Origin of the sequence: Paenibacillus sp. BJ-4 (assembly GCF_020404765.1) — a bacterium.
Lineage (GTDB): Bacteria > Bacillota > Bacilli > Paenibacillales > Paenibacillaceae > Paenibacillus.
The window spans coordinates 1-57,671 of record NZ_JAIVEM010000107.1; the positions used below are offsets into that span (position 1 = coordinate 1).

General features: G+C 45.2%; 50 protein-coding genes and 2 tRNA genes. 12 read left to right on the forward strand and 40 right to left on the reverse strand.

What is annotated here, in order from left to right; genetic code table 11:
- The 10 genes from LCF57_RS17800 to LCF57_RS17845 all read right to left on the reverse strand — a co-directional run.
- Positions 1-9,503, reverse strand: a 9,503-nt coding sequence (locus LCF57_RS17800; protein ID WP_226001895.1) for a non-ribosomal peptide synthetase, incomplete at its 3' end; no start/stop codon positions are given.
- Positions 9,504-9,788: 285 nt separating this feature from the next.
- The gene (locus tag LCF57_RS17805; protein WP_226001896.1) at positions 9,789-10,538 is read right to left on the reverse strand and encodes a polyketide synthase; all 750 of its coding nucleotides are present in this window, start codon (positions 10,536-10,538) and stop codon (positions 9,789-9,791) included.
- A gap of 46 nt (positions 10,539-10,584) precedes the next feature.
- On the reverse strand, positions 10,585-11,346 hold the full coding sequence (locus tag LCF57_RS17810; RefSeq protein WP_226001897.1) for an enoyl-CoA hydratase/isomerase: 762 nt from the start codon (positions 11,344-11,346) through the stop codon (positions 10,585-10,587).
- A complete protein-coding gene (locus LCF57_RS17815) occupies positions 11,343-12,605 on the reverse strand; it encodes a hydroxymethylglutaryl-CoA synthase family protein (protein WP_226001898.1) in 1,263 nt (420 codons plus the stop codon). The genes LCF57_RS17810 and LCF57_RS17815 overlap by 4 nt, the downstream gene beginning before the upstream one ends.
- Before the next feature lie 15 nt (positions 12,606-12,620).
- Complete coding sequence (locus tag LCF57_RS17820) at positions 12,621-13,859, reverse strand: beta-ketoacyl synthase N-terminal-like domain-containing protein (RefSeq protein WP_413232202.1); 1,239 nt, start codon at positions 13,857-13,859, stop codon at positions 12,621-12,623.
- Positions 13,846-14,085: an acyl carrier protein gene (locus LCF57_RS17825; protein WP_226001900.1), complete on the reverse strand. Its 240-nt coding sequence runs from the start codon at positions 14,083-14,085 to the stop codon at positions 13,846-13,848. The genes LCF57_RS17820 and LCF57_RS17825 overlap by 14 nt, the downstream gene beginning before the upstream one ends.
- A gap of 70 nt (positions 14,086-14,155) precedes the next feature.
- Positions 14,156-14,917, reverse strand: coding sequence for a 4'-phosphopantetheinyl transferase family protein (locus LCF57_RS17830; RefSeq protein ID WP_226001901.1), 762 nt, complete (start codon positions 14,915-14,917; stop codon positions 14,156-14,158).
- Positions 14,918-15,046: 129 nt separating this feature from the next.
- Positions 15,047-15,568: an antiterminator LoaP gene (gene loaP, locus LCF57_RS17835; protein ID WP_226001902.1), complete on the reverse strand. Its 522-nt coding sequence runs from the start codon at positions 15,566-15,568 to the stop codon at positions 15,047-15,049.
- A 310-nt stretch (positions 15,569-15,878) separates the two neighbouring features.
- Positions 15,879-16,556: an MBL fold metallo-hydrolase gene (locus LCF57_RS17840; protein WP_226001903.1), complete on the reverse strand. Its 678-nt coding sequence runs from the start codon at positions 16,554-16,556 to the stop codon at positions 15,879-15,881.
- Between the two features lie 377 nt (positions 16,557-16,933).
- Positions 16,934-17,019 (reverse strand) — tRNA-Leu (locus LCF57_RS17845).
- A 237-nt stretch (positions 17,020-17,256) separates the two neighbouring features.
- On the opposite strand from LCF57_RS17845, the gene LCF57_RS17850 reads away from it, so the two are divergent.
- Positions 17,257-17,415: a hypothetical protein gene (locus LCF57_RS17850; RefSeq protein WP_013311032.1), complete on the forward strand. Its 159-nt coding sequence runs from the start codon at positions 17,257-17,259 to the stop codon at positions 17,413-17,415.
- Between the two features lie 130 nt (positions 17,416-17,545).
- Entirely contained in the window at positions 17,546-17,737 is a 192-nt protein-coding gene (locus tag LCF57_RS17855; RefSeq protein WP_226001904.1) for a hypothetical protein, read from the forward strand.
- A gap of 77 nt (positions 17,738-17,814) precedes the next feature.
- On the opposite strand, the gene LCF57_RS17860 is transcribed toward LCF57_RS17855, so the two are convergent.
- From LCF57_RS17860 to LCF57_RS17870, 3 genes are all read right to left on the reverse strand, one after another.
- The gene (locus LCF57_RS17860; RefSeq protein ID WP_226001905.1) at positions 17,815-17,967 is read right to left on the reverse strand and encodes a hypothetical protein; all 153 of its coding nucleotides are present in this window, start codon (positions 17,965-17,967) and stop codon (positions 17,815-17,817) included.
- A 95-nt stretch (positions 17,968-18,062) separates the two neighbouring features.
- Positions 18,063-18,389 (reverse strand): YnfA family protein, encoded by a 327-nt coding sequence (locus tag LCF57_RS17865; RefSeq protein WP_226001945.1) that lies wholly within the window; start codon positions 18,387-18,389, stop codon positions 18,063-18,065.
- Between the two features lie 51 nt (positions 18,390-18,440).
- Positions 18,441-18,623, reverse strand: coding sequence for a hypothetical protein (locus LCF57_RS17870; protein WP_226001906.1), 183 nt, complete (start codon positions 18,621-18,623; stop codon positions 18,441-18,443).
- A 230-nt stretch (positions 18,624-18,853) separates the two neighbouring features.
- Between LCF57_RS17870 and LCF57_RS17875 the strand changes: the two genes are divergently transcribed.
- Both LCF57_RS17875 and LCF57_RS17880 read left to right on the forward strand, forming a co-directional pair.
- On the forward strand, positions 18,854-19,168 hold the full coding sequence (locus tag LCF57_RS17875) for a hypothetical protein (RefSeq protein ID WP_226001907.1): 315 nt from the start codon (positions 18,854-18,856) through the stop codon (positions 19,166-19,168).
- 70 nt (positions 19,169-19,238) lie between these two features.
- On the forward strand, positions 19,239-20,270 hold the full coding sequence (locus LCF57_RS17880; protein WP_226001908.1) for a glycosyl hydrolase: 1,032 nt from the start codon (positions 19,239-19,241) through the stop codon (positions 20,268-20,270).
- 73 nt (positions 20,271-20,343) lie between these two features.
- Here LCF57_RS17880 and LCF57_RS17885 read toward each other — a convergent pair whose 3' ends face one another.
- The 6 genes from LCF57_RS17885 to LCF57_RS17910 all read right to left on the reverse strand — a co-directional run bounded on the left by LCF57_RS17885 (position 20,344) and on the right by LCF57_RS17910 (position 24,942).
- The gene (locus LCF57_RS17885; RefSeq protein ID WP_025715598.1) at positions 20,344-20,559 is read right to left on the reverse strand and encodes a hypothetical protein; all 216 of its coding nucleotides are present in this window, start codon (positions 20,557-20,559) and stop codon (positions 20,344-20,346) included.
- A gap of 187 nt (positions 20,560-20,746) precedes the next feature.
- On the reverse strand, positions 20,747-21,847 hold the full coding sequence (locus LCF57_RS17890; RefSeq protein ID WP_226001909.1) for a glycerol dehydrogenase: 1,101 nt from the start codon (positions 21,845-21,847) through the stop codon (positions 20,747-20,749).
- Positions 21,848-21,959: 112 nt separating this feature from the next.
- Positions 21,960-22,529: a GNAT family N-acetyltransferase gene (locus LCF57_RS17895; RefSeq protein ID WP_226001910.1), complete on the reverse strand. Its 570-nt coding sequence runs from the start codon at positions 22,527-22,529 to the stop codon at positions 21,960-21,962.
- A gap of 200 nt (positions 22,530-22,729) precedes the next feature.
- Complete coding sequence (locus LCF57_RS17900; protein ID WP_226001911.1) at positions 22,730-23,716, reverse strand: ketoacyl-ACP synthase III; 987 nt, start codon at positions 23,714-23,716, stop codon at positions 22,730-22,732.
- 32 nt (positions 23,717-23,748) lie between these two features.
- Positions 23,749-24,099, reverse strand: a complete 351-nt coding sequence (locus LCF57_RS17905) for a hypothetical protein (protein ID WP_226001912.1) — start codon at positions 24,097-24,099, stop codon at positions 23,749-23,751.
- 189 nt (positions 24,100-24,288) lie between these two features.
- Entirely contained in the window at positions 24,289-24,942 is a 654-nt protein-coding gene (locus tag LCF57_RS17910) for a cell wall hydrolase (RefSeq protein WP_226001913.1), read from the reverse strand.
- 434 nt (positions 24,943-25,376) lie between these two features.
- Between LCF57_RS17910 and LCF57_RS17915 the strand changes: the two genes are divergently transcribed.
- The 3 genes from LCF57_RS17915 (at position 25,377) to LCF57_RS17925 (ending at position 27,135) form a co-directional block, all read left to right on the forward strand.
- The gene (locus tag LCF57_RS17915) at positions 25,377-26,042 is read left to right on the forward strand and encodes a cupin domain-containing protein (RefSeq protein ID WP_226001914.1); all 666 of its coding nucleotides are present in this window, start codon (positions 25,377-25,379) and stop codon (positions 26,040-26,042) included.
- A 113-nt stretch (positions 26,043-26,155) separates the two neighbouring features.
- Positions 26,156-26,383: a hypothetical protein gene (locus LCF57_RS17920; RefSeq protein WP_025715604.1), complete on the forward strand. Its 228-nt coding sequence runs from the start codon at positions 26,156-26,158 to the stop codon at positions 26,381-26,383.
- 485 nt (positions 26,384-26,868) lie between these two features.
- Positions 26,869-27,135: a YuzF family protein gene (locus tag LCF57_RS17925; protein ID WP_226001915.1), complete on the forward strand. Its 267-nt coding sequence runs from the start codon at positions 26,869-26,871 to the stop codon at positions 27,133-27,135.
- Positions 27,136-27,203: 68 nt separating this feature from the next.
- On the opposite strand, the gene LCF57_RS17930 is transcribed toward LCF57_RS17925, so the two are convergent.
- Together LCF57_RS17930 and LCF57_RS17935 are read right to left on the reverse strand one after the other, a co-directional pair.
- The gene (locus tag LCF57_RS17930) at positions 27,204-28,754 is read right to left on the reverse strand and encodes a GH25 family lysozyme (protein WP_226001916.1); all 1,551 of its coding nucleotides are present in this window, start codon (positions 28,752-28,754) and stop codon (positions 27,204-27,206) included.
- A gap of 264 nt (positions 28,755-29,018) precedes the next feature.
- The gene (locus LCF57_RS17935; protein WP_226001917.1) at positions 29,019-30,044 is read right to left on the reverse strand and encodes a YeiH family protein; all 1,026 of its coding nucleotides are present in this window, start codon (positions 30,042-30,044) and stop codon (positions 29,019-29,021) included.
- 118 nt (positions 30,045-30,162) lie between these two features.
- On the opposite strand from LCF57_RS17935, the gene LCF57_RS17940 reads away from it, so the two are divergent.
- Positions 30,163-31,050: a LysR family transcriptional regulator gene (locus LCF57_RS17940; RefSeq protein ID WP_226001918.1), complete on the forward strand. Its 888-nt coding sequence runs from the start codon at positions 30,163-30,165 to the stop codon at positions 31,048-31,050.
- Between the two features lie 171 nt (positions 31,051-31,221).
- On the opposite strand, the gene LCF57_RS17945 is transcribed toward LCF57_RS17940, so the two are convergent.
- From LCF57_RS17945 to LCF57_RS17975, 7 genes are all read right to left on the reverse strand, one after another.
- Positions 31,222-32,796 (reverse strand): glycoside hydrolase family 43 protein, encoded by a 1,575-nt coding sequence (locus tag LCF57_RS17945; protein WP_226001919.1) that lies wholly within the window; start codon positions 32,794-32,796, stop codon positions 31,222-31,224.
- Positions 32,793-33,767, reverse strand: coding sequence for a pectinesterase family protein (locus LCF57_RS17950; RefSeq protein ID WP_226001920.1), 975 nt, complete (start codon positions 33,765-33,767; stop codon positions 32,793-32,795). The genes LCF57_RS17945 and LCF57_RS17950 overlap by 4 nt, the downstream gene beginning before the upstream one ends.
- A gap of 25 nt (positions 33,768-33,792) precedes the next feature.
- Entirely contained in the window at positions 33,793-34,677 is an 885-nt protein-coding gene (locus LCF57_RS17955) for a dienelactone hydrolase family protein (protein WP_226001921.1), read from the reverse strand.
- Between the two features lie 25 nt (positions 34,678-34,702).
- Positions 34,703-36,064: a glycoside hydrolase family 28 protein gene (locus LCF57_RS17960; RefSeq protein WP_226001922.1), complete on the reverse strand. Its 1,362-nt coding sequence runs from the start codon at positions 36,062-36,064 to the stop codon at positions 34,703-34,705.
- 186 nt (positions 36,065-36,250) lie between these two features.
- Positions 36,251-37,771, reverse strand: a complete 1,521-nt coding sequence (locus LCF57_RS17965; RefSeq protein WP_226001923.1) for an extracellular solute-binding protein — start codon at positions 37,769-37,771, stop codon at positions 36,251-36,253.
- 28 nt (positions 37,772-37,799) lie between these two features.
- Positions 37,800-38,423: a YesL family protein gene (locus LCF57_RS17970; RefSeq protein ID WP_318840711.1), complete on the reverse strand. Its 624-nt coding sequence runs from the start codon at positions 38,421-38,423 to the stop codon at positions 37,800-37,802.
- 21 nt (positions 38,424-38,444) lie between these two features.
- On the reverse strand, positions 38,445-39,410 hold the full coding sequence (locus LCF57_RS17975; RefSeq protein ID WP_318840712.1) for a sugar ABC transporter permease: 966 nt from the start codon (positions 39,408-39,410) through the stop codon (positions 38,445-38,447).
- Between the two features lie 269 nt (positions 39,411-39,679).
- Here LCF57_RS17975 and LCF57_RS17980 point away from each other — a divergent pair, with 269 nt between their 5' ends.
- Positions 39,680-40,564 carry a carbohydrate ABC transporter permease gene (locus LCF57_RS17980; RefSeq protein ID WP_226001925.1) on the forward strand — a complete coding sequence of 295 codons (885 nt, stop codon included), beginning with the start codon at positions 39,680-39,682 and terminating at the stop codon, positions 40,562-40,564.
- A gap of 29 nt (positions 40,565-40,593) precedes the next feature.
- On the opposite strand, the gene LCF57_RS17985 is transcribed toward LCF57_RS17980, so the two are convergent.
- Positions 40,594-42,855: a helix-turn-helix domain-containing protein gene (locus LCF57_RS17985; RefSeq protein WP_226001926.1), complete on the reverse strand. Its 2,262-nt coding sequence runs from the start codon at positions 42,853-42,855 to the stop codon at positions 40,594-40,596.
- Between the two features lie 165 nt (positions 42,856-43,020).
- Between LCF57_RS17985 and LCF57_RS17990 the strand changes: the two genes are divergently transcribed.
- The 3 genes from LCF57_RS17990 to LCF57_RS18000 all read left to right on the forward strand — a co-directional run bounded on the left by LCF57_RS17990 (position 43,021) and on the right by LCF57_RS18000 (position 45,841).
- Complete coding sequence (locus tag LCF57_RS17990) at positions 43,021-44,517, forward strand: GDSL-type esterase/lipase family protein (protein ID WP_226001927.1); 1,497 nt, start codon at positions 43,021-43,023, stop codon at positions 44,515-44,517.
- A gap of 219 nt (positions 44,518-44,736) precedes the next feature.
- Complete coding sequence (locus LCF57_RS17995; protein ID WP_226001928.1) at positions 44,737-45,099, forward strand: hypothetical protein; 363 nt, start codon at positions 44,737-44,739, stop codon at positions 45,097-45,099.
- 328 nt (positions 45,100-45,427) lie between these two features.
- Complete coding sequence (locus tag LCF57_RS18000; RefSeq protein WP_226001929.1) at positions 45,428-45,841, forward strand: YjdF family protein; 414 nt, start codon at positions 45,428-45,430, stop codon at positions 45,839-45,841.
- Positions 45,842-46,298: 457 nt separating this feature from the next.
- Here LCF57_RS18000 and LCF57_RS18005 read toward each other — a convergent pair.
- The 11 genes from LCF57_RS18005 to lspA all read right to left on the reverse strand — a co-directional run bounded on the left by LCF57_RS18005 (position 46,299) and on the right by lspA (position 57,555).
- Positions 46,299-46,372, reverse strand: a tRNA-Ile gene (locus LCF57_RS18005).
- 123 nt (positions 46,373-46,495) lie between these two features.
- Positions 46,496-46,660 carry a hypothetical protein gene (locus tag LCF57_RS18010; protein ID WP_010345444.1) on the reverse strand — a complete coding sequence of 55 codons (165 nt, stop codon included), beginning with the start codon at positions 46,658-46,660 and terminating at the stop codon, positions 46,496-46,498.
- Between the two features lie 148 nt (positions 46,661-46,808).
- Complete coding sequence (gene pyrE / locus LCF57_RS18015) at positions 46,809-47,450, reverse strand: orotate phosphoribosyltransferase (protein WP_226001930.1); 642 nt, start codon at positions 47,448-47,450, stop codon at positions 46,809-46,811.
- The gene (gene pyrF / locus LCF57_RS18020; protein ID WP_318840713.1) at positions 47,447-48,241 is read right to left on the reverse strand and encodes an orotidine-5'-phosphate decarboxylase; all 795 of its coding nucleotides are present in this window, start codon (positions 48,239-48,241) and stop codon (positions 47,447-47,449) included. Before pyrF ends, pyrE begins: the two co-directional genes overlap by 4 nt.
- Positions 48,242-48,308: 67 nt before the next feature.
- Entirely contained in the window at positions 48,309-51,527 is a 3,219-nt protein-coding gene (carB, locus tag LCF57_RS18025; protein ID WP_226001931.1) for a carbamoyl-phosphate synthase large subunit, read from the reverse strand.
- A gap of 1 nt (position 51,528) precedes the next feature.
- Positions 51,529-52,665: a glutamine-hydrolyzing carbamoyl-phosphate synthase small subunit gene (carA, locus tag LCF57_RS18030; protein WP_226001932.1), complete on the reverse strand. Its 1,137-nt coding sequence runs from the start codon at positions 52,663-52,665 to the stop codon at positions 51,529-51,531.
- A 61-nt stretch (positions 52,666-52,726) separates the two neighbouring features.
- Complete coding sequence (locus LCF57_RS18035; RefSeq protein ID WP_226001933.1) at positions 52,727-54,049, reverse strand: dihydroorotase; 1,323 nt, start codon at positions 54,047-54,049, stop codon at positions 52,727-52,729.
- Positions 54,050-54,107: 58 nt separating this feature from the next.
- Positions 54,108-55,022: an aspartate carbamoyltransferase catalytic subunit gene (locus LCF57_RS18040; RefSeq protein WP_226001934.1), complete on the reverse strand. Its 915-nt coding sequence runs from the start codon at positions 55,020-55,022 to the stop codon at positions 54,108-54,110.
- Entirely contained in the window at positions 55,019-55,585 is a 567-nt protein-coding gene (gene pyrR, locus LCF57_RS18045) for a bifunctional pyr operon transcriptional regulator/uracil phosphoribosyltransferase PyrR (protein WP_226001935.1), read from the reverse strand. The genes LCF57_RS18040 and pyrR overlap by 4 nt, the downstream gene beginning before the upstream one ends.
- Before the next feature lie 505 nt (positions 55,586-56,090).
- Positions 56,091-57,062, reverse strand: a complete 972-nt coding sequence (locus LCF57_RS18050; RefSeq protein WP_226001936.1) for an RluA family pseudouridine synthase — start codon at positions 57,060-57,062, stop codon at positions 56,091-56,093.
- Position 57,063: 1 nt separating this feature from the next.
- Entirely contained in the window at positions 57,064-57,555 is a 492-nt protein-coding gene (gene lspA, locus LCF57_RS18055; protein WP_007431170.1) for a signal peptidase II, read from the reverse strand.
- Positions 57,556-57,671 lie beyond the last annotated feature (116 nt).

Here is a 57,671-nt window from a genome sequence, read left to right on the forward strand (position 1 = left end):
TCATGAATCGCGGTTAACGAGGACGAACACATGGTATCGATCGGCATGCTGGGTCCTTGCAAATTGAACAGGTACGAAATCCGGTTAGCCACGGAGCTAAAGGATAAATGAGGGAATATTTGTGCCCCCTTCCTCCATAATTCCGGTCCATACAGCTCGTAGCCCGTTTTGGTAATTCCCGCAAATACGCCTACCCGGCTGTTATGCCGCACCGCAAGCTGTTCCCTGGTGTAGCCCGCATCCTCCATCACTTCCCAGCAGGCTTCTATGAACAGCCTTTCCTGAGGGTCCATACTGAGCGCTTCCCGTGGCGCAATATTGAAGAACAGCGGATCGAATTCCGCAAATCCTTCGATAAAGCCCCCCCACTTGCTGTAGCTTTTTCCATGAGCTACAGCTTCCTGTTTATCGGGATGGAAGAATTCCTCCATCGTCCAGCGTTCTTGCGGGATTTCGGTGACACAGTCCTTCCCTGCTTTTAGATTTTCCCAATATTCGTTCATGTTCCTGGACCGTGGATACTTTCCTGCCATTCCGATGATCGCTATCGGTTCACGAGTTTCCGCCAGCCTAGGCCCCGCCCAGCTTCGGTCAGGCTTCGCTGTCGCCTTCACGGCAGCTGGCACAGTTTTTTCTTCGGCATACAGCTGTGCTGCAGACGTTTCCTCTACTGGCTGCATGTCATGACTCATCCCGACCCACCGCATACACTCCTGCGAGTAGTCCCTCACAAAATATTCCGTCAAGGCACGCAAGGTCTGGTACTCATAAAACAGTGTCTGGGACAGCTCTCCAAAGGAACTCGCCAGCTTGCCATTGAGCTGGGTAATCATGATGGAATCAATTCCATAGGTTTCCAAGGGCTCATTGGCTTCGATGCTGCCGACGCTTAGCCGGGTTACCTCTCCGAGTAGCATCTTGAGACAATGCAAGGTTTTATCGTAGAGCAAGCCCGCATCCAGCTTAGGTGTGGTTGTCTGGTTAGGTACTGCTGTCTGGACGGCACGGACACCGACCTGTGAGACAGCTTTCGCCAGGAAATCCTCGATTTTCTCAGGCTCCCCTTCCATGACCATTACCTGCTCCTTTCCAGAGGACAGGCATTGCTGCAACGCCCTCATGCCCGACCGGGTCTGCATGGCCGTGATGCCCATGTTCTGCATCATGATCTTTTCCGTGTCCGCATCGATCCGCATCCCGCCCTCTTTCCATAGCGGCCAGCGGATGGATAACGTCCGCCCTCGTCGTTGCTTGGCCCTTACCAGGGTATTCCGATATTCTGCGTATGCGTCCATAAAGGCATTGGCGGTGGCATAGTCGGCCTGTCCCGGATTGCCCAGGCTGCCCGATATGGAAGAAAAGAGCACAAAGAAGTCCAGATCCTGGCCGCTGCTCGCTTCATCCAGATGGACCAGTCCTCTAACCTTCGGTCCCAGCACCTCCATAAATTCTTCGCTTGTTTTCTTGATGATGAAGTTATCGTGAATCACCCCTGCACAGTGGATGATCCCATGGACACGCCCACATTCCTCACGAATACTTTCCAGTAAACCGATAACGGTGCTCTTATCGGTGATATCGCCTTGTCTATACTCCACGCTGGCACCTGAGGCCTCCAGCTCCTTCAGTCGGGTCTGTCTGCCTCTGTCCAGCGGCGATCGGCCCGTCAAGATCAAGGTCGCCGCTGGGGCCTGCCGGACAATCTCTTCTGCAACAAGCAACCCCAAAGCGCCAGAGCCTCCGGTGATCAGATAGACGCCATCGTTTTTCCATGGAAGTACCTCTTCTTCCCGGAATGGCTCGAGCCTGCTCCAGAAAGCAGTTCTCCGTTGACCGTCCGCATAGCGAATCCATCCATCCACCGGGCTGCGGCTGTTGTCCTTCAGCTTCGCCAGGAGGCCTTCCGCAGATTCTCCCTTTTCCACTTCGATCAACTGCCCGATGAATTTCGGGTTTTCCAGCCGGGCTGTCTTCAACAACCCCGAAAGTCCCGAAAAGAGCCGCCCTTCCCCGGAGTTCCGCACGACAATTTGAACCAGCACTCTTCCCTCCGGCTTGTCTTTGAGTATACTTTGGATGCTCTCAAAGGCTTGGGCGGCATAGGCCTGGAACCGTTCATCTACCCGGTTCTTCCCAGATTGAAAAGCGAGGACCTGCGCAAGGCCGTTCACTTTTGCTGCGAGCCGTTCGTGTAAAGCTTCGTCCGGCTCACAAAGCAAAACGATACGCTGCTCATAGGCAGGGGCTTCGGCTTCCAGCGATACGTCCTGCTCCTTCCAGGCAGGCTCAAACATCAGTGTACGGCTCGCTGTAACCGCAGGCGCTTCCGCTGTTCTGGCCCTTGCCGCCTCGGTCTCCAGCTCAGGAGCCCAACAGCGCTCCTCAGCAAAAGGATACGTAGGCAGACTTATCCTTTTCGGTTTGACATCGTAATACAGTAATCGCCAATCTATATTGAAGCCTTTGGCCCACAACTCTGCCAGCTTGTTCATTTCACGATTTGAAATCCATTTGCTCACTAATTCTTTGAAAACTTCTTCCTGTTCAAATAATTGTATCGAATCTTTTAACTGATTGTTTTCTCCCCTCCAGCAGTTCTCGATATGTTCTTTTCCATTCGCGAACGATTCCAGTTTTTGTACCAGCTCGCTCATATTCTTGACGATAAAGGCTACCCGATTTCTCATTGCCATTCGTCCTGCTTGAAGCGTAAAGGATACATCCGATAAGTTAATTCCTTGAGAAGCTGCCAAGAAAGCTGAAAGTTCATGTGCATACACTGTAAGACGATGCTGATTTCTTGCAGATAATGGAATGAGATAGACAGCATCTTCGTTCACAAAACTAGATTTAAAGCACTCTGGCTCAGCACCGGCTACAAATTGTTCGAAAATGGCATGGGCGTTGGTTCCGCCTATCCCAAAAGAGCTTAGCGCCGCCCGGTGAGGAGCCGATGCATTCTCCCATTTTTGGAGTCTATCAACAACATAAAAGGGTGAATCGGGCAAATTGATATCAGCATTTGGTTTTTCGTAATTAAGCGAAGGAGGAATCTCATTATGGTATAAGCTTAAAGCAACTTTAATGCACCCCGCCAAACCTGATGCCGTATCCAGATGCCCGATGTTGGTTTTGACCGACCCAATACCGCAAAATTGTTTTTTTGTTGTATACCTCCTGTAAATATCATTTAAGGCGGCAAATTCAACTGGGTCCCCCAATTTTGTTCCGGTTCCATGGGTCTCGATATAACTTATGGATTCGGGATGAATTTGGGTTAATTCTATCGTCTTCTGAATAACCTCAGCCTGACCTTTGACACTTGGGGCATAAAACCCTAATTTGTCGGTTCCATCGTTGTTCACGCCAACTCCTCGTAAAATCGTATAAATATGGTCACCATCTTTAACGGCGTCCAGCGTTTTCTTCAGTAGAATAACCCCAACCCCTTCTCCGCCAATCATTCCGTCTGCCGAAGCATCAAAAGCTTTAATATGCCCGTCACTAGAAAAATTCAAGCCGGGTTGATACACATAACCTAAACTGTTAAAAGGAAAGATCGTTGACGCTCCGACCAAAGCGTATTTTGCTTCACCGGATAGCAAGCTTTGCGAAGCTAGACGCAACCCGACTAATGAGGAAGAACAGTTCGAGTGCACAAATAGGCTAGGTCCTTTAAATCCTAATTTATGAGAAATCATGGTAGGAATTGTTCCACCCTGTGCTAAAATCCAGGTTACATATTCATCCGCGTTTTTCAGGACATTAGGCGATTGCGAGGCCAAATTGGGAATAAGTGCTTGATAGAAGCTGCTGCTCGCCGACATAAATACACTGGTTTCAGGAATTTCTTTGGAAACATAACCAGCATCCTCAACGGCTTTCCATGAATGCTGTAACAGCAATTTCATCTGAGGGTCCATAAACTCTGCATTTTTCTGTGAAAAGTTGAAAAACTCAGGGTCGAAATACTCTTTCCCCTCAATCGTACACCGTCCGGGAACATAATTTGGATTCTCGACGATTTCTCTATCCAGCCCTAATCGATTCAGCTCTTCCTCGGAAAAGAAGCGGACACTCTCAACCCCTGCCCTCAAATTGTCCCAAAACTCAAAATGGTTTTTCGCTCCCGGAAAATGACATGAAATTCCTATGATTGCGATACTATCTTCAAAATAATCGGGGTAGGACGGCTTACGGTCATCTTCAATCGAATCCATTTGGGGTGAGGCTGTATTTTTAGCTGCATCTGTTTGTTCCGGTGTAGATGTAGAAGCAACGTCCTCGCTTTTAGTTTTTGTAATGTAGGCACTAAGTTCCTTAATCGTCGGATACTTGAACAATGCTGTCACCGAAATATCGCAATCCAGCATTTTCTTGATCCTACTGATCATCTCTGCTGCTGAAAAAGAATTTCCGCCTACGTCAAAGAAAGCATCATCCGTACTTAGATCGTCAACATTCAGAAGTTTTTTCCAAATGGTTAGCACCTGATGTTCAACATCCGATTGTGGCAAATAGATCTTTCTTGTTGTTGCTAATTCGATCCTGCGACTCATTAATTCTTTCCGATCTATTTTCCCATTCGGGGTCAAGGGCAGCTTATCTAGTTCGATAAAAAATGCAGGTATCATATAATAGGGCAAGAAACTTTTTAAATAATTTCGTACTTCTTTCGGATCAAGAGTGGACTTTCCGGACACGGAATGGTTTAGAACACAGTAGGCAACAAGCTGCTTATCCCCCGCCTGTTCCTTGGCAATCACAACACAATCATCAATTCCCGGATAAGTTCTGACCTGACCTTCCACTTCATTCAGTTCAATCCGAAATCCGCGAATCTTCACTTGATAATCCATCCGTCCCATATATTCAATAGAGCCGTCCGAAAGCCATCTGCATAAATCTCCGGTTCTGTAGAGTTTTGTTCCCGGATTAAATGGGTTGTCTATGAATTTTTCAGCCGTAAGTGCTGGCTGGTTCAAATAGCCTCTGGCCAAACCGCCGCCTGAAATAAAAAGCTCGCCCGGAAGCCCGACAGGCACAGGTCTAAGACGTTTGTCCAAAATGTAAATTTGGGTGTTTGCGATAGGCTTACCAATCGAGATAGGCTTGTCTGCGGTGATCGATTGAATTGTAGACCAAATTGTCGTTTCAGTCGGGCCGAACATATTCCATGCGTCACAACTGTTATGAACAAAATAAGATTTCAACGTTTCTGAAAGTGCTTCCCCACCGCAGAGAACTTTCATGTTCTCTTCGTTCTTCCAGCCGGCTTGAAAGAGCATGGTCCAAGTAACAGGAGTCGCTTGCATGATGGTCGGTTTTATCCTTTGAATTTCCTGCTTAAGTTTTTCGGCATCCTTTGTCTTTTCGGAGCTGCAAATATGGCATTGAGCGCCTTTAATCAAAGGCAGATATAATTCCAGTCCCGCTATATCAAAGCAATACGTTGTCACTGCAAGCAGTTTGTCCTGCTCTGTTAAGCCAGGTTTCTCTCCCATGGAAATAAGAAAATTGGTCAACGCTTTATGTGGAATCATGACCCCCTTCGGTTTCCCCGTACTTCCGGAGGTATATATCACATAGGCCAAATGATGAGGTTGCACTTCCCGTTTGAGTGACTTTCTACCCTTCACATCACTTTTTAGATGATCCCCATCTTTACCAAGCACAATGCAGTTAACATTATTCCCTACCAAGCGTGACACTTTCTCCAGCAATCCCGATTGCGTAATGACCAGTGAAGCATTGGAATCCTGAAGCATATACTCCAATCGATCCTCTGGATAATCCGGATCAAGCGGTACGTAGGCTCCACCCGCCATAAGGATTCCCAACAGCCCAATCATCATATCTAAAGAACGTTCCATGCAAATCCCTACAAGCGTATCGGGGGTTACTCCATGATGCTGCAAATATATGGCGAGCAAAGTGCTCTTTTCTTTTAGTTCTTTATAGGTAAGCGATTCTTCTGCATACACGACCGCAATAGCATCAGGCGTTTTTCTTGCCTGTTTTAGGAATAATTCAGGGAGACATTTATCAGGATAACTTGTTTCGGTAGCATTCCAGTCATAAAGGATGCTGTCCTTTTCTTCTTGTAAAAGTAATGAATACTCCTCCAAGGCCCAAGTAGGATTCTCCAGTAGCGCTTCCGCTAATCCGATGTAACGCTCTGCCATCTGTACAATGGTTGATTCCTCGAACAAATTGGAACGGTATTTGATATTTAATACCAATTCCTCTTCCTGCTCCAGCAGTTCCAATACCAGCTCATATTCACCTTCCTGGTGAATTTCTTCAACCAATTCGACGAAAAAGATATTTTTATACGGCATGCAAAGCTGCTGAAAGCTTGAATTTTGAAGAAAATTTTGATAAGAAAAGACCGCTTGGAAAACAGGCGAGCTCGTCAGCATACTCGGCACATTCAATTCTCGGACCAAAGCCGGAAAAGGATAAGAAGCATGATCCATTCCATTGACTACTGTCAGCTGCAATTTTTTCATAAAATCCAGGAATGTCTCTGTTTCCGACATCTGACTCCGGATTGGCAGCATATTGACAAAATAACCGATTAATTTGTCAAAACGCTGCTCCGGGCGTACCATGGTCGGCATTCCAACAATGATATCTTCCTGTCCCGAATACTGGTTAAGCAACACGATATACGCACCTAACAAGACTGTAGACAAGCTCGTATGTTGCGCTCGGGCAAAAGACTTTGCCCGTTCGGCCCATTCTTGTGGAAGCCGCTTTGTGTATGTTTGGCCTTCCATGCTTTGAGTCAGAAAACCGGAGCGGTCATATGGAAGCTCAAGGGTCGGTAAAGCACCTGACAGCTGTTGCTTCCAATAGGAGCGATACTTCTCTCCTTCAGCACTCGCTAACATCGTTTGCTCCCACTTCACAAAATCGCTGTAGCTTGCTGCGGGTGGTAACACGGTCGGTCTCTTTCCCTGCACCAGGTCCTTATATGCATCTAAAAAGCTTTGAATAAAAATGACGAAAGAACTTCCATCAAAAATAATATGATGTAGTACAACCAGTATGAAATGTTCTTGTTCGGATCTGGACATAAGATAAACACGCATCAAAGAGTCCTGTTCCAGCACAAATGGTTGCTTTGCCTTGTTCCTAATGAAGGGGATAACTTCATCCGCTTCCAATGTTGAAATATCCTCCATATGCACATGAAGCCGCTGTGTGGGCTCCAGCCTTTGATAAGGTATCCCATTTTCCTCTTCAATCACACTTTTTAGAATGGGATATTGTTCTAACACGGTGTGAAAAGCCTTTTTAACGCTCTCTATCTCAATCTTCGTATTAAACCGGAGACATATCGGTACATTGTAAGCATTCATTTCAGGGGACATTTTATGTAATAGCCACAACCCTTTTTGAACTTCTGAAAGCGGATTCCTTCGGAAATTGTGCGAGGTTGTTTCAGTCTTGGCCTTTGCAACCGATTTATCTGCTACAACTTTCTTGGCCAAATAAGCCGACAATAATTGAATCGTAGGGTACTCTAAAATTTCTCTTGCTTTAACCTTGATTGGATAGGATTTCTCAAGGCCGCGTATAAGCTTCATGACAAGAATGGAATCGATGCCATAGCCGTGAAGATTTTTATTCAAATCCATTTCCCCGTGCTCAAGATTCAGTTCCTGACACAAAAATTGCACCATATACTCCTGAATCTCTGGCTGTACCAAAGGAACGGCATTCATAATACCATCAGCTGTCTCTCCAATATTCGAACGGGATGTTGAGTAAGCACTCCGATATTGATAAAGGGCTCGAAGCTCTTGTTGGATATAGGCATTACGGCAGATTTTTCTTTGGATTTTACCGCTCCCCGTCTTGGGTATACTTCCCTTAAGCAGCAAATATATATCGTAAATCTCAAGTTGGTGCGTCTCGGATACGGTATTCAATATGGTATCAACCAAACGTTTATATTCCTGCTCATGAAGGGGCGTTTCAATTTCCTGTACGACGATTACCTTTTCCTGACCATTGATCTCAGCGGAAAATACAGCGATGGGCAAGGTCAACTCCGGCATATTTTTTTTGATGGTCCATTCAATATCGACGGGATGATGATTTTTGCCGTGAATGATGATGACTTCCTTCTCTCTGCCGATTACATACAGATGATTGTCCGCAATGAAGCCAAGGTCCCCTGTACGAAAAAAGCCGCCTTCTTTTGTATTGGAAAGAGCTGCCTCAAAAGTGTTATTCGTTTCTTCCTTCCTGTTTAAATACCCTTCTGCCATCCGTGCCGATCTAATCCAAATCTCGCCGACTTCCTCCGGTAGGCATTGTATATGCTTTTCAGGATGAACAATTCGAATTTGCATCGGGTCTTCGATCTCCCCGCAACTGACTACGGACTTAGATTTGTTCTTCTCATCCGTGTATTGAATTCTTCCTTGCTCCAAGCTAGGAATATCCAAATTAAGAAATCTCAGCGACTGGCCTGGCTTAATACTGGCAACAGGGCTCAGCTCCGACAACCCAAGAAGAGGACAAAATATATCCTCTCGAAGCCCTAATGCCCGGAATTTATGGATGAAATTCTCGTAAGTTTCCTTCCGGATAGGCTCACCTGCACATATAATCGCTTTAAGATGGCGAAGAGAATATGCCTCGATTGAAGCCATATCCAATGTGGAGCAGCAATAATCGAACGCAAAATTTGGCGCAGCCGTATGAGTAGCCTGATACTTGTCAATCATCTGAATCCAATGTTCTGGTTTTTTAGCAAAGCTTTCTGGCGGGAGAATGGTGCTCGACGCCCCGTTCAGTAGCGGGACTAAAATATTGTTATGTAGCCCAAAAGCATGGAATTGCGGCATCCAGGAAACGACACAGCTATTCCGGTCAATTCTCCATTGCTCGGCCTTAACCTGATTCATCAAACATCTGTGACTGAGGATTACGCCTTTAGGCAAGGATGTAGAGCCTGATGTATAAAGCAAAAGGGCAATATCTTCCGGCGCTGGCACTCTCATTTTGATGTCAACGTCAGCGGTGTCCTCTTGAAAAATCTCATCAACATTCAGGATACGAAGCGAATGAAACTCCTGTCGTGTTTGGAGAAATGCTTTGAATTCAGTATTTGTTATAATACATACGGCCTCGGAATCCTTTTGAATAGGTATAATTTTCTTAATAATTCTTTCATCTAGCTCCGATTCTGTGTTGGGTGTAGGTATGGCTACGATATTTGCATAAAAGCATGCCAACATGCTGCTGATATATTCCAGACCCTGAGGAAACACAAGAAGTACCCTTTCCTGCGCAGCCAGTTCTTTCAAAAGAACATTGCCCAAAATCCGTACTTGCTGCAAAAGCGTATTTCCCGTAAGAAATTGGGGACGCTCCCCTTCTTTCTCAAAAGTAAATAACTCTTTTCCAGGAAATTGCCGGCAGGTTTCAATAAAAGAGGCTATCGGAATATCAAGATCCCAACTTTGGTCATGTTTACGTGTCATTCATCCACCAACTCCTCAAAACACAAATTTATATAACATGAGCTAAAAGCGTATCACCATGTTCAGTTTGAGCTGTTGTTCACGTTTGAAGCATTGCCTGGAGTTACCTGATAGAATGTATCAAAGAAAAAACGAGTGATGAGGAAGGCTATATGCCTCTTTCACACTCGTTGCCAATTCGCATGAACAACTGTAAAAGCATTCAACGAAACTCTATGGATTGAGATATACAGGCGCAGCAGTTTATAAGACCACGATTTGCATAGCTCATGTATATAAATTTGATTATTTTCCAAACAAGTTGATAATTCGTTCTTTAACCTCCGCTTGATGAAAGGTCCTCTCATGCATAATAAGCTCTTGTTCTACGATTTTGGGGAGCTGGTCCCGGAGTGGAGCAACCAAATGATCCTTTAATGTGATTAAAGAAAATCTGGGTTTCTCCGCTAGCTGTCGGGCAAGGTCCATAACATAGCTCATCACTTCTTTGCGGGGCAGGATCGGGAACGGAATTCCCCGTTTCTCCAATTCTGCGCCTCGGTAGTTGCCCCCATTTAACAATAATTCTTCTCCTAAGCTGAACCCTAGTTTTTTGGGAATAATGTACGTCGCACCCATTCCCGGTGTGAATCCGTATTTCATAAAATTAGTCGTATACACACTTTCCCTGCTTAGGACTACGAAATCAGAAAATAGCCCCATTACAAAGCCCCCGCCCACCGCATGCCCCTGCATGGCTGCTATCACTGGGACTTTGCAGCTCAATGCAAGAGAGTAAATATTCTCATCAGTAAATTTCGAAACTCTTTCATGTATGGCCAACAATCCCTCTTGCGTCCCACCCGTGGCAAAATAGTTATCGTATCCTGTTAGAATTACGACTTTGCAGGTTGAATCGTCCTCGATCGTCTTGAACGCTTGTCTTAGCCCATGGGTCATTTCAAGAGTAAATGTATTTTTATGAACTCTATCTTGCATTTTCACTTGAATAATACCTCGTTCGATTTCAAGTAGCTCAACCACAGATTGTGACATTATGATCCTCTTCCCCCCTGCATCCCCATCTTGTAGCCAATGCCCATCAGTCCATCCACGGAAATTGCCCCGTTTCGACATACCGGAAAATGCCTTTAAGATTGTGATCGTCTGAAAACACCTCTTGATTGGACGCCAACGCCAGTGCTTTACAATGACGTAGATCGTTGAGTTCATTCATAAAGCGCTTGTAGCGTAAAATTGCCGTTTTGTTCAATCGTCTAAGGCGTAATAAATGCTTGCGCAGCACCGTCTCGCTCTGAGCGTCATACGCATCGACCAATCCCCATAAAAGGGCCTCTTGAACCAAAACCGGTTGTGTCATTAGTGTTAAATAATGTGCTTTTTGAAATCCAATCCTGCGGACTAAAAATGGCAGAACGCAAGCAGGAAAAAGCCCGAACAGCAATTCTGATAAGCTGAACTGTGCTGTCTGATCGGCTATCACAATATCGCTGGCAGCAATAAATCCAACACCGCCAGCGTTTGCCTTTCCTCGCACATGAGAAATCGTGATGTAGGGCCCAGTTGACAGCTTAAGCCACAGATCATAGAGAGGCTCTGGACTTTGTGCCTGTTCTTGTCCACTTGCCATTTTTTCACGCATTTCCTGAAAATCCGCCCCAAAACAGAACACCTCCGGCAGACCTTCCAAAACTACGATCGTAACCGACTCCTCACACAGCTCAAGCACCTGCAAGCATTCCTCGATGAGGGTATTATTAATCGTATTATTTGCCTCCGGCCGATAAAACCGTATATAACAAATCGATTCTTGAAACCGAACCTGAATCGTTTGATAATTCATGATTCCCACCTGTATTTACGGTGGAATTCATAGATTTCCTCTAGATATAACCGCTGTCTCCCTTTCCCGGAAGCTATCACCCCCGGAATTAATTGAAAATCCAGTTTGGCGTTGCGAGTTCCAAAACGTACGGCGCCACTGCCTTTCAGCAAGGATTCATATTCATCCATAGATAACTGATAACGATCATTCAAATGACGCTCGATGTCAAAACGCCGCAGATGTTCCTGGCTTTGCGGCATAACAACCCCACTATAAAATTCCGAGCAGCAGCCTGATCCATAGGAAAAACAGCCAATTCGCTTCGGAGAATCGAATGTGCCTTTATCAATCATACCTGCCAAGGACAGGTACAAAGTGGCCCCCATAATATTTCCGACTCGTTGACAATACGCTAGCCCGGGCTTTACACGTTGTAAATAATCTGCCTCAATCTCATTCGGTTTTGCTTGGGTCATCCTGCGCATCATCGTTCGATGCGCTCCTTTTACCATTCCGCCAAATGGGGTATGAAAGGCAAGATACTGAAAGGTATCTTTATAATCTACCCCCTTTACCCGTTTTTGGTATTCCAAAAACGTTTGCTCGCAGCAGTCCAGATAGGACATTAATGATAAATCTGCATCCCCTGCCTCGCTATCTGGAATCGGCCGGCAAGTATCCATCACCTCATAGCCGTAATATCCATTAGCCCCTACATCGACTTGAAATATATGCGGGTTTTCACTAATGAGCATTGCCACGGCCCCTGCGCCTCCGCTTGGCTCAGCATAAGACCAATCCTCACTCAAGACATCCCCGCCTTCAGCAGCAATAAATCGTGAAATATCAGTGGCAATGACAAGTGCTTTCGCTCCCGGCGAGACCTGGGAAAGAATAAAATTCACCGCCATTTGGACTCCGGCAGTACCCGAATAGCAGGCTTGCTTGAGCTCGAATAATCTGCAATTCCGATTCAGTCCCAAATAGTGGTGAATATATGTACTGATTGATTTTCCAAAATCAATACCTGATTCCGTACAGGTTATAAGCATTTCAATTCGGTTTTTTTCCGCTTCTGAAAGAGCGTCCACCAGCGGTTTGGCCGCATTGACTCCGAAGGTAACCGGATCTTCATAAGGTAGGGCAACAGCCTTTTCTTTCATTAATAAATTTTCAAATCTCGCAGGGTCCAATTGCCTATGTTGCGCTAATTGCATGACATCCAGATAGGCCGAGCCACCAAAAACATTCATTGCCTCAATTCCTACTAGAACCATAATTATCCCCCTCTCCTAAATGCCCGACTCACATTTTTGCATACAAATGGCAGTATTAATTCCGCCAAACCCCATGCTCAGATTCAAGGTATTGTGAATCACTGCTGGTATGGACTCATTTTTCACCCAGTTGCAGTCCACTTCGATAGGCTCCTCCAAATTACGGGTAGGGTGAAGTCTCGACTCCTTCATTTGTAAAAGAGTAGCAATAATTTCAACAGTACCTGCCGAGCTCAAGCCATGACCAATAATGGATTTGGTTGCATTGATGTAAGCGTGTGATAGTTTACAGTCCTGTAATGCCTTTATTTCTATCTCGTCCCCCACTACCGAGCCTGTCCCATGGGGATTAATATAATCAATCTTTTCCGGTAGCAGCTTCGCTTTCTCCAAAGCTCTTCTAATTACTCGGACCTCGCCTTCATAGGAGGGATTGGGATTTCGGTTTCGATCCATCCCCATATCCCATCCTGCAAGTTTTGCATAGGGTTTCTCCTGACGCCTCATCGCAGAATCGGATCGCTCTATGACTACAACCCCGCAAGATTCCCCATATATGAACCCGTCCCGCATCTTATCAAATGGTCGACACGCCCTTGCGGGTGCATCGGCATATCGGTCGCTTCCCATTGCTCCCAAGGATCGCAACGCCTGGCATTCCAAATACGAGATATCCATCAATGCACCCATCGCAATGCATACATCAACACGATCCGCTTGAATCGCCTCAATCGCTTGAATGATCGCGACTTGTCCACTCGCGGAAGCGCCTCCGACCGTATATGCTAATCCTTGAATGCCGAACTGCTCGGTACATAGTCCGCACAAATCAGTATCCATAAAGGAAACCCCGTAGGTCGGCGGCACAAAGCACATTTTTTCGCGGTATGTCTCATAGGTCTGAAGTAATTCCCGCTGTTGAAAATTGGAGCCTCCAACCACCAGTCCAATGCGGCTCGGGTCGACGTTATCCAATTTAGCATCATCCCAGGCTTCTTGAAGGGTAACCATGGCTACCTGCCCTGAAAATGATGCTGTTCGTAGCATCCGTTTGGAGAATGTCTCCGGATAAGACAAGGATGGCAGCTCCGCCCCTATAAATGAAGCTTCGCCCCTCCTACCGGGGCGCTGCATGACTCCAAATGCATGCTGCCCTTTGAATAGCGCCGAGGCAAAGGCCGCCTTCCCTTGGCCAATCGCCGAAGTAACACCAACCCCCGTAATGACTAGCTCAGGCAGTTTATAATTTTGCATGGAGCGCATCTGTCAATTCCCCTATATTTTTCACGCCAAACAACTCGACGCGCGGAATATTAAGAGATAATGCTTCCATCGTCTTGGTTACAATTTCGGCTCGGTCTACCGAATCTGCACCCAGATCCACCAATCGATCACCATACTGGATATTGTGATCTTCTAATTCTGGAAGCACTTCACGAATACAACGTGTGACAATCTCAAATACTTCTTCTTTACGCATTTGTACCCTCCTACAAAATAGATTGATTAGAACTCAACTTTATCAAGGGATATCCTCCATAAATTTCGCCCTACACACAGTTTCGATGAAAAATCGGATTAAATTTCTCATAAAGACCTGAAGTATTTATACTCCATTCCGTTTTCCTTGGTGCTACAATAGTGTAGATGTAGTTACCCAACCGGTAAGACTGGGCAGCATACTGTGGAAAATGTGAAAATGTACTTCGGTAGTATCCATTCACAAATCTGGTCTCAATAATTTCAAGCACATGCGGCGATGTTGTAAAACCTGTACGCAATATTTTTGAAATCGCCTCCTTTACCGTCCAAAAAACCGTCAATAAAGCCGAATACTCCTCTACTCCCTGCACGTCGGAGATTCTTTCCCTTTCTTCCGTCGTCAACTGACTTTCGATGGTCTTATTTCGATTAGGACCAATTCTCTCGAGATCAATGCCCATGGGATGCGCTTCAGGGAAAACAACAGCGGTCCCGATGCAGTCGCAGTGGGCGATGCTTACCTGGTAGCTGGGGACACCCGTGATTCGAAGCAAGGGCTGGCCGAAAATACCTGTCTTCACACTTACGTTGCGCAGGTTCGGCTCGCTTAACAGCACCGAAGCTGCTTGTTTTGCACTTAGCCTGCCAAGCAGAAAGTTGGATTTTCGCCGATGGAATACCAGATTCTCGAAGTAACTACACTCCTCCGAATCAAAAACTTCCCGGTCGAGGGGAGCGCCCGTATTATAATCTGCATGCACAAAGCTGACTGCCGCCTTCATTACGGTATCTTCCCGTTTCAACATGAGTTGCTCAACATACGAGGCCACTACATTCCCCCCCTATGATGTATTCCTACATGATTCCATTTTGAAGTCCAAATCAAAAAAGGCCTTCAAATCCCTTTTGGGTTCTGAAAGCTTCTACATGGAGAATGAACTCCCCACAACTTCTTCATTTTAAACCTTACTAATAATCTCCAAGGCTACATTCACTAATCTAGTATCACCCATAAATTCTAACTGAATGACCGCTTGTCTTTTATGTCTGTCTATCTTCTTAACTATACTGCTCCTTCCTTTAAGAGGTCCATCTATGATACGTATATTGTCTCCTTCAATAATTCCGGTTGATGATTCTATACAATAGCTATCATTGCATAAACTTTCTAACATTTGTCTCTCAGAATCTCTCATTGAAGCTTCTAGCTTCGAGTATCTCAATAAACGAATGATATCACTAGAAGTGCAAATCACTGAATTTGCATTTGTTACGAACTGCAAGTCGGGTAAATTCGACTCAATAAATACATAACTTGGGAACAAAGGAGCTAATTCTTTCTTTACGGTTCCTGCTACTTTAAAAAGCCTCTCTTGGAGCGGTATAAATGGTTTGTAAACTTCAGAATCCAACCATTCATTAAAAAGTTGCTTGACCCTTTCCTCCCTACCCGTTCGCACAAAAAAAACGTACCAATTCACTTCACTCATCTCCTATAAAACGTACTGCCAAATCATCTCCTATACTGTCTACTGCTAATATACATAGCTTCGCCCTTTCACTTATCCTACTTGATAAGCTACAATCTCTCATGATATATCCCTTATTAGTGGTTAACGTGACCCGCCAGCGATTAACCACAGATAAGTTCCTTTATTTTTCATATAATCATATAATTGGAATAATGTATTTCCATTATAATCCTCTATTTAAACACTGTCAATTACCAGTTAAATTCGCAGCGGCCAAGTGTATCATAGAGTGACAAATCTTTCTGAATATCTACAATATTCATTTGAAATCGAATAGGCCTTTTTGGTTCGGACGCATTCTGAATTCAATAAAATGTTTCTTATTCGTAAATTGAAAATAAATATTTTCATCCATGAGGTGATCGAGTGAGAAACCAGGCGCTTTACCAAATGAATGAGCAGGATAAATTTGAATGGAGCCATCAATCTCTCGCTTTATTTTTTGAATGCTATGATATAGCTCTTCAGGATCTCCTCCATTCGGATCACAAAGGCCACAACCTTCAATGAATACTGTATCCCCAGTAAATAAGTGATCTGATAAAAGATAGCATACACTTCCCACGGTATGCCCGGGGGTCAAAAGACTTATAATTTCCGTTTCACCAAGCTTGATTGAGCTCCCGTCTTTAAGCGGATATAAATTTCTACATCTAAAATTATAAAAATCGATTTCTTCTATTGACATGAATACTTGCGGATTATATTTTTCCAAGAGTGAATTCACCAAATTTATGTGATCAAAATGTGAGTGGGTTAATAGTATTGCTTTGAGATCACCATTCAATTGTTGAATATAGGACTCTACTTTCAATAAATCCCATGATGGGTCAACAATAGCTATGTCTCTTGTTTTCTTATCCATCACAAAATATACATAGTTAATGAAATTCATAAAACGGACTTTTAACTGTTCCATATGATATGTCAGACTCATTTAGCTTCACTGAACCACCTTAACTCCAAATTTATATGTATCCCCTTCGGTACCTTCCTTTCGTAAGCCTGTAACGTAGAAACCAGTAATTTACACAATTATGTAAACTCAACTTCGTTGTAACAATAATTATAGCCATCTATGCAATAGAAATGCTCCGACTCTCTGTTACAAGATCGCTCCATGTACTCGTTAGAAAAGTACCTGTATAGTTCCTCCACAATCTTGTCAAAATAAAAAAAAAACGCCTCCTCCGTATGGTAACGGTGAGACGTTTTTTTGAAATTCTGTGTACCTGCGGAATGCTCCGTTACGATACCAGAATTCCTCGTTATTTTCGTACATTTAACGCTGATGTGATCGTGATGAATCAAGGATGCCGAGGACCGGGATCGAACCGGTACGGTAGTCACCTACCGCAGGATTTTAAGTCCTGTGCGTCTGCCAATTCCGCCACCCCGGCAAGCATTTAGGAACGTTATTTTTACACTTACTTGTCCTACAAGTACTAGAGAAACATTACTTATGGTTCTCATTATGTGAATACCGTTCAATTGGTCACCAACATATAATACGACAATTTCATCGGTTTGTAAAGTGTTTTTTAAAAAAAATAATAAAATTCTCTGCTTGAATAACTTAAGGTCATTTGAATTACACTAATAAACGTCTTTCCAAACTACCAGAAGGGGTGTTACGAATGCGTGAAGGTATGATTCCAGCTGTTCTTGGAACGGTAGTATCGGCTTCAGGTGCTGTATTGCTGAGCAGTAAGTACAAACTTGCAGCTACAGGCATTCTCGGTTTCGGACTGGCTCATGTAGTTCTGGGAGCGATTGATCTGATTGAGCATCGCTAGTTGTTTGGGAAGTGCCGGGCAGGATTCCATTCCTTCCCGGTTTTATTTTTATCAACGTTTAGTATGGAGCGTAGGCGTTTATGTAAAGTGTAGAATCTCAATATATCTATAAAGGAGCTTGTGATGCGCTATGAGAGAAAATAACTCCGAAGAAAAGAATCATACTGACGATCAAACCGAACATAAACAATCGCTGGACAAACGTGAGCCGGGATTTAATCGTATTCCTGATGTCGATGCTGATACGCCTGCTGCTACCGACATGATCGATGAGGCCGTAAGCCGTGGAGTCGACAAGCTGCGTAACGATTTTACAAAATAAAGTTTGGGTAATAAAAAAGCAGGCTTAATGAGCATGTTTACCTAATTCTTAGTTATATGTACAGTGATTTCGCAAAATCACTTGAAAATAAGCATAATCCAGCCAATTATCGAAATCCACAGCATAATGCTAATCAAAAGCCCGAATACAATACCTACAGAGAAATTACCTTCAGTCTTTGGCAAAGCATTTCCAAATTTTAATCTAAGCTTCATTTGATTCCAGTTCATAGAACCCCCTCCTTAAGTTCTATTTCGGAATATGAAGCTTATTTTTGTAGATCAATAGTCATATTTATAAAAATAAAAAAGGGTTCTTTGTCCTATCATGCTGAGCGGGGAAAAAGTATTACAGCAATACCAATTAAACAAATCAATCCCCCAATGATATCGTACACATCAGGTGTCTTTTTATCAATCCACCAGCCCCATGCAATTGAAAGAACAATAAAGACACCTCCGTAGGCTGCATACACACGCCCAAAGGAGGAGAAAACCTGAAAGGTTGCAATGATCCCATATACAGCCAAAATTACTCCGCCGCAAAGTCCGACATACCATGTCTTCCCTTCACGCAGCCATTGCCAGATCAAATATCCTCCTCCAATTTCAGCGATGCCAGCCAAAATAAAAAGTAACGCTGCCTTTAACACCATTTCACATCCTTCATTCTGCTAAGCTGCTTGATCGATTTGAATGTCTCATTAGAACACTCGGCTTAAAATAATAATCACTGCGATCACGCCGACCAGAATAAGCAGGTTGCTGACCTGACGCCATAAACCAGAGACTCCCTCAGAGTGAAGCTTTTGCTGATTTACATCAAAGTTTGCTTTGGCTCCTTCAGCATCTACAGGCTTGGAGAACGGTCTGTTATCTTCATTCATGTAAATAACCTCCTTGTTCAGTATCATCTTAATGATACCAAACTTCACCTCTGATTTCGCATTGATTTTATTGTACAACCATGTGTCGATATTCACTGAATATAAAGCATGATGACGAATTAGGGCAGAGTGGGTATTTAGACGCCTTTCATTGCAGGACCGTAGTTATGATATAATTTAGTCAACTTGTTCAAGAACGTAATCAGGGTGTAACTACTTCTCCAACGCTGATGGATTTACATCCAAGAATCTTCATTCCGATTACAAACCAGCATATTTTGATTGTAATTCCGAGGGAGGATACCGATGTCCCCAATTTTTTTAGCTACTATAATGTTAATGGGCCTGTTGTTATTTCAGGCAGCCATCATTCTGGGTATTATTCATTGGATTTCCAAGCACACCCGCCGCCCAGCCCAGACCAAAATGTACCTTACGCTGGGTTTGCTTGCTTTGATTTTAGGCTTCTTGGTGTGGAACAACTGGATATATCCACAGGAATTCAATGGTTGGACGATGATTTGTTTGCTAGTGATCATGATTAGCGCATGTATACAGCTTAGAAAACAAAAAGGAAAAAGCTAGTCTCATTACATGCAGCAAAGGAGGAGCGCCATGAAATCTCACTCAATACGCTTTTGGCTACAGAGGGTGCTACTGCTAATGCTTGTTTTACTCTTTAGCGGCTCTCAGCAATCGTTTATCATAGCCGATGCCGCCCCACCTGTTAATGCTCAAGCCTCAGCTAAAGCAAGGCAGCTACTTGCCTACCTTTCCAATGTGCCGGCTGGTATGCTGATCTCCGGGCAGCACGATTACTTGGAGGCACCGGATGAACAAAATAACAAACTACAACAAATCAGTGGTCAATACGCAGGGCTTCACGGATATGAGTTTGGAGGATTGGCCAATCAGTCTCGTACTGCCTTACGAGAACAGCGGCAACGTGTTATGGACAGCGCTATTCGATGGAGTGAGGACGGCGGGATCGTAGCTATCACCTTTCATCAAGCGTTACCGGGTACACCCAAAACGTGGAAGAACGTACAAGCCAAAATTACTCAAGCTGAGTTCAATCTTTACGTCACGCCGGGCACCCCCCAATATAAGCAGCTGATCGCTGATTTGGACGAGGTTGCTCTGTCACTCAAGAGCTTGCGAGACGCAGATGTGCCTGTTTTATGGAGACCGTATCACGAAATGAACGGCAGCTGGTTTTGGTGGGGGAACAAGCAAAATTACGCCAAACTGTGGGATCTGATGTATGATCGGTTTGTACGTGTCCATCATCTCGACAACCTGTTGTGGGTATGGAGTCCCAATGCTCCGAACGCATATAGCACTCCCTATAATCAAACCTTTCCAGGTATACATCGAGTGGATATTCTCGCAGCCGATATCTACAACAATGATTACAAATCCTCTTACTACACCGAATTGCTAAAGCTTGCGCAGGGCAAGCCTATCGGAATCGGGGAAAGTGATATTCTACCGAGTGCAAAGGTGCTCCAAAACCAGCCTGACTGGGCCTATGCCATGACATGGGGAAAGGAACTGTCTGCAGTCAATTCTCAGGCAGCGATCAGACATTTCATGAACCAAAACAATGTTATCACACGAGAACTACTTCATGAGTCCTTCCGCTGACAGGACAAAAAGCTTCAACTTCGCTCTATGAGTGAGGTTGAAGCTTTTTTATAAATAAAACCCAATCAAGTCCTTAACTATTTCTGATTACTTCTTCCAGATCAATATCGGCATATGCCTCTTCACCAAGATGCACGGATACAATGGTGTAAATCCGTTTGGTCAATCTTGACATCAGTCGATCACCCGGTACTACAGAATATTCTTCCCGAAAATCTCCAATTTTGTGAAAACCGCTGGATATATGGATGTACAAGTTGCCTCTTCGTGTTTTACCATGTACCAACATCAAATCTCCTCCTGCTGTAACATCCTAATTTCCCCGTTACATATATATCGGTCAGAACAAGATAGGATATAAGTCCCTGGTACTCTTTACCCGTTTCATATGATTGTGCAATTAAACGAAACGAGCCTGCCATTGATGTGACAGACCCGTTTTTATAAAGCTATTTCCGTAATTTACGAAGAAACTATTATTTATAGGATTCTGCTATCGCATTTGCTGCAATAATAGCGTTGTACACGTCGTCAGGGCTGACTGGGAATGGCATGTTGACCATCGTATCATTGGATGCACAAGCAGCCTCAGCTACTTGACGCCACTCGGCCTCAACAAATTCCTCTACCCCCAAATCACGAAGCGTCAATGGGAGATCTACATCCTTAATCAGCTTAATCACGGTTTCCAGTTCCTCCTTTGGAGCATTTTCCAGCACCAGCTGAGTTAACAGACCAAATGTAACCTTCTCGCCATGCTGTGCTTTGTGGAGCGAAGGGACAGCTGTCATCCCATTATGAATGGCATGCGCTGCTGCCAACCCGCCTGATTCCGCACCGACACCACTCAAATAAATAGTTGCTTCAATCGTATCCTCCACTGCACGAGTATATACTTTACGATCGACGGCACGTTTGGCCTTCACTGCATTTTCCAGCAGCGTTTCATAGCAAAGGCGGGCAAGTCCCAGCCCTGTGGTGGAAGGCTTGTTCAAAACCAGGTTGTCCCCGTTGGACTGATAGCAAGCACGGGCTTCAAAATAAGTAGCTAACGCATCACCGATACCGGCTGCAAAGAAACGCGCAGGTGCTGCTGCCAGAATTCCTGTATCCGCCAGTACAACGTCTGGATTCGTAGGCAGGAACAAATATTCATCAAAGGAGCCATCTTTCTTATAAATGACCGCAAGCGCGGTACAAGGGGCATCCGTAGAAGCAATCGTTGGGAAAATAACGACAGGCAGCTTTTCATAATAAGCGGTTGCCTTAGCGGTATCCAGCGTTTTACCGCCGCCAATCCCTATAATAATGTTAGAGCCATGTTTATGCACTAATTCACGGTTACGTTCAATTTCTTCCTTTGTACATTCATATTGGAATTTCTCGAAAACTGCCTGGTTACCGGCTGCTTCAATAGAAGCACCAGCCTCCTTTTGGGCCCTTTCAAGAATAAACTCATCACAAATAACAAAGGCTTTATCGCCATAATCCTTAATGTAGTCATTTAATGACGAGAGCAGATTTTGACCAGAAATAAATTTCTTGGGTGAAGTAACGGACCTTACAACGTTTTTCATGTAAATTCCTCCTCAGCTTTGACTCATACCGAGACGAATAGCCATTTCAGCATGTGACACATCTAACTATAAACCTCTTTTCACCATATTAAAAGGCTTTTTATGGAATATTTTATGAACAAATTGTGTATCCGTCACCCTTCACGGCTGAACTCCATTCAGAATACAGAATTCCCATCATGATACGGTCATAGCTATTACCATCACGAAGAACAGCGGAACGTACCCTTCCCTCAAGCTGAAAACCAGCTTTTTCGTAGGTCCGAATAGCCCGATTATTGTATTCAATTACATCCAATCCGACCCGATTCAAATTTAATTCATAAAAGGCATAACGAAGAATGAGTCGCACAGCTTCTGTCCCATAACCTTTGCCACGATATTTCGTATTGCCTATGCCAACTGCCAGCTGTCCGGTTCGATTATTCCACTCAATCCCATGAATAGCAACAAATCCGATCAAGACATCATCTTCTAGTGTTCTTAATCGAAAATAAACCTCATTAGAGCTTGGAGTCCCTTCTGACTCCATCTGCTTCAATGTGTAAGGGAGTGCCAAATCCGTATCTACATTTCGAAGGTACTCCGCATCCTCCCCCCACTTGAACATCACCTCGGCATCCTCGTCTCTGACTGCGGCCAGTTTAATTCGTTCTCCGTAAAATAAATTTTCGATCTTCATTCATGCTTCATCTCCTGTTGTACATTTTGTCCGTTTTTTCACTCAACTATTAATCTATTAAATGTCCGCAATATAAGCTCCCCTCATGAATTCAATGTATAAATTTTACAAAATAATCAGTTAGAACACAATCAAATCATCAGGTCACTTATGCAGAATGCTCAAAAAAAGACCTTGCAGCCGCAAGGTCTTTCGTATTCTTAATATTTAAACAGCATAGCAACCAGTTGATATCCGGCTCCAATCGTCCAGAACAGCACATAATCACCACGCCGGATACGACCGGATTCGATGCCTTCATACAAGGCAATGAATGGACTGCTGGTACCTGTGTAACCGTAACGATCACCCACATAGATCATCTGGGCATCCTCCAGCCTCAAATGGTCCTGAATCTTCAACACATTTGCCAACGAAAACTGAGACAGGCAATAAGCCCGTATATCCTGAGGTGCCAGCCCATTCTTCTTTAAAATACGTTCAAGCAGATCATATGTTGGGGGCAGAGCCATATTCGCATCAAACGGAAGCCACTGAATATATTTTCCGGGTGCATTCGTTTGCAGTGTTGCCGCTAATCCCTGGGCAGGATATAAAATTTTATCTATATTGATCGGGTCTGTAAAATACATGGAATCTATAAAGCCGGTATCCTCTTCTGTACGCTCCAAAATGGCCGCACACGCAGCATCTCCATAATTCGCATATGTAATTTCATCCTCGGGACCGGAAATGAGCGAGTTATAATCCGAACCAATAATAAGCGCTGTCCGCACATCAGGATTGGATAGCATCGCTCGGCTAGCCTGATCAACAGCTACGGTCATCCCAGCACAGTTAGCATTAGAGTCCATCACGGCTACGTCATGCCTGGCCCCGATCGCTTGGTGAACAAACAGCGCATTCATCGGAAACAGCGACTCAGGAACTTGGCTGGAGAACACGATCATATCCACATCACGTCCTGTCATACCGGCTTGTTCCAATGCTTTTTGCGCGGCTGCAATCCCCATGGTTAGACTGTTCTCATCCGGATTATCAATGATATAACGATTTTTTCTGCCCATATGCTCCATGAAGCGTCGAATATCTTTGCCCTGTTCGTCAAAGTGGCGAATGTAATATTCGTTATCCAGCGAATGGGACGGATGATACGCACCCAAGGCTTTAATTTTAACATGGCTCATCAGCAGTTCCCCCTTACATACACCTCAAAACATTATTGTACAACAATATCTACGTTGTTTAATCCCGCTTCACGCGCTACACGACCCAGCTGCATTTTAATAATCGTTTGTTGAAGGCTGATACCAAAAATCACTTTGGCAAACCCGGTTTTTTTATAACGCGCAAAAGAGCCCTTCAGTTTCTCTACTTCTCCCGGACCCAGCAACGCCATTTGGGTGCAATCTACCTTGAGCGTGAAGTTGGATGCCTGAATATTCGAGGTTTTGGCTTCATAATCTTTTACAAAACGTTCATACTCCTCTTGGCTAAAAACTCCCTTCACTGCCATATGCACCGTTTTAATGGCTTGATCCACTTCGATGGTATAAGGATGTTGACTCATTTTAGTAGGACTCCTTTGATTTCATATTTTTTCTATTAAGAGTATCGGAAAAGTATGTAGCATTTTTAATATTAAACTAGGAAAAATCACGACTAAAAGATTACAGATTTGTGAATATACAAAAAAAACCGCCACTGCTCCTAACTACAGGAGCAACTGACGGCTAACAAGTTATTGGTCCATATTGAATTAATTTGTAAACGTATGCCGACCAAGCGAGATGACAGCCGGACGGCTTTTACTCCATTTGGCTGTAGCAATGGCCGGATTGTAATAATACAAGGACACATTCGTCGGATCAGCACCATTCAATGCTTGTCGTGCCGCACGGTATGCGGTCTTGTTTGGCTTGAGGAGGTATTGACCATCCTGTACAGCGGTAAACTGGCCCGGCTGCAAAATAACGTCCGGAATCGAGCTTGGAAATTCACCAGACTGTACACGGTTTAATACGACAGCGCCAACAGCCACCTGTCCTTCAAACGATTCTCCACGTGCCTCCGAATAAATGATCCGGGCCAACTGTTCCAAAGCGGTTAAGCGCACCTTTCCAAAGGAATCCAGCTTGGCTTGTGTTGCCGCTCCAGCTATACCGTCAGGCGTCAGACCATTGTCTCGTTGAAAACGGGCTACTGCTTTACTGGTCAGAGAACCATAGTACCCGGTAAAACCGGCTTTGAAGTAACCGAGCGAATGCAGTTGCTGTTGAAGCTCCAGCACTCGATCGCTCTGAATCCCTTTCCTCAAAGCTGATGATTGCGCTTGTGCTTGCTCCGGTAAGACTGATAGGACAGCACCCAGCATACATGCGCAGGACAAGATTAAAATAGATAGTTTTTTCATATTCCAGACAACCTCCTCTTTCATGTTCTGTCCGGTACAACCATTCCGGCCTGTACAACTCAGGGGCGTTTATCCGATGTTGTTTCTTCTGCCATAGCTTATTGCCTAGCTGCGGAAAGACGCGTTGCTACATGTGGTATCGGACAAAGCTTCTTTCACACGTCCGTTGCAGTATACCATAAGCCACATTTACGTATCATCCGGCTCTGGTCCTAAGACTGCACCAGCCAATAAAGGCCAGTTCTAAAGGACTGATTTCGTAATAGAAGCAATGAGCCCTGTTCTGACTACACTTGAACACGTGACTTTTTCCGCTATTTTTCGTCTTCCGCTCGCCCAAAACCCAAATCTGTCCATGCACACATTCATAGGCGAATACATAGGGTAGCGTACGATTATCAAAATTGGAATAACAGAAAGGCAGGAAACGGCACGTGAATGGATATGTGGATTACGCCTCTCCCTCCGTACAATTTACCTATGATTTAAGCGACAATGTTTTGTTTCAAAAGGATGCTCAAAACTCGATTAACGAGCTTTCAATCAAGCAGCTGAATACGTTGGTAAATGTATCGCTGCTAGACATCCGTCTCAGTACGGCTAACGTGGTAGAACCCCATTACCATCAAAATGTTACAGAATTGGTATACTGCATCTCTGGAGCAGTAACGGTATCGCTGATTAATCCGTTTACCAGCGAGTTACGACATTTCCCGATAACACCTGGTCAGGTGGCTAACGTCCCTCAAGGATGGTGGCATTATCTTGTTGCTACGATGGACAACACTCATTTACTGTCGATTTTTAATGCCCCCATCCCTGAATTCATTCTCGGCTCTGACGTCTTGCGCTTAACGCCAAGTAATATTCTGGCTCATACGTACGGTCTGAATGAGAATAAAATTCAAGAGACGCTCAGCCCAATTAAAAAACCCGTCCTCATCGGCCCTCCCAAGGATTCCAAGCATCAGCCGCTTCGAAAACCAGGCATACATGTAAGACTTGCCGATACTCCAACACATCATCAGGCCACCCCTGAAAGAAGCTACGCATATACAAGCGGGTACCCCGGTTTTTCCTTTAATCCCTATCAGGACTAGGCTTAACCCTGATCAGACCCTAAGTTCGATTGAATGTCCCTTTCCTGTATGTTCGCCGTTACCATTAGACCCTTATTCTCATAAAATGCGAATGTACAAGAGGGGGTGATTGAATGGACGCGTACTACAACTGCTTGAAATGTATGAACAAAAAGGTGCGTATTCTGACCATAGACGGAAAGCAGTACGAAGGAACTATTACGGATGTCGATCGCAATAACGTGTACTTAAGAACAGAACGAAATGGTCGTGTACAAACGTCTGCCTTTTATCCTTACGGATATGGTGATCAAATCTTAACTTTGAGCCTGTTCACCCTGCTCGCGATTGCTTTAATTTAATCCTTAATCCGTGTCATGTCCAGCCTGCACATGCCAATACACCTCATATGACAGCTACCCAGCCCGGCCAGATTATGTTAGGGCTTGTATGCTGCTATTTGAGGTGTTTTATCATACAAGCCAATCAAACTCATTTTTCAAAATGATTAAACCCCTCACCGGTATATACCGATGAGGGGTTTAATCTACTCAATTCAATTTAAACCCAAAAAGACTTGGTGATGATGACCAGCAGAATGAACAGTACAAGAATTGCCCCTGTTGATGTCCAAACTCCTGGGTATCCTGGACCGCCGCCTCTTTCACATTCACTCATGGATAAATTCCTCCTTCATTTCAAGGTACACCATAGCTTATGTAGCGAGTTTTCCTATGGACCGGGCTTTTTGGCAATGTTATGAATCTTTCCGTTGATAGACATTAGCCTACACCCTTCCTGGGCAGGAGCATAAGATATCACATCTAATCTTGAAGGAGTGAAGCAATTGAATTCGAATCAAGCGCTCAGTTATAGCACCAATCAACCTTTTCCCCACCATTTTACCCATCACCGTGTGGTTGTACACTCTGTAGATCCATACGTAGTAGAAACATTAAAATCGGTGATCGGCAAGTACGTTGTGCTTGAGACAACACGTGGCAGAATTGACGGATGCGTAGTGGATTGTAAGCCCGACCATGTCATTTTAGATGTATATGGAAAGAAATTTTTTGTTCGTATCTGCGAAATCGTATGGATTATGCCCGGCTAAAAGATCAGACAACAAAAATCCTCGCAGATCCTATCCAGATTCGCGAGGATTTATCGTGTTGTGTCGTGCTAATTTAGCTCTCCCGCCAGTGAAGAGCGCAGTTCATCGATCGTTCCGTTATATTCGTCCAAATCCACTGCGCCATTGATACCCGGAACACTGCCTGTGCTGCTGTATTGCCAAGCCCACCAGCTATTCCAGGCTGGAACTGCAGTCGGCTTTTGTGTAGTGCTATATCTGGCTACCCACAGTTTATACATAGAAAACGTAGGGTCAAACTTGGAAGCAAAAACATTGCCTGTATAGACGATCGGCTGACGACCGGTAAGCTTCTCCATTTCATCCAAAAAGGCATGAGCCACTTCACTAATTTGTGCTGAAGTAAGTCCCTTGGGGTTATTTTCATAGTCCAGCACAGGAGGCAAATCCAGCCTTCCTCCTGCTGAATCTATAGCCCTGGCAAAATTAGCAGCTTCCTGACGAGCCCCATCCGTAGTAGTCGCGTTCAAAAAGTGATAAGCACCAACCAATATATTGGCATCTCTGGCTCCCTGAACATTCACTAAAAATTGATTATCTTGATATTTTGTCCCTTCCGTTGCTTTAATGAAGGCAAAAGTCTTACCTGCCGCCGCCACTTGCTGCCAATCGATATTGCCATTATAGTGGGAAACGTCAATTCCCTGAGCATGACCGTTGGAAGCAATGGTAGGTTCAGTAGGCGAAATAGCTGTAACAGGCTCCGTAGGTACTGCCTCATCTGATTTCTGATCTAACGCTATGACAACCTTACCGTCGTCTTCATTTAGTACATGATAGGGTGTACTGTTATTTAGATCTACTACAATACGTACTGAAGCGGGATTTGTACTAAATGCAGAGTATCTGACTTGTGAAACATTAGGATCATCTGTAACTGGAAAAGCTCCTTGTCCACCTTTGTCAAAAGATTGCGATGATACAAAATCCTCAGAAAATTTTGAATCAGGTATGTCTACAACAATACGGTCTGCGTGAGTCAACGTAGCTACTTTGGGGCTTACTTTTCCATTCACCGCAATGGTTAATTGATGATTAGTGAAGCTAATTTGGCTGATAGCTGCACGTGCACTCTCTTCTACATCAGTGACAGTCTGAGTGGCAGAATTTCCGTGGGAAGACTCGCTATTCCCGCTTAAGGTTGCTGGAGTAGTCAGGACCACTGTTTTAAGCTCACTATTCCAGGTCACATTAATTCCCGTCTGCTCAGATACAAAGCGAATCGGAACATAGGTCGTCCCTCCTGTAAGCAATGGAGCTACTGCTAATCCCATTTGGTGTCCGTTAACAGAGGCAATGGGATTGTCGACCTGAAGACTGAGATTTTGATCCTTATTTTGATTCTGTATCGTTACGGTACTTGTCTTGGACTCCCAATTGACCTTATAACCTAACTCCTCCACAATGAGACGAAGTGGGACCAACACATTCCCTTTTACTTCTTGGACCTGAACTCCCTTTGCAGCACTGATGTCTTTACCGTCCAACTGGATATGTGAGCTTGAAGATGCAGCGTGACTCTCTACTGGAAATACGAGTAGAAATAAAAACAAAAAAGCAAACCAACGAATGTTCTTCATATGTACCCTACCATTCTCTAAATTTTCGCTTGTTGTCTTGGAATCTATGATCTTGGAATCTACGATCTCAAAACCTTTTATTTTGATAGACGCGAACAATATGTAGAAGTTACGATTAGTTTAGCACATATTTCAAACTTACTCATTCACTGTACAAAAAAAACTCTGCCAGCTATGGGGTCAGTCCTTATACAGCAAGCAGAGTTCTTTGGGGTTTTTACTGACTTTTTTTAGCACATACAAACAATGTTTATTTCTCTTAATTTACACTGTTAAAAAGGTTAAACCTACAAGCATGACCGAAGTGATAGACAGCACCAGTAAGGGAAGCAGCGCTTTCTCCCGCAAAGCCTTAAAGCTTACATTCAGCCCCATGCCTACCATAGCCATCGTTAGCATAAATGTAGTAGCTTGGGAAATTTCGTTCATCAGTCTGGAAGGAACTACAATATATTTTCCCAAAACATAACTGCCCAAAATACTTGTAGCGATAAAGCCAATGAGGAACCACGGGAACTCCACTTTTGCATCTGGGCGAAGCTTCCCACTGCGTTTCATCCAGTACATTAAAATAAAGCTGAGCGGTATTAGTAAAAAGACACGCCCCAATTTAGCCAATAGGCCCATCGCAAGAGCATCCTGTCCGGCAGGCGCCGCAGCTAAGGCCACATGTGCAATTTCATGCAGACTGCTTCCCGACCAAATTCCGTATTGCATATCCGTCAAAGGAATCCAGGGGCGAAGCACTGTAAATAAAATGGCAAACACCGTGCCAACCAAGGCGATTAATCCAACTCCAATGGCCGTATCCTCATCTTTGGCTTTCAGCAGGGGAGACACGGCCGCAATGGCTGCTGCACCACAAACCCCTGTCCCAATCCCCAGAAGAAGCGATAGCGAAGCATCTGCCTTGAAACGTTTGGCCAGCCCAATCGTAAACAAGATAGAAAATACAACAATACCTACATCACGCAAAAGCAAACCCAGGCCTTGATGAATGACTACATCCATATTAAGCTTTAGCCCATAAAGCACAATAGCTCCTCGCAGCAATTTTTTAGCCGAAAACTCAACCCCTGGGCGTACAGCTTCAGGATACCCGCACAACTGCCGGTACAGGACAGCGAGAAACATGGCGCATGCCAATGGGCCAACATAATGAAAGCCTGGCAATTCGTTCAGAGCGTATCCTGCCAATGCGAATATCATCGTTAGCACAATGCCCAGTACACATGAGGTCCATCGCCCCCTGTTTGATGATAATTTGATGTATTTTGTATGACTACTCATGGTGACTCCCTCCCATTCTGTATGTATCCAGCTTAATCCGTTTTTTGCCATAAGAAAAATAAATCATTATAATAATTATGATAAGTAAAAATATATGATCGGTTTGGAGGAATGGGCTTTGGATCAATCTTTAATCGTATTTGTAACGGTCGCGGACAAACAAAACTTCACACGAGCTGCTAAAACATTGCACATGACTCAGCCTGCTGTAAGCCAGTATATTCAAAACCTGGAGCGTACCGTAGGAGCCCGGCTTTTGGAGCGAAGCAACAAATATGTGCGCTTAACCAAAGCCGGTGAAATTGTGTATCACCATGCCCAGGAGATTATCCGCTTGAACGCCCGAATGCAGTATTTGGTGGACGAGCTGATGAATACGGCACAAGGGAACCTGTCAATTGGCGCAAGCTATACGTATGGCGAATACGTGCTGCCGCATGTGATTGGCAAAATAAGAGTACAATATCCGCTCATTCAGCCTTCTATTACGATTGGCAACACCCAAGAAATCGAAAGAATGGTTATCCGTAATCAACTGGATGTAGGGATTATTGAAGGGGAGTTTCAGCATGATCATTTATATATTGAATCATTTGCTGATGATGAAATGTATATCGTCGCTCCACCAAATCACCGTTTGGCTGACAAACCTCAAGTGGATTTAAGTGAGCTGCAAGAAGACATCTGGATTCTGCGCGAAGAAGGCTCTGGAACCCGGGAAGCAGTTGAAAAGATGTTTGGACGATTTCAGTTCTCCCCTTCTCATATGATGGATTTTGGCAGCACGCAGATCATCAAGGAGTCTGTAGAAGCAGGCCTAGGGATTTCGTTACTGTCCCGATGGGTCATTCAGAAGGAACTTACTTTAGGTACATTAAAAATATTAGATATCCGTAATCTTCCGGTTATTAGAAAATTTTCTTTTCTGACCCCTGCTGCGGTATTTGAGACCAAAGCGACCAGCGTATTTTTGGAGATTTTGCGAGGGGGTAGCGTGAAAAGGTAAAACTCAGAGGCAATAAAAAAAGCACCGACCAGGTGCTTTAACAGGAGGCTTAAACAGGAGGCTTTAACAAATAAGGCGCTTTGAATTGAGATGCTTTAACAATCTAAGCACTTTAACAAGTTGAATTTCGGGATCATGTGAATTATACATCATCATATTCATATGGTTGTTTTATGAGGAGAGATGATCTTTTCCACGATAGAGGAAATGGGAGAAATCGGCGTAGCTGCCTTGAAATTGTTGCATATCATGGGCGGCAATACCTACAAAGTTTCCGGTAAATCCACCGGATAAAAAGCTAATATCCTGCATTTTAAAAAGTCGCTTCCAGGTGGGTTCCTCCCCGATTCCATAATAAAATTGTGCGTGGGCGGCATAGACTTCTACAGCCAAATGTACAGGAAGATCATCCTGAAGCTTAATCACTTGCGGAATTAACGTAAATGAATTAGCTTCACATCGCATCATGCGCAGCACCTTTCCTAGCCCTTCTTCATAGCTAACATATGCATACAAATAATCCTCTTCATTGAGATACAGCAAAAGCCCTGCCATTTGCAAATAGCTTGCAGGCTGATACTCCAGTGCTGTTTCTACCCGAAAACGATGATCCGTTTGCCGAATGGCAAGCACGTGATGCTGAAACAGACTTTGAATCGATTCTCCAGCCCGAATTCGAAGATAGCCGGGACGCTGGCTTAGCGAACACCAGCTATCGTCTGCCAGTATACGCAATGTATTCCACGTTTTATCTAAAGCAGGTCCCTCGAAAACATCTTCAAATATATAGCCTTGCTCTTGCTTGACTGAGCATGTCCCTTTAGGTGCAGGCACCTCCAGTTGAGGTGTATGGCCCCCAGCAGTTAATCGCAGCCAGCCTTCATCATTCCAGTACACCTGCTGCAAGGCTGTTTCCCGCCCTAAAATGGCATACTTCCCTTCCACAGGACGTGTACACAAATGCGCCATGTACCATTCGCCGTCCGGCGTATGTACAAGACTGCCATGCCCTGCACATTGTAAAGGAAACTGAGGCTGATCGCGTGACGTAAGCATCGGGTTATGCGGGTCCACTTCATACGGCCCGGCTATCTGCTTCGAGCGTGCTACGGTAACCGCATGTCCCGTACCCGTTCCGCCCTCTGCTGTAATAAGGTAATAATATCCGTTGTGTTTGTAGATATGAGGCGCTTCTGTTTTCTTCAAAGGAGTACAATCAAAAATTTTAACAGGCTCGCCAATGAGTCGTTGTTGTTTGCTATCATATTCCTGCATGACAATCCCCGAAGATTTATTGCTTTCCAACATACGGTAATCCCACAACGCATTCAACAGCCATTTGCATCCGTCCTCGTCGTGAAATAAAGACGGATCAAATCCACTGCTGTTAAGATAAACCGGGTCTGACCACGGTCCCTGGATCGTAGGTGCCGTCATCACAAAATTATGAACGTCCTTGAACGGACGCTTGGTGCTTTTCACATCCGTATAGAGCAGATAAAAAAGGTTATCCGCGTAACTCAGCTGCGGCGCCCAAATGCTACAATTTTTCGGGTTTCCTCTTAAATCAACCTGATCGGTCAAAATATCCGTACAATGCTCCCAATGGGCCAAATCTTTGGATTGATACACCCGTACGCCAGGCAACCACTCAAACGATGACACCACAATATAGTAAGTATCCAGGGCGTGTGTAATACACGGATCGGGATTAAAGCCTTTTAATATGGGATTTTGGATCATCATTGAGACATCACTTCTCCTTGCTTCCAAAATGCAATTCCAGCAAACACCTGCTCTTTACCCCAAGCCTCTGTTTCCGCTTCAAAACAATCCGCCCACGGAACGCGCTGGCTGCGCAGCAAAGCAACATCGGGTACACCGTATTCCTGATAACAAACGGTTTTCTCATTCGCAGCATTATCCCAATTGTCCCAGCCACGTGGATCAATATGCTCGCCCATTTTACTATCGACAAATACCGTCTTGGCATATTCACGCCACGGACGTCCCAAAAATACCGGAGTAATGTCCGGCTCTGCGGTTAAATAGCAACGGTTGAATACATAGCCATACGCTTGCCCTTGCGGTGTAGAGGCGGCTGTGACGTAGCTCGTTGCGTTCTCATGATGGCGCAAACTGCGAATTTCACAATCCTCAAAATAAGCGGTAGCCCCGCCAAAAATAAAGTCTACTGTACCCTCAATATAACAATGCTGATAGAGCTGGCGATAATGCGCGTGATGCTCTTTCAGAGGGATTCCGCCAAACTTTAATCGCTCCTTCGGAGCCGGAGGCAGGGGACCTGTAAATAACGTATCCTGATGCCCCTTAAAGGTACAGTTTCTAAACACAGTTTTATCACAATGAGCATACACGGCAACGGCCTGCCCAATGGCTTCCCCCTGTCCAGCCGTGTTGGAAATTGTGAGATTTTCCAAGATCAGATGGCTGCCGCCCAAAAATAAAGTGGGTGTCGCAAAGGTCCCTATCTCCTCGCCTGCTTTATCCCGCTCCTTGGCATACCGATGCATGCGAATGTCGACCTGCCCGATACCTATGATATGTAGATATGAACGGTAAATCCGTACCTCTTCCTCATAGGTACCCGATAAAATAGTTAGCGTTTCCATTTCGTTGGAAGACGATTGCTCCAATACAGCAATCGCCTCCTGAATCGTATGGAAATCACAAAAGGATTCTTTCCCTACCAGCATGGTTTACCCAATCCTTTCATTCGGTTTACAAGTGCTCAGCTAAAAATGACTGCCACGCCGTTCGCATTTCCAACGTCTCCATATGTCCACCGCCCGCAATCACAGGCTGCCAATGCTCCGGGTGACCTACTTCCCGGTAAGCTTCCAGCAGTCCTTTTGCCAAATGCTCGACCCCTTCAATCGGACACATCCGATCATTTTGGCCTGTTATGCTCATACGTGGACGAGGGACAATCCGTTTTTGAATATCCAGGGTCGTAAAATGCTTTAACAACCCGGGGACATAGGAATAGAAGCCATGATGATCCAAGCCTCTTTTGGCGATCAACGTATGGGCATCGACCTGTCCGCAAATATCAACAGTGACCTGTACCCGATCATCCAGGGCAGCCAACCACCAAGCCATGAGGCCACCCATCGACATGCCGATCGTTGCGATTCGGGAAGCATCAATGTCCTCACGCTGACACATATAATCCAATAAGCGACGGTTATCGTAAAGCATCATGCCCCACAGCACCTGCCCCTGCCAGAGCATCTCCTTTACCAGTTCACTCTCGGTTTTCCCCCCGCGTTCATTAAATCCCCACATGTCAATACAGCACACGCAATACCCCATGTCTGTCAGGGTTGTGGCAAACGAGGGCTGCTGCAAATAAGAGCTGCTCTGGATCAATTCCTTGCGACCGTTCGTATAATCGCCCCCATGAGAATGGTTGAAAATGACCAATGGAAACGGACCGTTCCCTTGTAAGGGGGTGGCTACATAAGCGGGTACAGGCTCAATTCCGTTCAAATCCAGCAGGAGACATTCCAGTCGATATCCCTCCCGCTCCTCTTGGTTCAGCAGAGTTGCTGTCACAGGACGATCTTCCGGAAGATCTCCTAACAATACTTGCAGCCTATCCACGTTCCTGCCTCCCCTCAGTTCCTCTCTAATTCAAAATATTTTGACTAGAAGGCTCCACTGTTACTTGTTCTATCAGCTTTTCTGGCTGGGCTGTGTTCTTGGAATGACAACGATTGATTTCAACGTCTTCCCCATTTTCAATGTAGAAGGCAGGACCTTCATGATTCTCAATCGTCACCTGCTGGAAACGGATATCTTTCACATTTCCTAGGTAAAAGCCACGGTTATTCATATCCTCAATCCCTGTCATCATGGCAGGACGGCCGGGAATCGCATTTTTCGCCATGGAAATATCTATATTGGAAAATGTAATTTCAGAAATGTATTGCTCTGCAAGTCCGTATAGGAACCCAGCAGCCGCATGAACCTGACGTGCCGTAATATCGGAAAAATGGATTCGTCTAAAGCACGGAGTTTCATCGGTAACCGGATAGGGATTTTTGTCCCAGACATATTTGTCCTTGCCCCGAGGTCCGCAGAAATAATACAGGTTTAGAACAAATGGACAAATGACCTCTTCCATCACAATGTTGCTAACGCGAATATCCTCGATGATTCCGCCGCGTCCCCGTCTGGATTTCAAACGTATGCCCCGATCTGTTTGCTTGAACACACAATTGCTGATCGTAACATTACGGATATCTCCGCTCATTTCGCTTCCTAAGACGACGCCACCATGTCCATGCACCATCGTACAATTGGTAATTGTAATATTTTCGCAAGGAATCCGCTCCTGCGTATCTTCGGTGCCTGCTTTGATCGCAATACAATCATCGCCCACATCGATATTGCAGTTGCTGATACGAACATTGGAACAGGATTCAGGATTAATGCCATCGGTATTCGGGGAGTCCGCCGGGTTAAGAATGGATAAATTGTCAATCGTCACGTTGTAGCAAGCGATGGGATTGACAGTCCAGCTGGGGGAATTTTTCATCATGACATCTTTAATAGTGACCCGCTGGCAACGGTCAAAGCTGATTAATTTCGGTCTCGGATACTGTAGCTCCCCAGGATGGTTTCGATGCTTTTCCCACCACGGTTGACCATTCCCATCCAGAGTGCCGCTGCCTGTAACTGAAATGTTCTCAAGGTTCTGCCCGTATATACACGAAGCATGTACTTCTCGCTGAACGCCTTCCCATCTGGATTCCACCACAGGATAATCAGCCAGATTTGTACTGAAGGACAAAATTGCACCAGGGCTTAAATGCAGTTCAATATTGCTTTTAAGAAAGATAGCCCCTGTTTGATATGTACCTGAGGGAATAACAACCGTTCCTCCCCCGGCATTGCTGGCCGCTTCAATTGCATTCGCAATCGCTTCCGTGGCCAACGTCGTACCATCCTGTGGGGCTCCATAATCTACAATGTTATATGCTTGCATTTCATCCTCTCCTGTCTTCATTTTTTGTGAATACGAAAATGATTTATAGACTTGACTTGAAAATACACTGGAAAACGGAGTAGGCGGAATGGTGCTGAACAAGCGTCAGCGGTCGACAGCGATGGTAAGCACCTCCGCCTGTGTAGTGGCAATTCATGTACACTGATGTTCAACCTAAACCTATCCTTATTTTTTCGATTTCTTGTACGCCTCCTCATATTCAGCCGTAATCCGTGACCCACCGGATTTTTTCCAGTTTTCTACGGCTGCTTTAAATCCGGCTTCATCAAGCTCACCCATAATAAATTTGAAGGAGGCGTCGGTAATGATTTTCTCCAGCTCGGTTCCTTGCTCATTAGCCGTGACTGAATCCAGAGGCACTGTCGGGTCCAGAACAGCAAATTTATTATTTTCTCGGACTAATTCATTAGCCAGCTCTTTTTCGGGATTGGCATCTTTTAAGTTATAAGTCACTTCACTTGGTCTGGAGCTTGAAAACGGCTGAACATCCGCTTGCCACAAATCTGTATTCATAATTTTGAAGGCTCCGTCTTTTTCGATTTTATAATGAGTACCTTCAATACCACCGGTCATGTACATGTATACATCTTTGTCAATTAAATCATCTACAAATTGCAGCAGTCTTTTCAATTCAGCTTCCGTCTTTACTTCGGATTTAGGAAATGCCAGCAAACCACCTACCCCGCTTCCCTCAGACCATACGTGGTATTTGCCATCTCCATTTGAAATCTTGTTAACCGGTACCAGCTTCAACCCTTTTTGTAAGCCTTGGGACAAGGTTCTGAGATTAGAGATATCAATCATGCCTGTATAAATTCCTGCTTTACCTTGAGCAAATTGTTGCTGCTGGTCCGTTTTGGCGGTTACCGCAAAGTCTTTAGAGAGATACCCGTTTTTGTATAGTTTTTGGGAATACTTTAAGGTCTCCATATATTGAGGAGTATCAAACTCTGGCGTAAACTTTCCGCTTTCATCTACTTTCCAGCCATTAGGCGTACCAAAGTAGGAACTTAAAGTTTTGAAGCTGCTGTAGCGCAGATCCGATCTGTCAACAAACCCGGTCGTATCATTTTTGCCATTCCCATCTGGATCATCTTCTGTAAACGCTCTCGCAACTTCATACAGCTCATCCAGTGTCGTTGGCACCTTCAGACCTAAGCGATCCAGCCAATCCTGACGAATGACCAGACCCGCCCGAGCCAGATTCTTCTGGAACGGAACACCATACAGCACCCCTTCAATGGAAGCAGCCTCCCGCACTTCAGGTGGGATCTTTTTTAAATTTTCATAATCATCTAAATACTTTCCTACATCCCAGAATAGTCCTGATTTCAATGAACTACGCACTGAAGAATTTGTCATCATCGTCAGCGTCACCATATCAGCCAATTCACCCGAAGCTAGTGCCGTGGTGATTCTCTCTTCTTTGGAAGCATCCGGCACCCAGTTAAAGGTGATTTTGGAATTGGTGTATTCTTCGATTTTACTTTTGATCGTTTCAGTAGGCGGCGAAGCTGTATGCAATACGTTTAACCAGGTAAATTCCAGTTTGGATTTCGGATCATAGGTTTGGCTACTCTGATCCTCTGCCCCCTTGTCACCGCAAGCAGCTAAAAAAACACTCATGACCATAAGTCCGGCAAGAAGGCCCGATACTCCCTTTTTCATCGTGATCCCTTTTTTCATCGTGTTTGCTCCTTTTCTGTTTATATATTTATGCCATATCTTCCTCTTTTACCAGAACCTCTCGCTCTATTTTGCTGAATACCTGATGTGTCATCCACATCACGAGATAGCCGAGGATACTCGCCCCGGCAAAAGTCAGAATTCCCGGGTACAAGCCTAAAATCAATGCAAACAGCACGACAATGGCTACAAAAAGAACAAGCGTATATTGTAAATACGAAAATCCAATCACAATTGACATTTTGATTTTCAGTTTGATCCCTTTCCAATCATAGTGAGCCAGCAGCGGAAAAATGTAGGCCAAAGAGATCAGATACAAAAAGGCTCCAATAAGCGTCACTACACGAACATACCAGGACGAGACATTGACGATATCCACGTAAAGCACATAGCCCATGAGGCTGTAGAGTCCGCCAATAATCGCTGCTTCTTTAAAGCTTTCTCTAAAGTAACGTACAAACGTCGAGAAAATGGGCACATCCTCATTGCCCCGAATCCATTGCCGTAAAACACTAAGCATAGCGACGGTTGCAGGTCCCACACCTATAAAGCCCAAGCCCAGGATTGTCGCAACCGTCCATAGCAGGTTAAGGTAAACCAGCCGAAGCAGACGCATGCACCATTTGTTCATGTTTTCTACAAACCGTACCATTTTGCATCCTTCCCGTCGTCATTAGTAAACGCCGTCTTCACCAAATTTCTTAGCAAGTCGATTGGAGAACATAATCAGGATTAACCCTACGACTCCTTTAAAAAGCCCTACCGTTGTACTGAAACTTAGTTGTCCATTCTTTAAGCCCGCAGTATAAATATAGGTATCAAAGATTTCCGCAACCTCACGGTTCAATGAGTTCAATAGCAGATACATATGCTCAAAGCCCAAATCCAGCGTACTGCCGATTTTCAAAATGAGCAGTGTAATAATAACCGGGCGGATTGCAGGTAAGGTAACATGCCATGTTTTTCGCAAGCGTCCTGCGCCATCCATCTCTGCTGCCTCGTACAGTTGCGTATCTACCACGGTGATTGCGGATAAATAAATGATGGTAGACCAGCCTAGTTCCTTCCAGATGACTTGCCCCATATAGACGGTTCGCAGCCACTCCGGAGAAGTTAAGAAGCTGATTTTCTCACCGCCCAGTGCGGCAATCATTTCATTCAGTACCCCGCCGTCCACCGTAAGAAATACATAAGAAATCGAAACGATAATAACCCATGACATAAAGTGCGGGATGTAGATGATGGTTTGAATAATGTTTTTAAAAAACAGCTTCCTGACCTCATTCAGCATCAATGCCAAAATGATAGGTAATGGGAAAAAGATTACAATGTTTAGTGCAAATAAAATGAGCGTATTACGTAACAGCATAAAAAACGTAGGCTCGGTAAATAAACGGATAAAATGCTTCATGCCTACCCACGGACTACCCGTGATTCCCTGAAAGGCTTGATAATCCTGAAACGCAATGACCAAGCCCCCCATGGGGAAGTACTTAAAAATAATGAAGTACACCAGTCCGGGTAAAACCATCAGATATAGCAGCTTGTGTTTTTGCATTCGTAAAAGGCTTTCCGGCGTTCTTTTGTTCTTTTTCATTTTCACCTTCATGTTAGATGCGGGGACACTTGAAACTTTCATTCATTCGACCTCCTTCAAACGTTCCTGTATACGTTTTCAAGAGTACGTGATTTTTAGCATTCCGCATATAATCATCAAATGATAGCGTTTACAAAAATATACGCACAGCCTACTTTTTAGCCTTTTGACCTTAGCTAATGATTACTACATAACCTAATGATTACCCTCTTTTCCCCATGCTTAGGGAACACCTCAAAATTTGATTATATACGGAATTTCTTCCTCTTGATAAGGTTGACATGTAAACGATTACGAGGAGGTCAACCGCATTGGCGCAAAAACTACGAAAAAAAGAATCGCTGGGCAGTCGTATTTTCAACATTGTAAATAGTACATTATTGATTCTCATTGCCCTCACTTGTCTCTTGCCTTTTTTGAATATCATCGCCAGCTCTTTTGCCTCAACCGAAGAAGTGATATCCAAGAAATTCATTCTTTTCCCAGTTACCTTTTCCTTAGACGCCTATCGCTATATCCTGTCGACTCCAACCATTTTTAGAGGTCTCGGGGTTTCGGTCGGAGTAACGATCGTCGGTACAGTTGTAAGTATGATATTTACCGCTTTTATGGCCTATGGATTATCTCGAAAATATTTACTTGGCCGCAGTACCATTAATTTCATTGTTGTATTTTCGATGCTGTTTAGTGGGGGAATGATTCCGACATTCCTGGTTGTCAAAAGCATGGGGCTCATCAATTCGTATTGGTCCTTGATTCTTCCCGTAGCCATTAATGCGTTTAACCTGATTATCATGCGTAACTTTTTTCAGGCTTTGCCGGATGATTTGGAGGAATCGGCCAAGATGGACGGGTGTAACGATTTTGGGATCTTCTTTAAAATTATGCTGCCGCTAGCCCTGCCTTCGATTGCAACCATTTCTCTTTTCTATGCGGTAGCCTACTGGAATACGTATATGCACGCAATTCTCTATATCAATGATTCTGCAAAATGGCCGATTCAAGTCTTACTGCGTCAAATTGTAATCGTTTCTAGTGGTATGCAGGCAGAAGGAACTGCTGTAGATGTCATCCCGCCTGCGCAGACGATTAAGATGGCGGTTATTGTCATTGCAACCGTTCCAATGTTAATCGTGTATCCCTTTGTACAAAAGCACTTTGTCAAAGGGGCTTTGCTAGGGGCGGTTAAAGGGTAAGCTGTCCCCTTATTGCTCTGAAGTTCAGGTCAATCGGCTTGCTTCATCTTCCGATAAGCTCCGGGTGTAACCTGTTCCTTCTTTCGAAACGAGCGAATAAAGTTTTGCGAATTATGATATTGCAATCGTTCGGCGATTTCTTTAATCGTCATATCTGTCTCAACGAGCCACTTCTTGCCCATTTGCAAACGGTAGCCCATCAGATATTCGCTGAACGTCGTTCCGTATTCCTTTTTGAAGATACTGCTTAAATAATTCGGATTGTAATGAAGCCGATCACCAATAAGTTCTAATGATAATTCCTGGTCATATTCAGCACGGATAATAGCGGCAATTTTTTCCGAGAGACAGCGGAATTGCTGGTTCGTCTTCTCCTTCATGCTTTTTACCATGGGGAAAATAACTTGCTCTACCAGCATACGTTCAATCTCTTCCGGGTTTCGGATGTCCAGCAAGCGATGGTATAGGGCATGATTGTCTTGCGTCAGCAACACTTCGATCCCCAACAGCTGTTCCAATTGGATGAGGTTATTCACAAACCGCACCAGCAGCACCTCAAAGTTCATGGAATGATTGTTCTTTGTCATTATTTCCGCTAATAAGGAATGGACCGTATGAGATACCTGCTCTTCATCCCCTATTCGGATAGCATCAAACAGTTGCGATTCCAATTCAGTAGGATAATGAAGCAGCACCGGACCTGAAATGACCATGGAAATATCTTCGTAAAAAATAATCGACTCTTTACCTAAATTTAAACGATGATGTAAGGCTTGCTTGCTCATCTCACAGGCTTCTTTACTTTCCAATAAGTTACTATACGCTGTACTAATGCCTATGCTGATGGATACATTCAAATACTCTTTTACGGTTTGAATCAAAAGAGTCGCGTCATCCAGTACCTGCTTTCTTATTTCATGCTCGTTCTTGTCTGTCCATATTAAAATGGTAGCCTGGGTACCATCATTCAAAATGATGGGCAGCATACGCTGCTGCTCTGGAATTGTTTCTTCTACGATTTTGTTAATGGCCAGCAGTAACACATCTTTATCTGATGGCTCCCGATCTCCCAGATTGTCCAGTTGGATCAACATCGTAATATACATTTGATTCTCAAGCTGTGAATAGCCGAGGCGAGGCATTTTTCGTGCCAACTCCTCTTCGGAAATACGCTTGCGGAACAGGTTGAGAATCAATTGGGTTTCAAGCTGGGGCATTTCAGACTGGATGAGGCTTTCCAAGCTTTCCTTCTCTGTAACAATGGTGTCGATGGAATCAATGATCCATTCAATTTCATTTTTGGAAGTCTCATTTTTGAACGTAAAATTAGGGCTTTTAGGCAGACTGCGTTTAATCTGCTGGAATGGCTTGGTAAAGTAAACAGCAATGAAATACGCCACTACTACAATTAAAAGCGTTAGCACAAGTCCCATCATGATGATCCCAAATTTGGTCGTTTGAAATGCATTCGCAATTTCATTTTTATCTAATACCGTTAAGTAAGTCCAATTGTTATATGCAGATTTGGCATAAATGACTTGGCGTGCAGGCTGATGCTTTGTTTTCTCCAATGTCAGCATGCCTGTGTTGTCTGATTTTGCTGTAACTTCTGAAATGTGCTGAAGCTGCTGGGTAGACAATAAGCGGGTAGCAGGCTCAGTTTCGTACATTAAATCGCCTTGGTTATTCAAAATAAAAACAGGCATATGATCCTCTGTTTGAATGGTACGCCTTAACGTCTGCAACGAAATATCTGACAGAGCAATGGCCTGCTTCTTTTGGGAAAATACAGGTAATGTATTAACAAAACGGATTCCTTTATCTGTTTTAATCCAGAATAGTCCCTTATCGTGCTGGTCGATATAAGTATCAATCAGCTTTTCCCGTTCCGTTTTTGTCAAATAGGACAAGCTGCCATTGGAAATTTTCCAATTCTGGTCCAGACTGATCAGTGAATATTCCGTCCCTTCCAATCCCATTGTGGCAATATAATTGAGCTGCGTATTCACATTCCGATACGCTATAAAATCTTTTTCCGTAATGGGATGTTTCACAACTTCATCAAACGAGCTGGTCGTGCTGTACGTATTAAAAGCATATTCAATCGTTTGAATCTTCTGCTCCAGACTGTTTCTGATCTGTGCCATGTAGCTTTGCTTGGTATTGGAAACTCTCTCCACAACGGAGCTAATTGTTGTAAAATAGATGTAGCTGCCGAAGCTGGCCACCAGTCCTATTCCAAAAACCAGAATCGTAATAAAAATGGTGTAGAACATTCTGCCTTTTTTCATTGCGCTCCCCCTTTGGTTCTTTGCATTACACCAAAATTATAGCGCTTTCATAATGAGGTTTAAATCATTTTTTTCACGTGTGCATTTATTTTTTACATCCGTATCATTCCAATTTAAGTCGATTTTTTTGTTCGCGGCAGTTAAAAAGAAATTTGGAGGTACATTATGTTACATGTTGTTAGTCATAAAGAACAGATTGTAAAAGATGAATTTCCAGCAGACACGTCATTTCTCTCCCTCTATCCAGTTGCAGTTCAGGAAGCTCGTCCCTTTATATTGGTATTGCCTGGCGGCGGCTATGAGCATTTGGCCTCACATGAAGGAGAGCCTATAGCTCGATGGTTGAATGATTTAGGCATCCATGCAGGAGTACTGGAGTATCAAGTCGGCGATTTTGAGATCCCCTCCTTGTTGGAGGATGTGGAGCATGCCCTGCAATGGGTACGTCAAACCCCAAAGGAATGGGCTGTGATTTCTGAACAGGTGGGGCTTATCGGCTTTTCCGCAGGCGGGCATTTGGCCTCCATCGTTGCCACCACAGGAAATGAGAAACCAAATCTTCTGCTGCTGGGATATCCCGTCATTTCGTTTTATGACCCTTATACACATATCGGAAGCCGTACACATTTTTTAGGTGAACAGCCGACACAGGAGCAGCTTCAAGCCTACTCATCCGATCAGCAAGTGACTTCACAGACACCTCCAACTTTTATGTGGACTACAGCTAATGACGCCACCGTTCCGGTAGAAAACAGCCTCTTGTTTGCTTCCGCATTGTCCAAACAAGGTATTCCATTTGAACTGCATATATTCGAGGAAGGACGACACGGTTTAGGGCTGGCAGAGGACAACCGTGAATGCCGACAATGGATCGATCTGGCCGAAGCCTGGCTTCAAAAAAATCGTTATGTTCAGGTAAAACAGCAACTGCCCATCCGGCTGTTTATCGCCGGAGACTCGACTGCAGCTCAAAAGGGGGCTACCGAAAAACCGATGACAGGCTGGGGCGAACACCTGCAAAGCTACTTGGACCCATCTGTTCATGTGGACAATCGCGCAGTTAATGGGCGCAGCACCAAATCCTTTATAGCAGAAGATAGGCTAGCTGATATTGAAAAGGATCTTCAAGCTGGCGATTATCTGTTTATTCAATTTGGACATAACGATGAGAAAAAAGAAGATCCCACTCGTTATACCGATCCTGACGGGGAGTATCGTCAAAACCTCATTCAATGCATCGAGTCTGCTCGGAAGCGTGGCGGGTTTCCTGTGCTGTTGACCTCTGTAAGCCGCCGCCGCTTTACCGCAGACGGTGAACCTGATCCGCTGGCTGTGGGAGCCTATCCTGCAGCTATGAGACGAGTAGCGGAGCAAACCCATACACCCCTACTCGATATTTTTGAAGCTTCTCAGCAGCTTTATCGTTCCATGGGTGAAGAAGAATCCCAGCAGCTTTTTATGCATTTGCCTGAAAAAGTGCATCCGAATTATCCCGCCGGTGTAACGGATAATACTCATTTTTCCGACGAAGGAGCAAGACAGATCGCCAAGCTAGTAGCGGAGGCCATTGGTCAATGTACGGAACTGTCTGCATTAAAACAACGTATGGTGGGATGGAATCAAGACAACGGTGAAAAGCCTATACACGAGCTTGTAAACTGATATCCAGAACAAGCAGATCCAAAATATGAAAGGGGACTCGGGGCGGATAACTCTGACGTCCGTTTTCTTTCATCGATATATTTTAATTTTTTATCATCATATAGGACTTTTGTATCATTTTATTGTATTATTTTGACAACATTTGTCAAATAAAGTGAAATTAATAATTTTACATGGTATATTTTAGGAGCTAGTATAACATTTCAGGAGGTTTTTTTTATGAATACTAAGAAAATCATATTAACAACAGCAATGTCTTTGGGACTGATTGGTAGTATTATCGTCCCTAATGCTTCCGCAGCAGTAAGCAGTACATATAGCCATATTCAAAGCGTAGGTCCTTCTCCAGAAATTACGCCAATTGTAGAAGTTAACGGAGTATACTACAGAACTGCAAAGCTGCCAAGAAATTATTCCTATGCGCTATCAAGTTACCCAGGGGATACTTATAAAGTAGCAAGCGGAAATGTCACAGTCTCCGCTTCCGGTGTGGTAACAACCACCACTGCAACGAACGCAAGAGTCGAAATTTACAACGGCAGCGGTAAATTGAGAATGGTTTACACTGTTAAGGTACTCTAAGATTAAATAAGGGCATTAAGAAGCACTGTTCGTTTACTACGGCAGTGCTTCTTTTTGAACTAAAAAGGAAGACTCGGGTGAGGGTGACCCCCTCGGCTAAATACCAGTCACGTCCTACTTTACATCTACACTAAATTCAAACAGCCCTACAGAAATACTTCCCATTAATGTAGACGAAACCACCAAACTCTTCTATGATGAAAACGGAGCGTAAAAACACGGCTCGGTTGGTAGTCCGGGCGTATTGGGTTATATTACCGATACAAGTAACCTTCCCCCTCGGGATGTCCATCGACTCCGTAACACTTTCAGAGGGGGTTTCATCATTATGAAGCTAACGGTATATTTCGAAAAACCTTATTGGGTCGGAGTAATCGAAACACAGGAAAAAGGTAAGGTTCGGGCAGCGAGATATGTATTTGGATCGGAGCCGTCGGATGCCGAAGTGCTAACATTCGTCCAAAGCGGTGAACTGTCCGATCTGACTGAACGCATGACAGTAGTAGTCGAAGGAAAAACATCTTACGATCACCGGATTAACCCCAAACGTTTACAACGGTTGGCGGCTAAGGAAGTACGTTCTCGCGGCACCAATACGTATGCGGAACAGGCAATCAAATTGCAGCTTGAACAGCATAAGGCTGAGAAGAGAACAATGAACCGTGAACGTCGTGAGGAAATTAAAGAGTACAAACGAGATATTGCTCGGCTCAAGGCAAAAGCCAAACATAGGGGCCGGTAATAGAACTTTATTTTTCTTGTAATTGCTACGTTCCTGTATAGATTGAGAAATTATCGTTCTTCACACAAAGAGCTGTCCCGTAGCATTTAATGATCTGGGACAGCTCTTAATCTTTATATTATATCGCTTTTTTACGATACCGCTGCTTTATCCTTTATACCAGCTTTATAATGGCTGTGTAGCCCTAACATTTAAGACCATAAATATTAATCACCAAACGGAGCCCCGACACCATACCTGCTGGCAAGTGGAATTTCCCGGTGGAAAGCTCAAACTTAATGAAACTTCACCGTTTTGTCACACCACTTAGTAAAGGTAATATACCACAAAATGAATTCACGTTAGCAAATACGTTAGCAAATTCTAATCAACCCCTTTTAAATACTACTTTCCTTCCGTTTTCTTTACCTCTATATACAACAAAAAAACCCTTGCTAGGCAAAGGTTTTTGAGGAAATGGGCCCTGAGGGACTCGAACCCCCGACCAATCGGTTATGAGCCGACCGCTCTAACCAACTGAGCTAAGGGCCCTCAAAAAAACATGTATATTTACGCTACATATTCATAACAGCAACGTTAATTAATATACAACATTTTCTTGTGTTTCGTCAATAGTTTTTCGGTATTTTTCTTTTTTTATTTATTTTTAATACATCACGGAATAAATCGGACACCATAACGTCCCTTACGCGAGCGGTACACCTCCACTGCGCGGGGATCATTGTAGCCGTACATCCAGCCGTCATGTTCCAGCCTTTTTGCCAGACACCCGGCCTGAAATTTAGTTGTGTACAGTCTGCCATAGTAAACCCAATACATCCAAACTCCCTCTTTTCACATGATGGTAGGAGTTAGTGTAACCGGATCGAATTCGATTTACACAGCTTGAATCATAACAATCTACGCTGGATGACAACGAGTCTGAGCCGCATCAACCATTAGCTCCATTGCCTGTAGATGCTCTGCCTTATTTGCCAAAGGAAGCCGGGTCCTGACGCCAGGAACGCAGCAGTTCCATCTCTTCCTCCTGAATGGTTCCTTCACGCAAGGCAACCTCCATCAGGGCCGTGTAATTGGACAAGGTTTGCAGCTTCACACCTGCTTCTTCAAAAGCTTGAGTCGCTTTATCCAGCTGGTAGCTGAAAATAGCCAGTACCGCTAACGGCTGAGCGCCTGCTTGTGCTATGGCCTGTGCTGCTTTAATGGAACTGCCTCCTGTAGAGATAAGATCCTCGATAACCATAACCTTTTGTCCTGCGCTGATGCGGCCTTCAATTTGGTTCTCTTTCCCGTGTCCTTTGGCTTTGTCCCTTACATAGGCCATCGGCAAATTCAGCTTTTGCGCTACCCAGGCCGCATGAGGAATCCCTGCTGTAGCTGTCCCTGCAATAACTTCGGTTTCGGGATATTGCTCGCGAATCAGGGCAGCAAAAGAGTCTGCAATCAGCTCTCGCACCTCCGGGTAGGACATGGTAAGGCGATTGTCACAGTAGATAGGCGATTTAATACCGGATGTCCATGTAAAAGGCTGCTGCGGACGCAATGCCACCGCCTGAATACGCAACAGATGGGATGCAATTTGCTCTGGTATATTGTTTAATGTAGTCATGCTTGTATCATCTCCTCAATAATGTGTTGCGCTGCGGCGCGTGGGTCTGGTGCTGCCGTGATCGGCCGTCCAACGACAATGTAGCTGCTGCCTTGGGCAATGGCTTGTCCAGGTGTAAGCACACGTGACTGATCACCTGTGGCGCTGCCTGCCGGGCGTATGCCAGGGGTTATGGTTTTAAAGTTAGACCCGCATACGGCGCGAATCGCAGGCACTTCCAAAGGTGAAGCTACCACACCATCCAGTCCCGCCTCACGGGTCAGCTGTGCGTAACGAACCACTGCATCCTGTACCGTACCAGGAATACCTAACTCCTTATTCATGGTCGTCTGATCCGTGCTGGTCAGCTGTGTGACTGCAATAATGAGCGGCATGGCGAGCGAGTTGTCTGCGGAAATAGCTGCTTCTGCACCAGCTTTAGCGGCTGACATCATATTAACGCCCCCAGCAGCATGTACGTTGAACATATCCACACCTAAGCGGGTAATACTCTCTGCCCCTCCTCGCACTGTGTTAGGAATATCATGCATTTTCAAATCCAGAAAAACGGAGTATCCTCTCGATTTTAATTGTTCTACAAAAGCGGGTCCTGCGCTATAAAACAGCTGCATACCTACTTTTATATAACAGGGAATACCCTCCAGCTGCCGAATTAGCTGCTCTGCCTGCTGCGCATCCGGGTAATCTAACGCGACCATCAGCCGTCCTGCCATCTGCTGAAATGCTTCGTTCACCGTTCTACATCCCCTTTTCGCGTTGATTCGGGTGTATTTGCCCGTGATAAAGGACATCCGTCAGCAAAAGCTGATGAATGTCCTTCCTTGTTCTACTTATTTTTCATGATCTCATTGTATCGCCTTAGTTGCTCAGAACCGGCATGGATTCTGACGTGAAATTAATCGTCTCCAGCATTCTTAGCAAGGCGCGTACGGTATCCAGTGAGGTCATGCAGACAATACCGTTCTCAACTGCTTCACGGCGGATGCGGAATCCGTCACGCTCTGGTGTTTTCCCTTTGGTCAGCGTATTGAAGACAAAGTTGGCTTCACCCGTACGAATCATATCCAGGATGTTCGGATTACCCTCACTCAGCTTGTTAATCGTGTTCACCGGAATGTTGGCCTGCTCCAGTGCAGCTGCCGTTCCACCTGTTGCAATAATTTTGTAGCCCAGTCTGTAAAAGCCCTGCATCAACTCGACAGCTTCTTCTTTATCTTTATCCGCTACGGTGATGATGATCGCCCCGGTGGATGGAATTTTCATACCAGCACCCACGAGTCCTTTATACAGAGCTTTGGCATACTGGATATCACGACCCATAACTTCACCTGTCGATTTCATTTCTGGCCCCAGGGTTGGTTCTACACGGCGCAGTTTGGCAAAGGAGAATACCGGAACCTTAACCGAGACATAGTTACTTTCAGGCCATAGACCTTCTGTGTAGCCTGCATCCTTAAGCTTACCGCCCAAAATAGCCTGTGTCGCCAGATTCGCCATCGGGATGTTCGTTACCTTGCTCAGGAAAGGAACCGTCCGTGAGGAACGAGGGTTAACCTCGATGACATACACCTCGTCTTGATGAATGACGAACTGGATGTTTACCAGACCGATCGTTTTCAATTCCTTGGCGATGCTAATCGTAATATCCACAATTTTTTTCTTCAACTCGGCAGACAAGTGCTGTGGCGGATACACCGCGATAGAGTCACCGGAGTGAACCCCGGCCCGTTCCACATGCTCCATAATACCTGGTACCAGTACCGTTTCACCGTCACAGATGGCATCAACCTCAACTTCTTTGCCCAGCATGTAGCGGTCGATGAGCACAGGGTGTTCCGGATTGATCTTAACGGCTTCTTCCATATACCGCAGCAATTCCGTATCCGAGTAGACAATTTCCATGGCGCGCCCGCCCAGGACGTAGGATGGACGTACCAGCACTGGATAACCCAGCGCCTGAGCGGTTCCTACCGCTTCATCTACAGAGGTGACCGTGTTGCCTTTAGGTTGTGCGATGGCCAGGCGAGACAACAGTTGCTCGAACTTTTTCCGATCTTCCGCTTCGTCGATACTTTCCAGACTTGTGCCCAGAATGTTCACGCCTGCTGCACTCAGTGGAGCTGCGAGATTAATTGCCGTTTGACCGCCGAACTGGACGATAACGCCGATCGGTTTTTCCTGCTCGATGACATTCATTACATCCTCGAAGAAAAGTGGCTCAAAGTAGAGACGGTCAGATGTGTTAAAGTCGGTAGAAACGGTCTCTGGGTTATTATTAATGATAACTGCTTCGTAACCTGCCTTTTGAATAGCCCATACCGCATGTACGGTGGAGTAATCAAATTCAATCCCTTGCCCGATCCGAATTGGCCCGGAGCCAAGAACGATAACTTTTTCTTTGTTGGATGGGATCACTTCGTTTTCCACTTCATAAGAGGAGTAGTAGTAAGGCGTTGTGGCTTCAAACTCAGCTGCACACGTATCTACCATTTTGTAGACAGGACGCAGGTTTTGACCCAGACGGAGCTCACGCACCTCACGCTCGGTTGTCAGATTGTTAGCTGTTTGACTCAGACTGCGAATCTCAGCGATAGAACGGTCGGTAAAGCCTTTGCGTTTGGCCTGATAAAGCGTTTCGTAAGTCAGCTCAGATTCTCCTGCAATAACAGCTTCAAACTTAACGATTCCTTCTACCTTATCAAGGAACCACCAGTCAATTTTCGTTAAATCCTGAATTTCCTGCTGCTGCCAGCCGCGGCGGAATGCCTCGGCTACCAAGAACAAACGCTCATCATCTGCTTTAATCAGGCGATCCTTGAGCACCTCATCAGACAGCTGATCGGCTCCCTTAAGATGCAGACGGTGTACGCCGATTTCCAAAGACCGTACCGCTTTATGGATGGACTCTTCGAATGTGCGTCCGATGGCCATGACTTCACCCGTTGCTTTCATTTGCGTACCCAGCTTACGGTTGGCAGAAATGAATTTGTCAAATGGCCAGCGTGGTATTTTGCTCACGATGTAATCCAGTGTCGGCTCAAAGCAAGCATACGTTTGTCCTGTTACCGGGTTCACGATTTCATCCAGTGTGTAGCCTAGCGCAATTTTGGCAGCCATTTTGGCAATCGGATACCCCGTTGCTTTGGATGCCAGTGCCGAGGAGCGACTTACACGTGGGTTGACTTCAATGACATAGTATTGATAGCTGTGTGGATCAAGCGCAAACTGTACGTTACATCCGCCTTCAATATTGAGGGCGCGGATAATTTTCAGGGAAGCAGAGCGCAGCATTTGGTACTCGCGATCTGACAGCGTCTGACTCGGTGCTACGACGATACTGTCGCCGGTATGCACGCCGACCGGATCAAAGTTTTCCATATTGCAGACAACGATGCAGTTATCATTGCCGTCACGCATAACCTCATACTCGACTTCCTTCATGCCTGCGATGCTTTTTTCTACCAAACATTGTCCAATTGGACTGTAACGTAAACCGGAGCTGACCGTTTCACGCAGTTCTTCTTCGGTCGAACAGATACCGCCACCCGTTCCCCCCAGTGTATAAGCAGGGCGAACGATAATCGGATAACCGATCTCATTAGCAAAATCGAGGGATTCTTCTAATGTGGTAACAATTACACTTTCAGGTACAGGCTGTTCCAGCTCACGCATCAACTCACGGAACAGATCACGGTCTTCGGCTTTTTCTATCGAATTCAGTTGTGTTCCCAGCAATTTGACGTTTTCACGCTCTAACACTCCGGCGCGAGCCAGCTCCACCGCCATATTCAAACCTGTTTGTCCTCCCAGTGTAGGAAGCAGGCCGTCCGGACGCTCTTGACGGATAATCTGTGTTACAAAATCAAGTGTAATGGGCTCAATGTATACTTTGTCAGCCATATTGGTATCTGTCATGATGGTTGCCGGATTACTGTTGATCAGTACCACTTCGACGCCTTCTTCTTTGAGCGCTTGACAAGCTTGTGTACCAGCGTAATCAAATTCCGCTGCCTGACCAATAACGATAGGACCGGAACCGATCACGAGTATTTTTTTAAGTTCTGTATTTTTCGGCATATTAGCGCTCTCCTCTCACTGCGGCGGCGATAGCAGCCTGACGTGGTTGCTTTGGATGAATTCTTTTGTGTTCACGGATCATGTCCAGAAAGCGGTCAAACAGGTAGCCGTTATCGTAAGGTCCTGGCGCAGCCTCTGGATGGTATTGTACGGAAAACGCAGGATACTTGGTATGTTTAAGACCTTCAATCGTCTTATCGTTGTTATTAATGTGTGTCACTTCAAGGTCAGTTCCCTGGATCGAGTCCTCATTTACCGTGTAGCCATGATTTTGTGAGGTAATAAAGCAGCGTCCGCTCTCCAGTTCTTTCACCGGATGGTTACCACCGCGATGTCCGAATTTCAGCTTCTCCGTATCCGCTCCAGAAGCTAAAGCAAACAACTGGTGTCCCAAGCAAATTCCGAAAATCGGGTATTCTCCTAACAATTCAGCTACTGTACGAACAGCATGTGGTACATCTTTCGGATCACCAGGTCCGTTAGACAGCTGGATACCGTCCGGGTCCAAGCGGCGAATTTCCTCAGCCGTCGTATCATGTGGAACGACAACCACATCACAGTCCCGTTTATTCAGTTCGCGCAAGATACCGCTTTTGGCACCATAATCAATCAATACGATCCGCTCTCCGTTGCCAGGACTGCTGTACGGATGAGGTGTGGAAGTCATAGGAACCTGATTGCGCAGTTCTTCAATGGTCAAGTCAGACATCATTTCTTTCAGTTCTTCCAGCGGCTGGGAACCAGTCGTCAAAATGCCCTTCATCGTGCCGTGATGGCGAATAATCCGGGTAAGCATGCGGGTGTCGATGTCGCTAATGCCAATGATGCCATATTCCTTCAGCAAATCGCCCACGCTGTATTGAGCACGCCAGTTACTTGGCGCCGGCTCGTAATGTCGAACAGCAAAGCCATGGACATAAGGCCGTACCGATTCAAAGTCATCCCGAGTAATTCCGTAATTGCCAATCAGCGGGTAAGTCATCGTTACGATTTGTCCGCAATAAGAGGGATCCGTCAGCACCTCTTGATAGCCTGTAATCCCTGTGTTGAAAACGACCTCGCCTGTTTTTTCACCTTCCGCACCAAATGATGTGCCTGTAAACAGCGTGCCGTCCTGAAGTAACAATCTTGCCTGCATCCCGTCTCACTCCTCTATATTGTTTCCTGCTATTAGGTTCTATTTTTTTAGTGGTTTCTATTTATTTTGCTTCGTCAGCAGACCATACCAGTTTGCCGTCTACCCAAGTTTTCACGGGCCAGCCTTTGAGCTTCCAGCCTGTAAAAGGAGTGTTGCGTCCTTTGCTGGCAAACGTTTGCGGATCAACTGCCTGCTCCTGCTCCAGATCAATCATGGTCAGGTCAGCTGGAGCCCCTTCTTCCAGGCGTCCCGTATCAAGGCGGAAGACACGCGCTGGATCAGCAGTCATACGACGCACTAGAAAGTCCAGCGTCCACTGTCCGGTAGCTACGAATTTTGTGTACAACAGCGGGAAGGCCGTCTCAAATCCAACGATTCCGAATGGCGCCAGCTCCAAACTTCTTGCCTTCTCTTCCTCACTATGCGCTGCATGGTCGGTTACGACGATGTCAATCGTACCGTCTTCCAGTCCCTCGATGCATGCCTGCACATCACGTGGGGAGCGGAGCGGAGGATTCATTTTCCAGTTCGCATCCAGCCCAGGGATGTCCTCATCTGACAATACCAAGTGGTGTGGGCATACCTCAGCCGTTACCTTGATGCCAAAAGATTTCGCGTGGCGGATTAACCGCACTGACTGCTCCGTGCTGACATGGCATACATGATAGTGTGCCCCGGTTGCCTCGGATAGTAAAATGTCTCGTCCGACATGAATGGCTTCGGATTCGTTCGGAATGCCTTTAAGTCCGTGGCGCTTGGCAAATTCGCCGTCCGTCACCGCCGCTCCTTCAACAAGCGTGTTATCCTCACAGTGTGCAATAACCGGCATATCCAGTGCTTTGGCCCGCGCCATGGCATCCTTCATCATTTGCGCGCTTTGCACCCCGACACCATCGTCAGTAAAGCCGATTGCACCTGCTGCCTTGAGCGCTTCAAAATCTGTCAGCTCACGCCCCAGTTCGTTTTTCGTAATGGCTGCGTAAGGAAGAACCTTGGCAAGCCCGGCTTCCTGTCCCTTTTTCAATACCAGCTGGACTGTGTCCACATTGTCAGTCACTGGACGTGTGTTTGGCATGCAGGCAATCGTCGTAAATCCGCCTTTCACCGCCGCACGGCTGCCCGTTTCAATCGTTTCTTTATATTCAAAGCCAGGTTCTCTCAGATGCACATGCATGTCGATTAAACCGGGGATGACCAGTTTTCCCTGGGCGTCGATTTTTTCAACTTCGCGCTCCTGCTCAGATGTCCCTTCTTCTATAAGTAGGCTGACTCCAGCATCCGCATTTGCAATAGCCAAAATCTTTCCGTCGGCGATTAGGATGGATTTCAATTCAGCCTCGCCCTGCTCGTTCAATACGCTTGCATTCATAATTAATTGTTTCATCTGAAATATTCCTCCGCTCAGTTTTCTGCAACTTTTCCTACGATCCTACTGACAGCTTCTACAGCTTCATTGCCCGTTCCATAACCGCCATGCGGATCGGAACCCCGTTTGCCATTTGCGGAAAAATTCGTGATTGTTCGCTTTCCACAACTGCACTATCAATTTCCACATTCCGATTCACTGGAGCTGGATGCATGATAATTGTTCCGGGCTTCAGGTTCGCTGCTCTTTTCTCTGTCAAACCGTACTGCTCGCGGTACTCATCCGCTGAGCGCAACATCCCTTCGGCATGCCGTTCCAGCTGTACCCGAAGCATCATGACCACGTCCGCCTGTAGTGCCTCTTGCATCGGAACATAAGGCGCGTACGCCGCAAGATCAGGTGCTTGCATATTATCAGGAGCGCAGAAGCTAACCTTGGCTCCGAATTTTTGCAAGGCCCACAGATTCGAGCGAGCGACACGGCTGTGCAGAATGTCTCCTATGATGGATACTCTCAAGCCTTTAAGCTCACCGAAAGTTTTGCGCATGGTGTACAGGTCCAGCAGAGCCTGCGTTGGATGCTCATTGTTGCCGTCCCCTGCATTAACCAGTGGAACACTGACCTTCTCAGCGAGCTCTTGCAGCACCCCGGCTGGCTTTAACCGGATGACTCCTGCATCAATGCCCATGGATTCGAGCGTACGTACTGTATCGTAAATGGACTCCCCTTTTTCCACACTGGAAGCCGCAGCGGAAAAGTTCAAAACCTGAGCGCCCAGCCGCTTCTCTGCCATTTCAAAAGAAAAGCGGGTGCGAGTGCTGTTTTCAAAAAACATGTTGGCCGCAAAGCGTGATTGCAGTACTGGAACCAGTTTTTCTGGTTGAGATTCCCAATAATGAGCGCGATCCAGAATGGACTCGATTTCATTGCGGCTAATTTCTTTTAATCCGAGCAGGCTTCGTTCTCTAAGTTGACTGGCTGTTGTGATCATTCCTGTTCCCCCCGGTTCTGATTGATCGTCACTTCGTCCTTGCCGTCCGTCTCCTGAAGCGAAACTACGATTTCCTCGGATTTGGAAGTCGGGATGTTCTTGCCGATGTAATCCGGACGAATCGGAAGCTCACGGTGTCCGCGATCCGCCAGCACTGCCAGCTGAATCATTTGCGGTCGTCCGCAATGCATCAATGCATCCATCGCCGCGCGAATGGTACGGCCTGTGTACAGCACATCGTCAAAGAGAATGACTTTCTTATCATGAACCGATACGTCAGCAGGATTCATCAAAAGCTCTTTTCCATTTCCTTTGGTTTCACTAACGCTGCTCCGGTCATCCCGGTAAGCTGTGACATCCAGCTCTCCCCATGGAATCGGCGCACCTTCGATTTCGGCAATTTTCTCAGCCAGACGCTGCGCCAAATGAACCCCGCGTGTTCGAATTCCTACTAGGACACAATCATCAATACCTTTGTTTTTCTCCAAAATTTCATGTGCAATCCGTGTTAATGCCCGACGAATCGCAATTTCGTCCATCAGTACATGTGTTTCATTACTCATGCTCCCAGCCTCCTCAGGTAATGTTCCCTTCAGACCTGGTCCCGTGTTCGGATACAAAAAAGACTCCTTGCCCAAGTTTGGCAAGGAGTCTCGTATGAACAGTCTTCCACCGTTCTCCGATCTCTCGGACACACTGAAGTCATACCGCCGCAGCGGATGCACTGATCAGTGATCCATTCACGTTACCTTGCCAGCCTCACGGGACTGATTTAAAGGTGCTATTCAGGATTTTCTTTATCCAGCTTCTCATAGTGTGAGATGGTAGCCATCTCTTGGACAAAGTTCATCGCAACTACAAGAAGTATGACAGATCGAAAATCATGTGTCAACACCTGTTTAACCGGAACCACCGGAAGCACTTTAATAATTATACAACTTAATTGTATAATTATCGATAGTTGTTTTTACCCATACCTTGCCCAAACAATAAAAAAACCGCCAATTAGGCGGTTTCTTTTAATAATTTATTCAGGTTTTTGAATACGAATACAGAACTTCGTTGATTTTAGCGACTACGCAAAGACGCCAAAACATCTTCCATATCGGGAGGAATGGGTCTGCTGAACTCCATATACTCGCCAGTGGCTGGATGCTTAAAGCCCAACACCGCTGCATGCAGCGCCTGACCATTCATGCGAACCCCTTTGCTGCGTCCATACATAGGGTCACCCACCAAAGGATGCCCAATAAATTTCATGTGTACACGAATTTGATGTGTGCGCCCTGTCTCCAATTGAAGCTCAAGCAGGGTGTAATCCCCCAAACGCTCAATGACGAGAAAATGGGTGACTGCATGCTTGCTGTTTCGTTCCGTCACGGTGAACAATTTACGATCACCTGAATCACGACCTATAGGAGCATCAACCGTTCCCTGATCGTGGCTCAAATGACCGTGAACCAAAGCTATATATTTACGCGTAACGCTGTGTTCCTTTAGCTGTGCTGCCAGCGAAGCATGAGCCTGGTCATTTTTGGCCGCCATTATGAGTCCTGATGTATCTTTATCAATACGGTGAACGATACCCGGACGCAATTCTCCGTTAATGCCGGAGAGATCATGACAGTGATACATCAGCGCATTGACCAATGTTCCTGAAGTATGTCCTGGTGCGGGATGCACGACCAGACCGCGCTGTTTGTTAATGACAATCACGTCCGAATCCTCGTAGACAATATCCAACGGAATATTTTCGGGTATAATATCGACATTCTCTGGCTCCGGTACGGACAATTCAATACGATCTCCTTCAGCCAGCTTGTAATTGGCTTTGATTGCGGAGCCATTGACCAGCACCCGACCGTTTCCGATCCACAGCTGTATCTGAGAACGGGACACATCCTCCATTTTTTCGGCGATATATTTATCTATACGCGTTTTGGCATCATCAGATTCCGCTGTCCATTCCAGGGATTCACTCTCCAGCTCCTCCTCGTAAGACAGACTTGTGGCTTCACTGTTTTCATTCGTTTCTTTCATGCTACGACTTCCCTTCAATGCTGTCATTGCCATTTTCTTTGTTCCGACGCGACTCCAGTAATGTATCCAAAATAATCAGGGCTACACCGATGACAATCGCCGAATCCGCCACATTAAAGATCGGAAACGTATAACTTCCAAAATTGAATTGTGCAAAATCGACCACTTCTCCTGAAATAGCCCGATCCAAAAAGTTACCGACTGCGCCTCCAAGCACCAAGCTTAGTGCTACGGGAAGCAATTTCTGACCAGCCTTCACCGTTTTTCGCAAGTACCATACGATGCCGATCACTACTACAATTGTAATCACGATAAAAAGCCAACGTTGACCTTCCAAAATCCCAAAAGCGGCTCCACGATTACGATGGGACGTGATTAAAAAGAAGTTGCCAATCACCGGTATTTGCTCGTACAATTCCATCCGCGTAGCCACCAAATATTTGACTCCCTGGTCAATCAAAAAAATAATTAGCGCAATACCAAAATAAATCACGGTCCTTCGTCACTCCGATCTGCTTATATCCGTTGTCGAACCCATTTATTGTAGCATAAGCCTTCTCAGATCGTCCACGAGTCCCATGAGCTCGCAAGTACAGTTTTGAGTAGAAT

Bases quoted from the DNA above. Each gene is read 5' to 3' on its own strand.
- LCF57_RS17805 (WP_226001896.1), bottom strand. From the start codon at position 10,538: ATGTCACAATCTGTGGTTGAGCTACTTGAAATCGAACGAGGTATTATT.
- LCF57_RS17810 (WP_226001897.1), bottom strand. From the start codon at position 11,346: ATGAATTATCAAACGATTCAGGTTCGGTTTCAAGAATCGATTTGTTAT.
- LCF57_RS17815 (WP_226001898.1), bottom strand. From the start codon at position 12,605: ATGGTTCTAGTAGGAATTGAGGCAATGAATGTTTTTGGTGGCTCGGCC.
- LCF57_RS17820 (WP_413232202.1), bottom strand. From the start codon at position 13,859: ATGCAAAATTATAAACTGCCTGAGCTAGTCATTACGGGGGTTGGTGTT.
- LCF57_RS17825 (WP_226001900.1), bottom strand. From the start codon at position 14,085: ATGCGTAAAGAAGAAGTATTTGAGATTGTCACACGTTGTATTCGTGAA.
- LCF57_RS17840 (WP_226001903.1), bottom strand. From the start codon at position 16,556: ATGAGTCTGACATATCATATGGAACAGTTAAAAGTCCGTTTTATGAAT.
- LCF57_RS17850 (WP_013311032.1), top strand. From the start codon at position 17,257: ATGCGTGAAGGTATGATTCCAGCTGTTCTTGGAACGGTAGTATCGGCT.
- LCF57_RS17855 (WP_226001904.1), top strand. From the start codon at position 17,546: ATGAGAGAAAATAACTCCGAAGAAAAGAATCATACTGACGATCAAACC.
- LCF57_RS17860 (WP_226001905.1), bottom strand. From the start codon at position 17,967: ATGAACTGGAATCAAATGAAGCTTAGATTAAAATTTGGAAATGCTTTG.
- LCF57_RS17870 (WP_226001906.1), bottom strand. From the start codon at position 18,623: ATGAATGAAGATAACAGACCGTTCTCCAAGCCTGTAGATGCTGAAGGA.
- LCF57_RS17875 (WP_226001907.1), top strand. From the start codon at position 18,854: ATGGATTTACATCCAAGAATCTTCATTCCGATTACAAACCAGCATATT.
- LCF57_RS17880 (WP_226001908.1), top strand. From the start codon at position 19,239: ATGAAATCTCACTCAATACGCTTTTGGCTACAGAGGGTGCTACTGCTA.
- LCF57_RS17885 (WP_025715598.1), bottom strand. From the start codon at position 20,559: ATGTTGGTACATGGTAAAACACGAAGAGGCAACTTGTACATCCATATA.
- LCF57_RS17890 (WP_226001909.1), bottom strand. From the start codon at position 21,847: ATGAAAAACGTTGTAAGGTCCGTTACTTCACCCAAGAAATTTATTTCT.
- LCF57_RS17895 (WP_226001910.1), bottom strand. From the start codon at position 22,529: ATGAAGATCGAAAATTTATTTTACGGAGAACGAATTAAACTGGCCGCA.
- LCF57_RS17900 (WP_226001911.1), bottom strand. From the start codon at position 23,716: ATGAGCCATGTTAAAATTAAAGCCTTGGGTGCGTATCATCCGTCCCAT.
- LCF57_RS17905 (WP_226001912.1), bottom strand. From the start codon at position 24,099: ATGAGTCAACATCCTTATACCATCGAAGTGGATCAAGCCATTAAAACG.
- LCF57_RS17910 (WP_226001913.1), bottom strand. From the start codon at position 24,942: ATGAAAAAACTATCTATTTTAATCTTGTCCTGCGCATGTATGCTGGGT.
- LCF57_RS17920 (WP_025715604.1), top strand. From the start codon at position 26,156: ATGGACGCGTACTACAACTGCTTGAAATGTATGAACAAAAAGGTGCGT.
- LCF57_RS17930 (WP_226001916.1), bottom strand. From the start codon at position 28,754: ATGAAGAACATTCGTTGGTTTGCTTTTTTGTTTTTATTTCTACTCGTA.
- LCF57_RS17935 (WP_226001917.1), bottom strand. From the start codon at position 30,044: ATGAGTAGTCATACAAAATACATCAAATTATCATCAAACAGGGGGCGA.
- LCF57_RS17945 (WP_226001919.1), bottom strand. From the start codon at position 32,796: ATGATGATCCAAAATCCCATATTAAAAGGCTTTAATCCCGATCCGTGT.
- LCF57_RS17950 (WP_226001920.1), bottom strand. From the start codon at position 33,767: ATGCTGGTAGGGAAAGAATCCTTTTGTGATTTCCATACGATTCAGGAG.
- LCF57_RS17960 (WP_226001922.1), bottom strand. From the start codon at position 36,064: ATGCAAGCATATAACATTGTAGATTATGGAGCCCCACAGGATGGTACG.
- LCF57_RS17965 (WP_226001923.1), bottom strand. From the start codon at position 37,771: ATGAAAAAAGGGATCACGATGAAAAAGGGAGTATCGGGCCTTCTTGCC.
- LCF57_RS17970 (WP_318840711.1), bottom strand. From the start codon at position 38,423: ATGGTACGGTTTGTAGAAAACATGAACAAATGGTGCATGCGTCTGCTT.
- LCF57_RS17975 (WP_318840712.1), bottom strand. From the start codon at position 39,410: ATGAAAGTTTCAAGTGTCCCCGCATCTAACATGAAGGTGAAAATGAAA.
- LCF57_RS17985 (WP_226001926.1), bottom strand. From the start codon at position 42,855: ATGAAAAAAGGCAGAATGTTCTACACCATTTTTATTACGATTCTGGTT.
- LCF57_RS17990 (WP_226001927.1), top strand. From the start codon at position 43,021: ATGTTACATGTTGTTAGTCATAAAGAACAGATTGTAAAAGATGAATTT.
- LCF57_RS17995 (WP_226001928.1), top strand. From the start codon at position 44,737: ATGAATACTAAGAAAATCATATTAACAACAGCAATGTCTTTGGGACTG.
- LCF57_RS18000 (WP_226001929.1), top strand. From the start codon at position 45,428: ATGAAGCTAACGGTATATTTCGAAAAACCTTATTGGGTCGGAGTAATC.
- LCF57_RS18010 (WP_010345444.1), bottom strand. From the start codon at position 46,660: ATGTATTGGGTTTACTATGGCAGACTGTACACAACTAAATTTCAGGCC.
- pyrE (WP_226001930.1), bottom strand. From the start codon at position 47,450: ATGACTACATTAAACAATATACCAGAGCAAATTGCATCCCATCTGTTG.
- pyrF (WP_318840713.1), bottom strand. From the start codon at position 48,241: ATGTCCTTTATCACGGGCAAATACACCCGAATCAACGCGAAAAGGGGA.
- carB (WP_226001931.1), bottom strand. From the start codon at position 51,527: ATGCCGAAAAATACAGAACTTAAAAAAATACTCGTGATCGGTTCCGGT.
- carA (WP_226001932.1), bottom strand. From the start codon at position 52,665: ATGCAGGCAAGATTGTTACTTCAGGACGGCACGCTGTTTACAGGCACA.
- LCF57_RS18035 (WP_226001933.1), bottom strand. From the start codon at position 54,049: ATGAAACAATTAATTATGAATGCAAGCGTATTGAACGAGCAGGGCGAG.
- LCF57_RS18040 (WP_226001934.1), bottom strand. From the start codon at position 55,022: ATGATCACAACAGCCAGTCAACTTAGAGAACGAAGCCTGCTCGGATTA.
- pyrR (WP_226001935.1), bottom strand. From the start codon at position 55,585: ATGAGTAATGAAACACATGTACTGATGGACGAAATTGCGATTCGTCGG.
- LCF57_RS18050 (WP_226001936.1), bottom strand. From the start codon at position 57,062: ATGAAAGAAACGAATGAAAACAGTGAAGCCACAAGTCTGTCTTACGAG.